This is a genomic window from Pigmentiphaga litoralis (genome assembly GCF_013408655.1).
Classification (GTDB): domain Bacteria; phylum Pseudomonadota; class Gammaproteobacteria; order Burkholderiales; family Burkholderiaceae_B; genus Pigmentiphaga; species Pigmentiphaga litoralis_A.
Genome location: NZ_JACCBP010000001.1, coordinates 4156167 through 4213837, shown reverse-complemented (window position 1 = coordinate 4213837; position 57671 = coordinate 4156167). Strand labels below are relative to the sequence as shown.

Genomic DNA, 57671 nt, shown 5'->3' with positions numbered 1-57671 from the left:
GGCATTGCCGGCGCCCTGCTTGCGCAAACCACTCAGTTCGTCGGCCTGGAAATGCTGAGCTTCAACCGGTCGGCCGAAGTCCTGATCATCCTCGTGCTGGGCGGCACCGGCCGCCTGTATGGCGGGCTGATCGGCGCCTTGCTCTACATGACCGTGCACGATCTGTTTTCGGACTTCGATCCCAAGTTCTGGATGTTCTGGCTGGGTATCTTCCTGATTGCCGTGGTCATGCTGGGCCGCGGCGGCGTGCTCGGCGGGCTGTCGCGCGTGGTCGCCATCAAGGATGAACGATGAAGGACAGCCGATGAGCACCCCCACGCTGCGCACCGATCGTCTCACCAAGAAGTTCGGCGCCTTTACCGCCGTCAACGGCGTGACGCTGACCGTGCCCCCCGGCAGCCGCCATGCCCTGATCGGCCCCAACGGGGCGGGCAAGACCACGCTGATCAACCTGTTGACCGGGGTGATCGCATCGACCAGCGGCAGCATTCATCTGAATGACGACGACATCACCCGCATGCCGGCCGACCGCCGCGTGCACCGGGGCGTGGTCCGCACCTTCCAGATCAACACCCTGTTTCCGAGACTGACGCCCCATGACGCCACGGCACTGGCCATTGCCGAGCGTGAAGGCGTGGGCCGGGTGTTCTGGCGCAGCTTTGCCGGCAGCACCGCGATCCATGACGAAGCCGATGCCTTGCTGACGCAGTTCGGGCTGGGCGCGCATGCCCGCACCGTCACGTCGCAACTGGCCTACGGACGGCAACGGCTGCTGGAGATCGTGCTGGCCCTGGCGGCCAGGCCCAGCATCCTGTTGCTGGACGAGCCGGCCGCAGGCATTCCCGAAGATGAAAGCGGTGAGGTGTTCGAGGCCATCGCCGCCTTGCCGGCATCCATGACGGTGCTGTTCATCGAACACGACATGGACCTGGTGTTCCGCTTTGCGAGGCGGATCTCGGTGCTGGTCGCGGGCGCCGTGATCGCCGATGGCACGCCTGACGAGATCGCGAGCAATGCGGACGTGCGGCGCGCTTACCTGGGCAGTACGGCGGTGGGCAGTACGCCCGTGGGCAACCCGGCAGTAGGCAGCACGGCCACCGGAGCCGCCCATGTCTGACTTCCTGCACGTCGACGGCCTGACCGCCGGCTATGGCCAGGCGGTGGTGCTCAACGACCTGACGCTGTCGGTCAACCGGGGCGAAACGCTCGCGATTCTGGGCCGCAACGGCGTGGGCAAGACCACCCTGCTTGAAACGCTGATGGGCAACACCGCCGTCAAACGCGGCGCCATCCGCTGGCTTGGCCAGGACATCACCCGCTGCAATCCCGCCGATCGCGCACGCCGCGGCATCGGCTGGGTCCCGCAGGAACGTGAAGTGTTCCCGTCGCTGACCGTGCAGGAAAACCTGCAGGTCGTGGCCCTGCCCGGCGCATGGAATGTGCCGCGGGTGTTCGAGCTGTTTCCGCGCCTGCTTGAACGCCGCGGCAATTACGGCGGGCAGCTGTCGGGCGGTGAACAGCAGATGCTGGCGATCGGCCGCGCGCTCATGACCAATCCGCAATTGCTGTTGCTGGACGAACCGATGGAAGGCCTGGCGCCCATCATTGTCGAAGAGCTGGCTGGCGCCATACGCGCCATGTGCCAGCGCGAGGGCCTGACCGCCATCGTGGTCGAACAGCATCCGGTGCTGGCCCTGTCGATGTCGCATCAGGCCATCGTCCTGGAACGCGGCAGCATCCGGTATCGCGGCAGCAGCGGCGACCTGTCGGCCAACCCGGCATTGCTGGGCGAACTGCTGGGCGTGGCGTCCCATCGCACTACCTCCCCTCAACCACCTGCAGCACACTGACAATCATGCGGAGCGACATCATGGGCATCATCATCAAGACGGGTCTGGGCAGTGGCATCATGGTCGCCGCCGCGATCGCGGGCCTGCCGGCCGCCCACGCACAGGACGTGGTCAAGGTCGGCCTGATCGCCGAAATGTCGGGCCCGTTTGCCGAGTTCGGCAAGCAGATGGAAGCCGGCATCAAGGTCTACCAGAAGCAGTACGGGGACACGGTGGCAGGCAAGAAAGTGGTGGTCGTCATCAAGGATGTGGGCGGCCCCAATCCTGAAGTCGCCAAACGCCATGCGCAGGAACTGGTGCTGCGCGAGAAGGTGCAGTTCCTGGCGGGCTTCGGCTTCAGCCCGAACGCCCTGGCCGTCGCGCCCGTGGCCACCGAAGCCAAGACGCCCATGATCGTCATGAACGCGGCGGCGGCCGAACTGACGGCACGCTCGCCCTACATGGTGCGGGTGTCGTTCTCGTTCCCGAACATCGTTCCGCCGATCGCGCGCTGGGCCGTGGACCAGGGCTACAAGACGGCCTACACCGTCGTGGCCGACTATTCGCCCGGCCATGATGTCGAAAAATCCTTTGCGGCCGCCTACAAGGCAGCGGGCGGCGAACTGGTCGGCTCGGTGCGCACGCCGATCACCACGCTGGACTTCTCGCCCTACATGCAGAAGATCAAGGACGTGAAGCCAGCCGCCGTCTTTACCTACGTCAACGCCGGTGACGTGGCGCCCGCCTTCATGCGCGAATTCCGCAACCGCAAGCTGTCTGACGTGGGCTCGGTGCTCATCGGCACCGGCGACATTACCGACGAAGCCGCGATCGATTCGATGGGCGACGATGCGCTCGGCGTGGTCACCGGCTATCCGTATTCGATGGACCACGACTCGCCCGAAAACAAAAAGTACGTGCAGGACTTCAAGGCCTTGCGCGGCGCCGCGGCGCGGCCCACCATCATGTCGGTGTCCGCCTATGACGGCATGGCCGCCATCTATGAAGCGCTGCGCAAGACCGGCGGCAAGGGCGACGGCGATGCGATGCTGGCGGCGCTCAAGGGCCTGAAACTGACCAGCCCGCGTGGCCCGATCCAGATCGATGCCGGCAACCGCGACGTCGTTCAACGCGTGTACATGCGCAAGGTCCAGAAGGTCGACGGCCGCCTCGCCAACGTGGAATTCGCCACCATCGAACCCAAGGCCGATACGAAGTAAGGAGGTCGCACGATGCCTTCCAACGGACTGCACCGCTTGAGCATCGCGCAGTTGCGCGAGGCCTATGCCGCCGGGACGACGACGCCGGTCGACGTGGTCGAGTCGCTGTTCGATGCCATTGGTTCCGACCCGGTCAATGCCTTTTGCGTGCTCGACAAGCCCGCCGCTCGCGCCATGGCCGAGGCATCGGCGGAACGCTTCCGGCAGGGCGCTTCCTTGAGTCCGCTCGATGGCATCCCCGTGTCGATCAAGGACCTGATCGACGTGGCGGGCTACCCCACGCGGCGCGGATCGACGGCCACGTCGGATGCCCCCGCGGCGGCCGATGCGCCCTCGGTGCGGCGCCTGCGCGAAGGCGGCGCGCTGCTCTTCGGCAAGACCACCACGTCGGAATTCGGCTGGGCCGCCAATTCGGAGTCCACGGCCACCGGCGTCACGATGCACCCGACGCTGCTCGGCAAATCGCCCGGCGGATCCAGCTGCGGCGCGGCCGCGCAGATCGGCCGCCAATGGGGCCCGCTGGCGCTGGGCAGCGACGCGGGCGGATCGATCCGCATCCCGGCGTCGTTCTGCGGCCTGGTCGGATTCAAGCCCACTTTTGGCGCGATCCCGCTCGGCCCGCAAAGTGCGTTTGCCGAATTCGCGCACCTGACGCCGTTGACGCGATCCGTCGAAGACTGCCGCATCGCCATGGAAGTGCTGAGCGTTGCGGATCCGCTGGACCCGCATTCGATGTATCCCCGGGCAAGGACAGGCCAGGAAGGCAGAGGATCGTCGGCTGCAGGCAGCACCGGCCCGATGCGATCTGCCGCTGCCGCCCTATCAAACGGAATGCCTGCGGGATCGTCGGCACCGTCGGGCGGCACTGCGGCCGTCTCAGCTTCTGCCGCCGCCCTCGGCTATTGCATCGACATCGGCCCCGACGCGGGCCTGGACCCCGCCATCGCCGCTGCTGTCGAAGCGCAGGTGGAATCGCTGCGCGCCCAAGGCTATCGCGTCGATGCCTTCCGCTTCGACTGGGCCGCGCTGGCCATCGACTTCTGGAACGTGTGGCTCAGCCGCATCCACGAATCCTTCGTGACCCTGGCGGTGCACACCCGCGCGCAATTCGATCCGCGCCTGCAAGCCTGCTTCGATGCCGGGGCCTCGCTATCCGCCGATACCTTGGTGCGCAGCCGCGTCCGCCTGCGGGAAGCGTCCGCCGAACTGGCCCGCGTGTTCTCGCGCATCGACCTGCTGCTGACCCCGGCGGCATCCAGCGGCGCATTCGATATCGGCAAGCTGTGCGCCGACAGTCATCCCAAGGCGGCTGATATCGCGCGCACCCACAACTGGCTGCTGGGCAGCCCGTACGCCTTCCCCTTCAACCTGACCCAGCAGCCCGCGCTGGCCCTGCCACTGGGCAGCACGGCCCACGGCCTGCCCTTCGGCCTGCAGATCGTGGGCCGCAAATTCCATGACGACCAGGTGCTCGCCTTCGGGGCGCAGCTCGAGTCGTCACACGCTTCCTAGGAGACGCCGCATGCCCAAGATTCTTGTCCAGTCCGCGCAGGCCCCGGTCACCGGGTTCACCGATGCCAGCAAACCTTCGCCGCTCGCCCAGGCCATTCGCGCGGGCGACTTCCTGTACGTGTCGGGCCAGGGCCCGCTCGATCCGGCCACGCGTGAAGTCGTGTCCGACGACATTGTTGAGCAGACCCGACGTACGCTGACGAATCTGGTGGCGGTGCTCGATGCTGGCGGCGCCACGCTGGCGCAGGTCGTCAACATGCGGGTCTGCCTGCGCGACACCACCGACTTCCCCGCCTTCAACGAAGCCTTCCGCGACTTCATGAATGGCGAAAAAGTGACCCGCACCTGCATCGGCGGCACGCCGCATCGCAAGGGGGTCAAGGTCGAGATCGACTGCGTGGCCTATCTTGGCTGACTCCCGCTTCAACGCGACGCCGACGCCGCACGCTGTCGTCATGTCCTGTCATGACATCGCCCGATGACGACCCACGTCGGCATCCTTCGATGCCATCCGCTCCCCACCTAGGAGACCACCATGTTCCAGATGCCCATCGTCGACCTTCTGAAGGAAGGCGAAAAACTCAGTGCCACCGGCAAACGCGTCAGCGTGCTGTGGCAGGCCCCCGAATCGCTCGTGTTCGTCGCCCGTGGCCGCGAGTACCGCAGCGAATTTCACATTAATCCCAGCGACGAAATGATGTACATGATCAAGGGAGAGATGAACCTGCACTACCGCACCGCCGACGGCAAGGAAGAGATTGCCGTGCTGAAAGAAGGCGCCGTGATCTACACCCCCGCCGGCATCCCGCACTCGCCCCGCTTCCCGCCCGATGCCTACCTGCTGGTGCAGGAACGCGCGCGGCAGAAGGGCGAGATCGATCGCTTCCAGTGGTTCTGCCAGAAGTGCGATCACCCGCTGCACGAAGAAAGCTTTACGGTCGCCGACTACAACGCCGATCCGGTATCCAAGGCCTACCGCAATTTCTTCGAGAGCGAAGAATTCCGCACCTGCAAGGCCTGCGGCACCGTCATGCCCGCGCCTGAATCGACCTGACGCGGGGGGCGGCATGACGTCCCGTCCGGACCTCCGCCATGGGGAGCGTGGGGTGCAGGGGGTGCATCGGGTGAATGGGGTGCATGGTGGGCATGGTGGGCATGGTGGGCATGGGGGCCATGGTGGCCACGGGGTGCCCGGCGAGCCCCCCTCCCGCCCACGGGTCATCCAGCTGGGCGCCGCGCGCATCACCCGGGTCGAGGACTTCCTTGGCCTGGGCTTTCCGCCCGCCGCCATGTTCCCTGCCATTACGCCCGAGCATCTGTCCGCCGAGATGGCCTGGCTCGCCCCCGGCTACTACGACCCGGTGGCGAATCAGCTGCGCACCAGCATCCATAGCTGGCTGGTCCGCACCGACCGCCACACCATCCTGGTGGACAGCTGCATCGGCAACCACAAGACCCGGCCCAGCATCGACCGCTTCCACCAGCGCAACGAACCCTGGCTGGACCGCCTGAACGCCGCGGGCGCCGCGCCCGAAGACATCGACTTCGTCATGTGCACGCACCTGCACGCAGACCACGTCGGCTGGAACACGCGGCTCGACGCCAGCGGCCGCTGGGTGCCGACCTTTCCGAATGCGCGCTACCTGTTTTCGCGGAAGGAACTGGCCCGGTGGGACCCCCGCATCCACGGTCATGTCCCGCGGCCGATCAACGACAACGTGTTCGACGACAGCATCCTGCCGGTGCTCGAAGCCGGCCTGGTGCAGGAAGTGGACGATGGATTCGATCTCGACAACCTGATGCGCGTCGAGGCCGCGTATGGCCACACGCCGGGCCACGTCACCATTCGGCTGAAGTCGGGTGCGGAGGAAGGCGTCTTCTCGGGCGACGTGATCCATCACCCGATCCAGGTGCCCCATCCGACCTTATGTTCGGTATTCGATGAAGACCCGGCGCTGGCGCTGCAGGTCCGGCTGGCCGTCCTGCAAGACTGCGCGGCACGCGACGCGTGGTTGTTCCCGGCGCATTTTCCGGAACCGCACTGCTGCAAGATTGGTGAACACGGCGGAAGATTCAGCCTGCGCTGGTAGCGCCTTCCAGGCGAAAAAAAACGGCCGTCCCAAAGTGTCTCCACCCCGGTACGACCGTTCTTTCTTCCGCGCCGCCGACTGTGGACCACCAGCCGCACGACGCGGACCCGTCACCTACGACGGGGATGCACCACGCAGATCAGTTGCGATTGCCACGCAGCTTGCGGATCGCCGCCAGCTGAGCTGCCAGCATGGCCAGCTCGGCTTCGACCACAGCAATCTCGGCCTTGTCCTTGGCGTTGCGCAGGGCTTCTTCCGCCTGGGCACGCGCCTTGGTCGCTTTCGCTTCGTCCAGCTCGCCGCTGCGGATCGCCGTGTCGGCAAGCACCGTCACGACACCCGGCTGAATCTCGAGCAGGCCGCCAGCCACGAAGATGTCTTCTTCGGTGCCATCGGTGCGCGAGATCCGCACGGTACCCGGACGGATGCGCGAGATCAGCGGCGTGTGGCCGGGCAGAATCCCGAGCTCGCCTGCTTCACCGGGCAGCGAGACAAACTTCGCCTCGCCCGAGAAGATCGAGGCTTCCGCACTGACCACGTCAACATGTAAAGTTGCCATAAGATCCCTTCAGAGAGGTGCCGAAAAAATCCTTATTGGATCTTCTTGGCTTTCTCGAACGCTTCGTCGATCGTGCCGACCATGTAGAACGCCTGTTCGGGCAGTGCATCGCACTCGCCGTCGACGATCATCTTGAAACCACGGATGGTTTCCTTCAGTGGCACGTACTTGCCAGGTGCGCCGGTAAACACTTCGGCCACGTGGAAAGGCTGCGACAGGAAACGCTGGATCTTCCGCGCGCGGGACACAGCCTGCTTGTCTTCCGGCGACAGCTCATCCATACCCAGAATCGCGATAATGTCGCGCAATTCCTTGTAGCGCTGCAGCGTCGACTGCACGCCACGGGCCACGTTGTAGTGCTCTTCGCCCACGACTTGCGGGTCGAGCTGACGGCTGGTGGAGTCGAGCGGGTCGACGGCCGGGTAGATACCCAGCGCGGCGATGTCACGCGACAGCACGACGGTCGAATCCAAGTGCTGGAAGGTCGTGGCAGGCGACGGGTCGGTCAAGTCATCCGCAGGGACGTACACGGCCTGGATCGACGTGATCGAGCCGGTCTTGGTCGACGTGATGCGCTCTTGCAGCTTGCCCATTTCTTCAGCCAGCGTTGGCTGATAGCCCACGGCGGAAGGCATACGGCCCAGCAGTGCCGACACTTCGGTACCGGCCAGCGTGTAGCGGTAGATGTTGTCGACAAAGAACAGGATGTCACGGCCTTCGTCACGGAACTTCTCGGCCATCGTCAGGCCCGACAGCGCGACGCGCAGACGGTTGCCCGGGGGCTCGTTCATCTGACCGAACACCATCGCCACCTTCGATTCCTGGATGTTCTCCAGGTTGATGACGCCGGCTTCTGCCATTTCGTGATAGAAGTCGTTGCCTTCGCGGGTACGTTCACCCACGCCGGCAAACACCGACAGACCCGCGTGCTGCTTGGCGATGTTGTTGATCAGCTCAAGCATGTTCACGGTCTTGCCCACGCCGGCGCCGCCGAACAGGCCGACCTTGCCGCCCTTTGCGAACGGGCAGACCAGGTCAATCACCTTGATGCCGGTTTCGAGCAGCTCCACCGACGGCGACAGATCGTCGAAAGCCGGTGCTTGCTGGTGAATGGCACGACGTTCGTCGGTCGCGATCGGACCGGCTTCGTCGATCGGACGGCCGAGGACGTCCATGATGCGGCCCAGCGTCGCGAGGCCGACCGGCACGGAGATCGGTGCGCCATTGGCGGCAACCGACATGCCACGACGGAGACCGTCGGACGAACCCATGGCGATCGTGCGAACGATACCGTCGCCGAGCTGTTGTTGCACTTCGAAGGTCAGGCCTTTTTCTGCAAACGACTGGCTGTCGTCGGCGAGGGTCAGGGCTTCATAGACCTTGGGCATGCTGTCGCGGGGGAACTGAATGTCCACCACGGCACCGATGCACTGAACGATGGTTCCGTTGCTCATATCGATTCCTCGATTGCTGTTTCCAGGAGTGTTCGCGTCGGCTTAAACGGCCGCCGCGCCACCCACGATTTCCGAAATTTCTTTGGTGATGGCTGCCTGACGGGTCTTGTTGTAGACCAGTTGCAGATCGCCGATCACCTTCTTGGCGTTGTCCGATGCAGCCTTCATTGCCACCATCCGCGCCGACTGCTCGGACGCCATGTTTTCGGCAACGGCCTGGAACACCAGGGCTTCGACGTAGCGCAGCAGGAGTTCATCGATGACCGACTGTGCGTCGGGTTCATAGATGTAGTCCCACGAGTAGGCCCGCTTTTCGGCCTCGCTCTGTTCGAAGCGGTCCGCCGACAAAGGCAGCAACTGCTCGACCACCGGTTCCTGCCGCATGGTGTTGATGAAGCGGTTGTACGCGATGTACACCACATCCACCTTGCCCTCGGCATACGCGTCGAGCTGCACCTTGATCGCGCCGATCAGGCGTTCCAGGTTGGGCGCATCGCCCAGCTGGACCACTTGCGACACGACATTGGCATTCACACGGGACAGCAGGTTCGCACCCTTGTTGCCGATGGCAGTGGTTTGCGGCTTGATGCCCTTGGCCTGGAACTCTTTCAAGCGTGCAAGCACCGCGCGCAGCACGTTGGTGTTCAACGCGCCGCACAGTCCCTTGTCGGTCGTGACGACGATCAGGCCAGCGGCCTTGATGTCATCGCGACGGGCAAGAAACGGGTGCTCGTAATCGGGGTTGGCCTGAGCCATGTGCGCAGCAATGTTGCGCACCTTGTCGGCGTATGGGCGAGCCGCACGCATCCGTTCCTGCGCCTTGCGCATTTTGGACGCGGCGACCATTTCCATCGCCTTCGTGATCTTGCGCGTGTTTTGCACGCTCTTGATCTTGGTACGGATTTCCTTGATTCCGGGCATGTGTCTTCCCCTGTCAGTGATTAGGGACGCAAGCTATGCGCCCCAAGAATCCCGCTTCAGAAGGCTCCGTTTTTCTTGAAATCCTTGACGGCGTCGTGCATCGCTGCGTCGTCGTCCTTGGAGATTTCCTTGGTGTCTTCAATGCGGCCCACCAGCGCGGCGTACTTCGACTTCAGGTAGTCCTTCAGGCCCTTTTCGAAGGCCAGGACGTCCTTGACTTCGACGTCGTCGATGTAGCCGTTGTTGGCGGCGAACAGCGAGACCGCCAGTTCCCAGACCTGCAGCGGCTGGTACTGGGGCTGCTTGAGCAGTTCCACCACGCGGCGGCCACGTTCCAGCTGGCGACGGGTCGAATCGTCCAGGTCGGAAGCGAACTGCGCGAACGCAGCCAGTTCACGGTACTGGGCCAGGTCGGTACGGATACCACCGGCCAGCTTCTTGATGACCTTGGTCTGCGCGGCGCCACCGACTCGCGACACCGAGATACCGGCGTTGATAGCGGGGCGGATACCGGCGTTGAACAGGTCCGATTCCAGGAAGATCTGGCCGTCGGTGATCGAGATCACGTTGGTCGGAACGAACGCGGACACGTCGCCGGCTTGCGTTTCGATGATCGGCAGGGCGGTCAGCGAACCGGTCTTGCCGGTCACGGCGCCCTTGGTGAACTTCTCGACGTAGTCTTCGTTCACACGAGCCGAACGTTCCAGCAGACGCGAGTGCAGGTAGAACACGTCGCCCGGGTAGGCTTCACGGCCTGGCGGACGGCGCAGCAGCAGCGAAATCTGGCGATACGCCCAGGCTTGCTTGGTCAGATCGTCATAAATGATCAGCGCGTCTTCGCCGCGGTCGCGGAAGTACTCGCCCATCGTGCAACCCGAGTATGCCGAGATGTACTGCATCGCGGCCGAGTCGGATGCCGTGGCGGCCACGACAATGGTGTATTCCAGCGCGCCGTGCTCTTCGAGCTTGCGGACCACGTTGTTGATCGTCGATGCCTTCTGGCCGATCGCGACGTACACGCAGGTGACGCCCTTGCCCTTCTGGCTGATGATCGTGTCGATGGCGACCGCGGTCTTGCCGGTCTGACGGTCACCAATGATCAGCTCGCGCTGACCACGGCCGACCGGCACCATGGCGTCGATAGCCTTGACGCCCGACTGCAGCGGCTGCGACACCGACTTACGTGCGATCACGCCCGGCGCGACCTTTTCGATCACGTCGGTCATCTTTGCGTTGACCGGACCCTTGCCGTCGATCGGCGCGCCCAGCGCGTTGACCACACGGCCCTTCAGTTCCGGACCAACCGGCACTTCCAGAATGCGGCCCGTCGTCTTGACGATGTCGCCTTCGGAGATGTGCGTGTATTCACCCAAAATCACAGCACCGACGGAATCGCGCTCGAGGTTGAGCGCCAGACCGAACGTGTTGTTCGGGAATTCGAGCATTTCGCCCTGCATCACGTCGGACAGGCCGTGGACGCGGGTAATACCATCGGTCACGGAAACGACCGTGCCCTGGGTGCGAATGTCAGTCGAATTGCTCAGGCCCTGGATACGGCTCTTGAGCAGTTCGCTGATCTCGGACGGGTTGAGTTGCATATTGACTCCTGGAATCCTTTCTCTCGGTGCGGTTCAGTTGAACGCAGCGACCGACTATGCGACTAGAGCGTCGCGCATACGATCAAGCTGCGCACGCACGGACGTATCGAGCACCTGATCACCCACTGCCACGCGCACACCGCCAATCAACGATGCATCGACGCTAACCACGGGTTTGATTTTCACGCCGAATTTCTTTTCCAGCCCGGCGACCAATTCGGCCACCTGAGCGTCGGCCAGCGGAAACGCGCTGACGATTTCAGCATCGGCTTCGCCCTGGTGGCGGTTCTTGAGCCACAGGAACTCGGATGCGATTTCCGGCAACAACAGCAGACGACCGTTCTCGACCAGCAACGCAAGGAAATTGCGCGCATCGATCGACAGGGGCGTCTTCAAGGTCGACGCAAACAATTCGACGCGTTGCGCGCTGTCGAATTGAGGATCGGCGACGGCGCTGCGCACGTCGGGGTGCGACGCGGCCTGCGCCATCTCGGCGACCAGTTCGGCCCAAGCGGTCAAGCCTGCGCTATCTGCACGGGCGACGCCGAACAGCGCTTCAGCGTAGGGCCGGGCGATGGTGGACAGTTCAGCCATGTTGGCTCTCGATGCCTGATACGGTTAGCGAGGTGATTCGCAAACGCGAGGCGCACGCCATGGCGTGCGTCCGCGCGGGTTCTTTTTTAAAGCTGCGCCTTGAGCCGGCCGAGCATCTCGGCATGCGTCTGGGCGTTCACTTCGCGCTTGAGGATTTCCTCGGCGCCTTTGATTGCCAGTGCGGCCACCGCATCGCGGAGGCTGTCGCGGGCACGTTGCGCTTCTTGCTGCGCATCCTGCTTCGCTTGCTCCAGGATCCGGGCGCGTTCGAGTTCAGCGTCCTTCCTGGCTTGTTCGATCAGTGCAGCAGCCTGCTTTTCAGCTTGAGCCAGACGAGTCTGGTTGTCAGCCTTGGCAGACGCTTCCACCTGACCTACGCGGGCCTGGGCCTGCGCGAGATCAGCCTTGCCTTTCTCAGCGGCGGCGAGGCCTTCCGCAATCTTCAACTGACGCTCTTCGATGGCTTTCATCAACGGCGGCCATACGAATTTCATCGTAAAGAGGGCCAGGACGAAAAACACCAGCGTCTGGAAGATCAGTGTCGCGTTCAGATTCACGGTATTTCCCTCTTCGGAAAAGAACATCATCCCTGGTGCAGGCAACTAGGCCTGGCACCACGGAGCGGTCATGTCGAAGTTGAGGCTTAGCCGACGAACGGGTTGGCGAACGCGAACAGCATGGCGATACCCACGCCGATCAGGAATGCCGCGTCGATCAGACCAGCCAACAGGAACAGCTTGGTTTGCAGCGGGTTCATCAGTTCAGGCTGACGAGCCGATGCTTCGATGTACTTGCCACCGACGATCGCGATACCCAAGCATGCGCCAATGGCACCCAGACCGATGATCAAACCGCAAGCGAGAGCGACGAAAGCGACGTTGGTCATGACAACTCCTTGATAATGAATCAGAGACCGAAAGATTAAAAAATAACGAAAGACAACACGAACTGCTTTACTGAATCAGCGAGGCCGGAACACGCACCCCGCCGACGATTCCTTTAGTGCCCTTCGTGAGCCTGGCCGACATACACCAGCGTCAGCATCATGAAGATAAAGGCTTGCAACAGCACGATCAGGATGTGGAAGATCGCCCAGACCGAACCTGCCAACAGATGGCCGACGCCCAGGACGACGCTTTGAGCGTTCCATCCGGCCCAGGCACCGCCCAGGAGTGCGATCAGCATGAAAATCAATTCGCCGGCAAACATGTTGCCGAACAACCGCATGCCCAGGGACACGGTCTTTGCTGCGTATTCGATGATGTTCAGCAGGAAGTTCGCCGGGGCCAGGATGACGGCGCCGATACCGTGCGCGTGGAACGGCGCGGTGAACAGCTCTTTCACGAACCCGCCCGGGGTCTTGATCTTCAGGCCGTAATACAGCATCAGCAGCAGCACGCCGAACGACATGCCGATGGTTGCGTTCAGGTCGGCGGTCGGGACGATGCGGTGGTAGTGAATGGCTTCACCCCAGCCCAGCGCGTTGATGATGTAGTGCGGCAGGTCGACCGGCAGCAAGTCCAGCGTGTTCATCAGGATGATCCAGAGGAACACGGTCAGGGCCAGCGGCGCGACGAAACGGCGCGACACTTCGTTGTGCACGATGTTCTTGGCCTGCTCGTCGACCATCTCGACCAGCATTTCGATGGCGGCCTGCATCTTGCCGGGCACGCCCGACGCGGCGCGGCGCGCACCCAGCCACATCACGAAGCAGGCAAGCACGCCCATCGAGATGGACCAGAACAAGGTGTCGTAATTGACGATGGAAAAGTCGGCAATGACGCTTTGTTTATGACCGGTGCTGTTCAAGTGTCCAAGGTGATGGACGATGTACTCGGATGCGGTCGGCGCTGCGGTGGAAGCCATGATGGGGTTTCGATCCTACGACCAGATTTACGAAAATACGGTGCTTGTCTTGAACCTGGCGGCAAATGCCAGGTCAGTACTGCATAGGGTGGTGCTGAATGGGGTGGTTCAACCCTGACGTTCAGGCGCCTTGTGGGTCTCTGCGTCCAAACGCCAGGGCAAGCCACTGGCTTTTCAGCGCGAAGATCAGACCCGCCAGAAACGCCGGCCAGACGAGCACTTCATGACCCACGCTGGCGGCCGCGACAATCAGCAGCCCCGCGAATGCGATCTTGAAGAACTCACCCAGGAAAAACGTTACGGGATTGGCCCCACCCGGCTTGTTAACACTCACGATAAGCCTGAATGCGAACAAGGCGTTGGGGATGGCATAGACCGCCGCGCCGATCAGGGCCGAAACCCCCGCGCTGGCGCCTGCGACCACCAGGGCGACCAGCGCCACGGCGATACTGACTGCCATCTGCACGGCAACGGCGTTGAACAGCCCCCGGATGGCCGCCTTTCGCTGCGCTGCGCGCTCCGATTCGGTAAACCGGACCGGTTCACTGGCGTCTGCCGCACGGTGTGATGCATCCGTGCCGCCCGGCGCCGTACTGTTTGCCGACTCTTCGTCTTTCCAGGATGGTGGCCAACGCGCATCCACTTCGTCCGGACCGAAATACCTGGGATTCCCCGTGGTGTTTCCTACCTGGGCGTCTTCCGCCCGGGTATGTTCTACCTCGGCGTCTTGCGCCCGGGTATCACCGATCCGGCCAGCGTTGCTTGATTTGCTCTGGTCCATCCTCGTCCTCACTTCCCCTGCCTTGTTGTCGACCTTGCGCAGACCGCTTTCCATCAACCCTGCTGCTCGGGGCCTGGGGATCTGTCCAGCCATCCGGCGCTTTTCAGCACGCTGTTAGCTGCAGTTCCGCACCAGACCGGCGCTAAAGTTGACTTCAATCGGTAACCGCAAGGCACCAGGCAAGGGCATTGTGAGTGCCCCCTATCCAACTACATTTACTTCGGCAAACCCAAAGAGTATAGCGGGAACTTGTTCAGCGATCAAACCAAGTTCTTAAAAGTCGTTGATAATCAACCAACTGCGTGGATCTTGTTGAGTAAGCCCCTCAATAACCACGCGGCTTGTGTGGCGTCCACCTGACAATCCGCTGAGTGGCCGACATGATGCCCTAAAGTTGTTCATCGGAGTTGATTGTGGAGTTCCGCCAGATCCAATACTTCATTTGTCTGTTCGAAGAAGGATCGGTCACCCGGGCCGCGCGACGCGTCCACGTGGTCCAGCCGGCGCTCAGCGTCCAGATCGCCAAGCTGGAAGAAGAACTGGGCCAGCCCCTCTTCACGCGCAGTCCGCGCGGGATGGAGCCCACCGACGCCGCCCACCGCATGTACCAGCTCTACCTGCCGCTGATGCGTGACTTTGCCCACGCCCGCGAACAGATGCTGTGCCGCGATGGCGAGATCACCGGCCAGGTCACCATCGGCATGATTACCTCGCTGGCAGAAGGGGTATTGTCCGAAACGCTCACGGAATTCGCCCGTACCTACCCGAAAGTGCGGGTCAGCGTCTCGAATGGGCGTTTGCTGGAGTGGGTGTCGACCGGGCAGATCGATGCGGCGATCGTGGATATGCCCCGCCAGCCGCTGACGTTGAATGTCGAAGCCATCGGCGATGAAGAGATGGTGCTGCTGGGTCCGCCGGATGGCACTCCGCCGTGGTCGCCGATTGCATTTGCCGACCTGGCTGCCCTGCCCCTGGTGACCACGACGCGCCAGCACGTATTGCGGCGGATCCTGGACGACTATGCCCAATCGCTCAAGCTGACGATTACCCCGGCGGTGGAAGTCGATTCCATGATCACGACCGTCAAGCTGATTGCCGCGACCGGCATGTACGCGGTTCTGCCGCGCAGCGCCGCCAGCAATCGGCTCGCGGATCGTGCAGTCCATGTGCGCCGTATTGTCGATCCGACACCGGTCAGGCAAATCGCCTGCGTCACCCATCCTCGCCGCCCGATCAACACCGCGACGTCCTTGTTCATCGAAATGCTGGCCGATCACATGAACGCGCGCCCGCTGGCCGGTGAATCGCCCCCGGATGACATGGGTAGTGACCCGGATATCATCGATCGCTATACCGCCGATCATAATTAATCATGGCCGGATAGTGCTCCGCGCAGCCATTGCAGCGGCCGAATCGACTTAGAATTTCCTGGACCGCTACATAGATAGCGCCATCCCCCGCGCCGCATGCCGCGTTCGCGCGGCCCCCCGTACCCCGTTGCCCCTATCGGCGCCGTCTGGCCGAGGCGTCCTGCCGTCCGCTTTCCGCGGCCGGGCAGGACCCAGGCCAGCGCCGTCGGGCAGCGCTTCAATCGCGATGGAGACCGCAATGAAGACCCTGATGTCCACCCTATTGGTTGCCGCCGCCCTGGCGGGCAGCGCCGCCACAGCCTGGGCTGCCGATGCCTACCCGTCCAAGCCCGTGCGCGTGATCGTGCCGGTCACGGCCGGCGGTGGCGTCGATACGCTGGCCCGGCTCATGGCCCAGCACCTGCGCACCGAACTGGGCGGCGAACCGTTCATTGTCGAAAACAAGCCAGGCGCCGGCGGCAACATCGGCCTGGACCTGCTGGCCAAGTCCGCGCCCGACGGCTACACCCTGGCGGTCGTGCCCAACACCATGACCATCAACCACACGTTGATGGCCAAGCTGCCGTTCGACACGATCAAGAGCTTTGCCCCCATCGGACAGATCGCCACGTCCACCTCGATCATCGGGTCGCGCGCCGGCCTGCCGCCCAAGACGCTGCAGGAACTGGTGGCCTACGCCAAGTCGCGTCCGGGCACCCTTACCTTTGCCGGCTGTGACACCGGGTCGATCCTGCATCTGTCGGGCGAGATGTTCAAGCAGCAGGCCGGCGTCGACATCACGCACGTGCCCTACAAGGGCTGCGCCGACTCGATCCCCAATGTGCTGGGCGGACAGGTCGACCTGATCTTCATTACCTTGTCGAACGTGGCCAACTACATTCCGCAAGGCCGCGTGCAGGCCTACGCCGTCGCCAGCAGCAAGCGGTCGCGTTTTGCGCCCGACATTCCAACCGCGGCCGAACTGGGCTACCCGGGTGTCGCCGTGGACATCTGGTACGGCATGCTGGCGCCCGCGGGCACCCCTGCCGACATCGTTGCGAAACTCAACAAAGCGCTGAACACGGTGCTGGCCAAACCCGACGTGCAGGCGTCGATGGCTACCGCCTATCTGGAACCCGCCGGCGGCACCGCCGAACAATTCGGCTCGCTGATCAAGGCCGACATCGACCGGTACGGCGCCGTCATCAAGAAGGCCGGCATCAAGATCGACTGATCCACTTTTCAAAGGAACCCGCATGGCCAAGCTCAAACTGTCTTTTGGTTGCTGGAACTACGACCGCACCCGCGCGCTGATGGACGGCACGGTGCAGCCCGACGGCATCGACCTGAACTACCTGAACATGCCGGTGGAAGAGACCTTCTTCCGCATGCTGCGCAACCAGGAATTCGACGTGGCGGAAATGTCGCTGTCGTCCTACTCGGTGTCCTTGTTCAAGGAAGACCAGCCCTTCATCGCAATCCCGGTCTTCCCGTCGCGCTTCTTCCGCCATTCCTGCATCTTCGTGAATGCCGACGCGGGCATCAAGGAACCGAAGGACCTGATCGGCAAACGCATTGGCGTGCCCGAATACCAGATGACCGCCCCGGTGTGGATTCGCGGCATCCTGAGCGACCATTACAACGTGCCGGTCGATAGCGTGACCTATTACTCGGGCGGCGAAGAAACCCCGGGCCGCGACGAGAAGCTGAAGCTGTCCCTGCCCGCCAACATCAAGGTCGAACCGATCGGCCCGACCAAGACGCTGTCGCAGATGCTGCTGGATGGCGAGATCGACGCCCTGCACACCGCGCGCATGCCGTCGTCATTCCTTCATGGCAAGGGCAAGGTGCAGCGCCTGTTTCCGAATTTCATGGAGGTGGAGCGCGACTATTACCGCAAGACCAAGATTTTCCCGATCATGCACACGCTGGTGATCCGCCGCAAACTGTACGAAGAGAACCGGTGGATTGCGCAGTCGCTGTTCAAGGCGTTCGAGCAGGCGCAGAAGATTGCGTATGAGGACCTGCGCGAGACGGCGGCATTGAAGACGATGATGCCGTGGCTGCTGGCGGATATGGAGAATGTGATCCGCGAGATGGGGGAGGATTATTGGCCTTATGGCCTGGAGCGCAATCAGGAGACGTTGCAGACGTTTTTGCGCTATCACCATGAGCAGGGACTGTCGAAGCGGTTGCTGAAGCCTGAAGAGTTGTTTGCGCCTGAGACGTTTGAGGCGTTCAAGATTTAAGGTTTGGTTCTTGCTTCGGTTTGGTTTTTGCGTCGGTTTGGTTTTTGCGTCGGGTGGGTTCTTGCCTCGGTCGGGGCGGGCGGTTTCTTTCTTGCCGCTAGCTGGGGTTCTTGCGGGGCGGGGGTGGAGAGTTCGGTTGAAAGGCCGAGCTCGCTACCCCGGCCTTCGCCGGGGCTTCACGCTTAGCAAAGCCTTCCAACCGAACTCTCCACCCCCACCCTTGCGAGGGGGAAGATTCTTTGCGTTTGGGGTAGTGGCATGCGGGGGTGCGGCGCTTTGGTGGGTCGCCGGCTTGAGTAATTTGTTTGGCTCAATTTTTTGTTGGATCGCTACCGTACGTTATAGCTAAAGCCGTTCTCAAGCTGGCGGGCGCAACACGGGTTGCAAAAACCAGATGCCGCCAAACGCTGCAACGTCGCACGGCAAACGAAACACCCAACACCCATACGAACCACACAGAAAAAACCCCAAGAACTCTTCCGAGGCCTTGGGGCGTGCGGGGGCAGTCGGGTTGGAAGGCTTTGCTAAGCGTTAAGCCCCGGCGAAGGCCGGGGTAGCGAGCTCGGCCTTCCAACCCGACTGCCCCCGCGCGCCAACAGCAAAATTAAAGAACAACAGCAACAGCAAAGAACAACAGAAAGCGTAATGAACCTGCTCAACATTGAGCGACATTGAGCAACGACCAAGGAAGTCAGACCCAAGGATCAATCGTCATATGCACCGGTCCTTCCACCCCCTCCCCCACCAGACTTCGCAACGCCAGATCCGTATCCGCCAACCCGAACGTATGCGTACTCATCTCCGTCACGTGATGCCGATCCCCCGCAATCAACTGCAACGCCAGTTCCACCGACTCATAGCTATGCCCCCGCATCCCCTTCACCGTCAGGAAGCGAGCAATGATGATGTCGCTATCGAACTCCGGTAGCTTGCGCCGCTTCTGCCCGCCCAGGATCACCCTTCCCCGCTTGCGCGCCAATTGCATCGCCGTCGTCACCGACTCCGTGCCCCCCGCCGCGCAATCGATCACCAGGTCCGCCATCGTTCCGCCCGTCAGATCCGCCACCGTCTGGAGCAAATCCTGCTCACCGATATCGATGGTGTGATGCGCCCCCAGCCGGCGCGCGAGGGCCAGGCGTGCGCGGTCGGTCTCGGTGGACAGGCCAGTCACGATGATCATCTGTGCGCCCGCTTCTTTCGCGGCCACCACGCACGACAAGCCCTGCTGACCCGGACCCTGGATCACCACGGTCTGACCCGGTCCGGCGCCACCATGCAGATACGTCCACTCGATCCCATTGGCCAAGGGCAAGGCCAGCGCCGCGTGGCGCGGGGACACGCCCGACGGCACGCGGTGGAACACGGTGTTCAGGTGCAAGTGCTGGTACTGCGCAAAACCGCCCCATAGGCCCGGCGCCGTCTTCAGGCCCGTGGCGCCGTAACGCAGGCCACCCAGTCGCCAATCCGTGGCGTCGCACAAACGGAATTCACCACTGCGGCAGAACTCGCAATGGCCGCAAGGAAGGTACTCTTCCAGCGCCACCAGGTCGCCTTCTTTCACGCCCCATTTGGCGCGCGCCACCGCGCCCAGCCGGTCGATGTGGCCGACGGTTTCGTGGCCCAGGATCAACGGGCCGCGGCTGGCGGGCAGTTGCTGGTAGTAGGGCCAGTCGCTGCCGCACACGCCCGTGATCGCGATCTTGAGGAGACCACTCGTTTCCGTCTCGGGCGGCGCGGTGAACTCGCGCAGCACGATGCGGTTGGCGGAAGAAGCGTTGGCCGCCGATCCGGGGGCCGATCCGGGCGCAATGCTGGCCGCGCTGTTGGGCGCTGGCTTGGGCACTCTGTTGGCCGCAGATGACGTACCAGCGGATGCCGCGGATGAAGCCCCCGCGCCCGCCGACGGCAGCGTCCCCGGCTCGGCCACCGCAGCAAGAAAGGATGCGCTCATGGTCAGACCGACGCGTGGCCGCGGTCGGGCTGCACGCGCAAGGCATCCTTGGCGGCGACGCGGAAGTCTTCGTCGCGACCGATCACCACCGCTGCCGATCGGACGTGATGGGCTTCAGGCTGGAGGGCGGGCGGCTCGACGCCTTCCTGCATTTCCTTGATCACGCGCATCAGGCGGCGGCGCATCATCACAATGCCGTTGTCGGTCGACGTCAGGAATTCACGCGTGCGGTCCTGGATCGGGCCCATGCTTTCCTGCAGCGACGCGTCCTGCATGCCAATGCCATCCACCCCACTATAGGTGCGGCCTTCGCGCTGGGCCTGGCGGTCGATCAGGTAATTGTTGGCCTTGTTCTGCATCGGAATGAAGGTGCCCGGCACGTACTTGACGTGGATGCCCTTGCCGTCGCGCATGGCCTGCACTTCGTGCTCGGTCAGGTCGCGGCGCGCGTGGTAATCGAAGCTCCAGGTCCAGCAATGTTCGTCGTCGATCGGCACCCAGAAATGGCCATGGATCGGGTGGTCGCCGCGCGGCGGCACCATCGTGAAATACGGCACGATCCAGGGCGTGACACGCCAGTAGTACTTGTCGGGGCCGGCGTTGCGGCGCACGCCCACGAACAGGCCATCGTCACTGTCCACCACTTCGAACACCGGGCGCATGTCCTGCAGGTTGTACTGGTTGCCGGCCGCGCCCTTGAACAAGGGGTCGCTGTTCAGGCTGTCGCGATGCAGCCACGACACGTGGCTGGAATCGATGCCGCCTTCCAGCGCCTGCAGCCAGTTGCTTTCCTGAATGCGCTTGGACGTGAAGCGCTGCGAACTTGGCACCATGGCGAATTCGAATTCGGGCAGCGGCGGCTGCATTTCGGGCGGGCCCATGTACGTCCACAAGATGTCGCCGCGCTCGACGAGCGGATACGCCTTGAGCTTGATGCGATCACACAGCTTGCTGCCTTCGGGTTCCGACGGCACTTCGACGCACTGGCCGTCGGTGCGGTATTTCCAGCCGTGATAGGGGCAGCGAATGCCACCCGGCTCGTGGCGGCCGAACCACAGCGACACGCCGCGATGCGCACAGAACTCGTCCATCAGGCCGTAGTTCCCTTCCGTGTCGCGGATCGCAATCATGCGCTCCGACAACAGCTGCACCCGCACCGGCTCACAGCCCGGTTCGGGCAGTTCTTCCTTCAGCAGCACGGGCAGCCAGTAGCGGCGGAACAGGTCGCCCATGGGCGTGCCCGGACCGGTTTGCGTGAGCAGGTCGTTCTGTTCTTTTTTCAACATGGGGGTGTCTCCTCGACTTCCTGAATGCGATGCTTCGAATGCCGCCGTTCCGTATATAAGAACGTTGTTCCTTATTAAGAAACGACGTTATCATTGCCTTTCGACATCTGTCAAACACAACGCGGATGGGATTTGGAGCTCGCACGACGAATACGCATCACGCGGTAGCCGACCTCAGATTTGGCAACGCGACAACATCAGGAGACATGCATGAACCAACATCGACGGGCGTTTGCACGCCTGCTGCTCACCACGGCCGCGCTGGCGGCCACCACCGGCATGGCCTGTGCGCAGACCGCCGCCGCCTGGCCCACCAAACCCGTCCGCGTCGTCGTTCCGTACGCCCCGGGCGGCAGCTCGGACACCCTGGGCCGGGTCATCGCCAAACACCTGTCCGACGTCTTCAAGCAGACCTTCGTGGTGGAAAACCGCGGCGGCGCCGGTGGCATCATCGGCTCGCAACTGGTGGCGCGCGCCGAACCCGACGGCTACACGCTGGTGGTGTCAGGCATCGGCTCGCATGTGGTCGCGCCGGTCGACAATCCGAACGCCTACGATCCCATCAAGGACTTCACCCACATCGCCATCCTCGGCGGCCCACCGGCCGTGCTGGCTGTTAACGCCACGCTGCCCATCAAGGACCTGGCCGGCTTCATTGCCTACGCCAAGTCACGCCCCGAAGGCCTGAGTTGGGGATCGCCCGGCCAGGGCACGCACGCCGCGCTGATTGGTGAAGCCTTCCGTGCCGAAACAGGTCTGAACCTGGTGCAGATCAGCTACAAGGGCGCCAACCCTGCCGTGGCCGACGTGGCCGCCAATCAGGTGCCCGCCGCCTTCACGACCCTGACCACCGCCGCCGGCAACATCCGCTCGGGCCGCCTGCGCGCGATCGCCGTCACGTCGTCCAAACGCATCGCCGAATTTCCCGACGTGCCGACCTTTGCCGAACTGGGCTACCCGCGGCTGGTAGGCACGACCTGGTTCTCGCTGTCCGGCCCCGCAGGCATGAACCCGGCCCTGGTCGACAAGCTCAACGCCGAAGTCCGGCGCGGACTCAAGACGCCCGCCGCCGTGCAGGAACTGGCGACGCAGAACATGGAAACCTTTGATTGGGACGTGCCGACCTTCAATCAGTATGTGAAGAAAGAGATCGATCACTGGACGCCATATGTGAAGGAAGCGGCGGTGGCGAAGAAGTAAGCCGCGTCGGCGGAATGCGCCAGCGGGATTCGGGTGGCGCCCGGCCTGCTGGCGTCGGGGCCTTTGCGGGGGCCTTTGCGGGGGCCTTTGCGGGGGCCTTTTGCTCTGGCCTTTTCTGCGGCATTTTTGTGCCACCAGAGTGATGCAGGTATAAAGAGGGCCTTCTCCGGAACCGCCATCCATGACTTCACCTGAACAGATCGAGACCCCAGAAGGACGTTTGTCATCGGTCACCTCCGCCATCCGCCTGCTCAAGACCTTTTCGGAAGACGAGGTCGAGATCGGCATCAGCACCCTGGCCAAACGCCTGGGGGTGGCAAAAAGCACCGTGCACCGGCTGGCTTCCACGCTGACCGCCGAGGGCCTGCTGGAGCAGAATCCCGACAGCGGCCGCTACCGTCTGGGCCTCGGTCTGTTCGCGCTGGGTGCCCTCGTGCGGCGCCGCATGGACGTGCCCAACCTGGCGCTGCCGCATCTGCACACCCTGCGCGAAAAAACCGGCGAAACCGTGCACCTGGCCACGCTGGACCACAGCAGCATCATGTACCTGTTCAACCTGGAAAGCCTGCAGGCGATCCGCATGAACAGCTACATCGGTGCGCGCAAGCCCGCGTTCTGCACCAGCGAAGGCCGTGCGCTGCTCGCGTACCAACCGGTCGATGTGATCGGACGCATACTGAAAGAACCGATGGTCGCGCGCACCCCGAACACCACGACGGACCCGGTCGAACTGCGCAAGACGCTCGACGCCGTCCGGCGCAACGGCTTTGCGGTCGATGACGAGGAAAGCGAACTGGGCATGCGCGGTATTGCCGCGCCGATCCGCGATCTGGGCGGCAACGTCATCGCCGCCATCGGTGTTGCTGGCCCGATCCAGCGCCTGTCGAAAAAGACGCTGCGCAGCTTCGTGCCAGCGTTGCTGGAAGCGACGGAAGCCGTGTCTTCAAGGCTGGGACACCACGCGGTGTGACCTGAAAGGACGGCACAGGCGAGTTGGCGATGCTCGCATGCAAGAAGGGGGGCGGGCTGTGTTGGTAGCGGCTGGGTTGGTAGCGGCTGGGTTTGTTTAGCGGCTGTGTTGATATAGCGGCTGTGCTGGTGGCCGTGCTGGTATATCGGCGTTGCCGGTGTATCGGCGTTGCTGGTGTGTCGGCGTTGCTGGTCCATCGGCGTCGCTGGTATATCGGCGTTGCTGGTCCATCGGCGTCGCTGGTATATCGGCGTTGCTGGTTCATCGGCGTTGCTGGTATATCGGCGTTGCTGGTTCATCGGCGTTGCTGGTATATCGGCGATGCTGGTACATCGGCGTTGCTGGTCCATCGGCGTTGCTGGTCCATCGGCGTTGCTGGGCATGGTTGCGGCTGCTCGGGCTGCTGCGGCCAGGTGGTTTTTGCTTCAACTGCCCTGCCCGCCGGCGCGTTCCACAAACGCACTGTTGGCCAGTCACGGCAAGCCGGCGCGTTTTTTGCAGAGGCATTCCTGTCCGCGTGCCACCCGTGCCACCCGGTCCACCCGTGCCAACCTGCTTCCGCCTTCCGCCTTCCGCCTTCGTAGCTCCTTCGTATCTCATGACCATCGCTCGCATCCCTGTCTACCTTGTCACCGGCTTTCTTGGCAGCGGCAAGACCACCCTCCTCTGCCGCTGGCTGCGCAGTGCCGCGTTGAAAGACGCCGCGGTCATCGTCAATGAGATTGGCGAGGTCGGCTACGACGATCAGATCATCGCGGCCGCCAGCGACACCCCGTCGCTGATCGCGAATGCCTGTGTGTGCTGTACCGGCTTGCCGGGGCTGGAAGAAGCGTTGGAATCCCTGTTCTGGGCACGCCTGCAACGGCGTATGCCGGCCTTTCCTTCGGTGGTGATCGAGACGACCGGCCTGGCGGATCCGGGGCCTGTGATTGCCGCGTTCGAGCAGGTAGCCCTGCTACGCGAGCGCTATCGACTGGCGGGTGTCATCACTACCCTGAGCGTGACCGCGGCAGAGACGGTCCTGGCGCGCCACGCCGAAGCGCGGTCACAGATCGCCCATGCGGACGTGCTGGTCATCACCAAGACCGACCTGGCATCGACGGCAGATGCGGACGCACTGGGTGCACGGCTGCAGGGCCTTAACGCTGCGGCAACGCAGATGCAATCCGCGGCGGGGGATCTGGAATGGACGTCTGTGGAAGGCGCATTGACCCGTGTGTCTGACGGGCCGATCCCGTCAGACTCCGGCACGACCTCCAGCCGTGACGGCCTGAGTACGTTCAAAATTGATCATGATCAGGATTTAAACGCGCCCAATTTTGATCAAGACCAATTTCGATCAGATGAAAATATTGAGCGCGATGCGGTTGCCGGCGTCCGTGATCCAGGGCACGGCGATGCGCATGGACGGGACCACGCTCACGAGCACGAGCGCACATCCGCCCAGGGTCATAGCGCCGACGCCGACGCCGAGATCCACGCCCATTCCCATTCCCACGCCCACGATGCCATCACGACCTTCGTAGTGATGTCTGAGCCGCTGGCGCACGACGATCTGATCGGGCGCCTGCAGGCCCTGGCCGACGATTTCGGCCATTCCCTGCTCCGCGTCAAAGGGTGGGTGCAACTGGACGACGGCGTCGACGCGTCAGTCCAGCTGTCGGTCGGAAAAGACGGCCTGGAGGTCCAGGTGCAAAAACAGGCTGTGTCCACGATCTCGGGACGACGATACGGATTGACGGTCATTTGCCGCGGATCAGCTGCCCGCGCGGGCCTTATCCTATCGATGCCAGCCTGAAAAGCCTTTTCGCCGCCAACGTTCCCAGTGAAATCGATCCGCCCGTCCCGCCATTCCGAGCGCCCATAGAAAAAGGCGGCCAGAGCCGCCTTTTCCCAGATCCACCCGCTGGGCGCGGATTCACATTTCGCCCATCGCTTCAGCTGCCTTCCAGCACATCGCCAAATCCCTGCTTTTCCAGCAAGGACGACAAGTGCTCCCAGCCGTGGAAGTCGATCACGATCTGACCCTTGTCCTTCGCGCCGATCTTGAAGACAACCTGGGTACCCAGCCGGTCCGAAAGCGCCTCTTCCAGCCGCGTCACATCGCGTGACTTGGAAGACGCCTTCTTCCCGCCCGCCTTCTGCTGCGATTCTTCCTGCGTCTGCGCGACCAGCTTTTCAGCTTCCCGCACCGACATGCGTTTCGCCACGATCTGCGTCGCCAACTGGATCTGGGTCGCCGCGTCCACTGACAACAGCGCGCGTGCGTGACCCATATCCAGGTCACCCGCCAGCAACATGGTCTGCACCGGCGCCGCCAGATTCAACAGGCGCAGCAGATTGCTCGTCGCCGACCGTGAACGGCCGATCGCCTGGGCGGCCACTTCATGGGTCATGCCAAATTCATCGATCAGGCGGTGGACGCCCTGCGCCTCTTCAAGCGGGTTCAGGTCTTCACGCTGGATGTTCTCGATCAGCGCCATCACCGCGGCGTTCTCGTCCGTCACCTCGCGGACCAGCACCGGCACCTCGGTCAGGCCAGCCAGCTGCGCCGCACGGAAACGCCGTTCACCGGCAATGATCTCGTACTTGTCCTTGCCCAAGGCGCGCACCAGGATAGGCTGCATGATCCCCTGGGTACGGATGGACTCGGCCAGTTCGGCAAGCGCACCCTCGTCCATGCGCGACCGAGGCTGGTACTGCCCGGCCTGCATCTGGGCAATGGGCAGCACCGCCGGCGGTCCACTGGGCTCCGCCTCGCCGCCCCGCTTGCCCAGGCCACTTACGGCGGGCGCGTCGGCGCCCAGCAAGGCGTCGAGTCCACGGCCGAGGCCTTTGGGTTTCTTGATGGTCACTTTCTTGAGTCCTGCTTTCGTATCCATGGGTGCTCCGGACTACAGCGTCTTCACGCGCTCGATCATTTCGGCGCCGAACGCAAGGTAGGCCTGGGCCCCTTTGGAATTCGGATCGAACACCACGCCGGGCATGCCATAACTCGGCGCCTCGGCAAGGCGGACGTTCCGCGGAATGACCGCTTCGAACACCTTGTCTCCGAAGTGGCTTTCCAGTTGTGCGGACACCTGCTGCTGAAGGGTGATGCGCGGGTCAAACATGACTCGCAGCAGACCGATCACGCGCAGGTCGGGATTCAAATTCGCGTGCACTCGCTTGATGGTGTTGACCAGATCGGACAAACCTTCCAGCGCAAAGTATTCGCATTGCATCGGAATGATCACGCCGTGTGCGGCAGTCAATCCGTTCAGGGTCAACAAGGACAGCGTGGGTGGGCAGTCGATCAGCACGAAGTCGTAGCGGTCCGCCACGGTCGCGATGGCGTGCTTCAGTTGCTGTTCGCGGTCGTCCAGATCCACCAGGTCAATCTCTGCGCCCGCCAATTCGCGGTTGGATGGCAGGACGTCATAGCCGCCCGCCTCGGACGGCACCGCGGCGGTGGCAATGGTCGCCTCGCCAATCAACACCTGGTAGAGCGTCGCGGCCAGTTGGCGCTTGTCGATGCCGCTACCCATGGTCGCGTTGCCCTGCGGGTCAAGATCGATCAGCAGGACCCGCTGGCCGTGCGATGCCAATCCCGCTGCCAGGTTGACGGCCGTGGTGGTCTTGCCCACCCCGCCCTTCTGGTTGGCAATGCAGAACACCCGGGCGGTCGCGCGGGCGCTCTTTGCGTTGAGCGGCTCGACCCCGGTGATCGCATCGAGACTGACGGGGCTTTCGCCGTCCGTTACCGGACTGGGCATGCTGGAATCTGGAGACATCTAGTCGTGGGTTCGCTTCATTTTTGGGTGGGGTTGCCGGTCTGCTCGGTGCGTTGCAGCTTGCTTGTGTCGTAGCCCTGATCCGCCAGCTTCGACATGATGTCACGCTGGTCCTCGGGCGACAGCGTCGGGCTGCGTGCCAATATCCATAAGTATTCACGGTCAGGTTCGCTGACCACAGCATACCGATAGTCGGGAGCAAGCTGGATCACCCAATACGGGGCCCATACCCACGGCAGGAACGACAACCACGACGGCGCAAAACGCACTTCCAGCTGAGACGATGTCTTGCCTGGACGCGCACGTCCCACCGCCTCTTCCACCTTTCCGTTTTCCTGTTCGCATCGATTGACGACCTCGATGCCGCCTTCAGGCAAGGCACGATACGTTGCCGTCGTGTTCCGCCGGCAATCCTTCTGGAATCGGTTCGGGTACTTGGAGATCTCGTACCACTGGCCCATGTAGTTGACGACATCCAACTGCGGGACCGAGGTTACCGGAGGGGCTGCGGCAAACGCGATAGCCGACACAGCAGCCACCGCCAGAGCAACGCAGGTCCCGGCAACGAGCCGACGAACCATCATGCTTCTCCTTCCTGAGCCACGTCGCCGCGGTCCATCCAGACCAGGCAGCGGCGTGCTGATAAACGTGGAACATACAGGGGCGTCACCCCCGTCACGCGCCATTCGCCCTGATCGCGAACGGTCGTGATTTCTTCTTCCGGCGGATGCCCTTTCATGGCGACCAGGCTTCCGCCCTGACGCACATGCCGGCCCGCCAGCGCAGCGAAATCCTGCAGCGAGGCGAACGCACGGGAGATGACGATATCGCTATGGGTCAGTGCCAGATCTTCGACGCGTGAATGCACGGCGCTCAGGTTCTTGAGCGCCTGCACACTGGCAATGTGGCGCACGAACGAGGTCTTCTTTTCCACGGCGTCGACGCAGCACACTTCCCAATCTGGCTTGGCAATGGCCAAGACCACCCCCGGCAACCCGCCGCCCGATCCGACATCCAGAATGCGAGCCGGCTTGCCCTGCAGGTGCTGCGCCAGTTCAGGCACCACCGACAGGCTGTCGACGATGTGATGCAACAGCATCTGCTCCGGCTCACGAATGGCCGTCAGGTTATACGTGCGATTCCAGCGCAGCATCTGCGCCAGATAATTCAGCAGCCGGTCGATCTGGATATTGTTGAGCGGAAGGCGCAGCGTGGCGCAATCCGCCGCCAGCTTGTCGGCAAAAACACCGCCGTTGAAGGGGGCGTCGGTCAGGGATAGATCGGGTTTGGTCGATTCTGCCACGGCTCAGGCTGCCACTTGATTGGATGATCCGTCCGCTGCGCGCCGAGCATGCTGGCGCCGTTTCAGGTGAATCAGCAGCAGGGAAATCGCCGCCGGTGTGACGCCAGAGATGCGGGCGGCTTGGCCCACGGTCTCCGGACGATGCGTCTTGAACTTCTGGCGAACCTCGAAAGACAGACTGGTGACGCTGTCGTAATCGATATCCGCAGGAATGCGCTGATTCTCGTGCCCTGCCTGTTTCTCGACGTCGTGCTGCTGACGCGTGATGTAGCCGGCATACTTGACCTGGACCTCGACTTGATCGGCCACGATCGGATCGTTCACGCCCGGGCCTGCCAGCAGACCGGCATCGCCGTTCTCTGCTTTCATCAAATCTTCGTACGACACATTGGGCCGCTTGAGCAGGTCGAACAAGCTGTACTCGCGTTCGATCGGCTTGCCCAGCAACTGGGTCGCGGCGTCCGCCTGGAACGACCGGGGATTCACCCACGTCGACTTCAGGCGCTCGACTTCGCTCGCTACTGCGTCACGCTTGCGATTGAAGGCATCCCAGCGCGCGTCGTCCACCAGACCCAGTTCCCGGCCCACTTCCGTCAGCCGCGCATCGGCATTGTCTTCACGCAGGCTAAGGCGGTATTCCGCGCGCGACGTGAACATCCGGTAGGGTTCCGTCACGCCCCGGGTGATCAGGTCATCGGCAAGCACGCCCAGGTAAGCCTGGTCGCGACGCGGCGTCCACGCTTCCTTGCCCTGAGCCTGCAGCGACGCATTGATACCTGCCAGCAACCCTTGCGCGGCAGCCTCTTCGTAACCGGTCGTCCCATTGATCTGCCCGGCAAAGAACAGACCACCGATCGCACGCGTTTCGAACGACGCCTTCAATCCACGTGGATCAAAATAGTCATACTCGATGGCATAACCCGGGCGAAGGATGTGGGCGTTCTCCAGTCCTGGCAAGGAACGCACCAGGTCCAGCTGGACATCGAACGGCAGGCTGGTCGACACCCCATTCGGATAAAACTCGTTTGTTGTCAGCCCTTCTGGTTCCAGGAAGATCTGATGCGACGCCTTATCGGCAAAGCGGTGAATCTTGTCCTCGATCGACGGGCAATACCGAGGACCCACCCCTTCGATCACACCGGTATACATCGGCGACCGATCCAGACCCGCGCGAATGATGTCGTGCGTCCGCTCATTGGTGTGCGTGATCCAGCACGGCACCTGCTGCGGGTGCATGGCAGTGTTGCCCAAATACGAAAACACCGGCACCGGATCCAGGTCGCCCGGCTGCTCTTCCGTCTTGCTGAAGTCGATGCTGCGGCCATCGATGCGGGGCGGCGTACCCGTCTTCAGACGTCCCTGCCCCAGCTTCAATTCCTGCAAGCGCATGCCCAGCGACACCGCTGGGGGATCGCCCGCACGGCCGGCCGGATAGTTCTGGAGCCCCACGTGGACCAGGCCGTTCAGGAAAGTACCGGCGGTCAGAACCACCGTGCGGCTGCGGAAACGCAATCCAATCTGCGTCACCGCGCCAACGACACGGTCGCCCTCCAGCATCAGATCATCCACGGCCTGCTGGAACAGCCAAAGATTCGGCTGGTTTTCGAGACGTTCGCGGATCGCCTTGCGGTACAACACCCGGTCAGCCTGCGCGCGCGTGGCACGGACCGCAGGTCCCTTGGACGCGTTCAAAATCCGGAACTGAATGCCCGCTTCGTCCGTGGCCAGCGCCATGGCGCCGCCAAGTGCATCGACCTCCTTGACCAAGTGCCCCTTGCCGATCCCACCAATGGAAGGATTGCAGGACATCTGACCAAGCGTCTCGATGTTGTGCGTGAGCAGCAGCGTCTTGCTTCCCGAGCGGGCAGCAGCCAACGCAGCTTCGGTTCCGGCATGACCGCCGCCAACCACAATGACGTCGAATTCGGTGGGGTACAACATAATGAGCATCCAGTAAGGGATCCAGGCTCGGTCCCGTCGCCTCGCCAAAACTGCACAGAGTTTAGGCAAGACTCATGATTATAGGTGTGTCGGGCTGCCGTGGGCGAATGTTTAGGACATCCGGGCGACAAGCCAGGGTTCAATGTTTCACGTGGAACACAGCAAAGTTGTGATGTTTCACGTGAAACATTGGCACGGGTGCGGGCGAGCGAGGGCTAAGCAGTGGGCAGGGATTGCGTGTCTGCGATGCAGCCGTTTGGGCTGCGACGGGTGCAGTTTCGCCGCATCTGTCAGGGGATCATGATGGCGCTAATTGCTCCTAACTAGGTATCCAAACTTATCCCAGCCTTATCCCCAACCTTTTCCACAAGACGCGGTGCCTTCCGATTGTGGCTAAGAGAGGTTCGATTTGGGTCGGCTTGCCTAGTTGGGCATCGGTTCACGTCTTGGAGTCGCAAAACGTGAAACCGAAACCTTATCCTCAGTGATGTTCCACGTGAAACATCCGCCGCGACGACCGCACTTGGGTGTTTGCTCGCCAGCGTTCGGTAGCCGCAAACTGCGCCGCAGCGTCAGGAGATATCTGACTTTAAACGTCCCTGATTGTTCCTTGCGAGGCAGGACGTGCATGGTCGGCGCCCTCCCCGCCCATGTAGGACTGGGCCAGTGGGCAGGACGCAGGCAGACGCCCGGGGGAGTGAGTGGGCAAGTGCAAGGCGGTCAGGAAGCTCTATGCGGACGCGATGACGCACCCCATCGCATTCGGTCACTAACCCACGCACTGATGCGAGTACGGAACTGTTCCACAACGTAGTAGGCCAAGTGTGGCCGAGAACGTCTTAGCTTGCGATCCGGGAAAGCAAGCGTTGCCGAGGTCCGAACAACGGCGAATCGGGACCACTTGGCGAGGATCGAGTGGGAGAGCTTTGAGCGGCGGGCCGACATAGAACGATGCGAGGAGCGACCAAGAGCGGGGACAAAGCGTGGTTCAGCAAGGCGGACTTGCACTTCTCAGCCTATCGCAAATAGCGATCAGCTACAGATCTGCAGTTGCATATGTCGGTCCACGTCAGGAGGGCGGACCACACCCACGCGCCAGACCTGCCAGCGTAGCTACAAAAATCACCAACTCGGGCACCCAACTCGGCGGCTTCATCCGACTTATGACAAGCTGCTTGCGGCGGCGACTGAATCTTTCCGTAGATGACTCCATCGGCGGTTGGAATCGGCCGTAGTGGTGCATCTCCCTGTCTGTACATACCGGTGATTCAAACCTACCCGTTATTCGATCCGACGAGTAGTCGGGTGTCTCGGTTGTCGGAGCTGGAGTGGCTGAGGCTGTTGCCCCTGCCGGCGATTGACGGTGACAGCGGTTGCCTCTGCCAGCCGTTGCCTCTGCAAGCCGTTGCCTCTGTCAGTGGTTGCCTCCGCCAGTGGTTGCCTCCGTCAGCCGTTGCCTCTGCCAGTGGTTGCCTCCGCCAGTGATTGGACCTGTCGCCGATTGGAACTGCCGATGAGTACATCTGCCGATGGATGCCTTCGCAGTGGCTGCATCTCACGGTGGCTTCAACTTCCGACGATCGAATCTGACGGTGGGTGCTTCTGCCGATGGCTGCATTTGCCCGTGCCTGCATCTCCCAGCGGCTGCAACCTCCGGTGGTCGGATCTGCGGCGGGTGCAGCTGCCGATGCCTACAACCGCCGGGAGATCCAGCCACCGGCAAACGCGCCACTGAAAGGTGCAACCACCCGGATATGTGGCCGCTTAAAGATGTGGCGACCGAGAGATGCAGTCACCGGCAGATGCAGATCCCGGAAGGTGCAACCACCAGAAGGTGCAGGAACCGGGAGGTGCATGAACCGGGAGATGTAAGAACCGCGCTATGGAACCACCGGGCGATGCAACCGCCGGTCAATGCAGCCATCGGCAAACGCGCCACTGGGAGGTGCAGGCACAAGGAGATGCAGTCACCGAGAGATGCTATGCAACGACTGGCACATGCGGCCATTGGCAGATCAGCCGCCGGCAGTTCCAGCCGCCGGGAGAAACAGCCACTGGCAGATGTACCCGTGGAACAGGCAACCGACCGACGCCCGCCTGCAACTTGCTTGACCGCTCTTTTTCGCCGCCACGGCGCATCTGAGGATGTTCGTTTGTTTCACGTGGTTCCAGTCTCCGGCAACCGGGTTCGGCCTGCTTGATGCCCTGGACGCTCTCATCGCCGGCCTCTGCTAAGGCGCCATTTCCGCCATGCAACACCGGTGTGACAGACACCCTCTGCGTAGCGCGGCGGCTAGACGAGGAGACCACTCGCGCTTAAATGTGGTCGAACAGGACGATCGACTTGCCCGATGTTCGCCGTTGGGCCAGTGCGAATCAGGCTTCAGTACTAGCTCCCATTGCCAGCCTTCCACCGTCGGCTTCTTACGACAGGCTCACCGTGCCAGCCGCCCAATCACTGCCGGCCAACGCCGGCTTTCCACTGCCAGCTCCACTATCGGCATTCCAATGCCAGATTCCCATTGCCCACGTCGCACTGGCGGCCTGCGCTGCCCGCCTCGCCTTCTACTGCCAACCTCGCACTGCTAGCTAGAATGCAGGCTCACACTGCAAGCCTTCCATTACCAGCGTCCCACTGCCCTCATGGCACTGTCATCCTCGTACTACCCGCCTTACCACCAGACTCCCACTGCAAGCGTCGCAACCGCAAGGCTCGCATTACTAGCCTCGCACTGCCAGCTTTCCACTGCTGACCTTCCACTGCGGCCTTCCACAATCAGCCTTGCATTGCCCACCTCGCACTGCCGGCTTTGCACTGCCGGCTGTGCACTGCCCGCGTCGTATTAACCCGCCACGCATTACCCGCCTCGCAATAGCCCGCCTCTCACTGCCGGCTTCCCAATGCCCCCTCCCACTGTCAGCCTTGCATTGCCTACATCGCACTGCCGGCTTGCACAGCCCGCGTCGTAGTACCCGCCCCGCATTACCCGCCTCGCAACCGCCCGTCTCGCAATAACCCGCTTCTCACGGCCAGCTTCCCGCTGGCCGCCTCCTACACCCGCCTTCCACTGCCAGCCCCGCATTGGGCTCGCATTACCACCCTCGGACTGCCAGCCTCCCGCCACCCGCCCTAGAACTGTGAGCCTAGTACCGCCCGCATCCTACTGACCGCCTCCTACTGTCCGCCTCCTACTGCTCACGCCACACCACCAGTGGCCTGACAGCTACCCTTTCGGGTTCTACCAGGTTGTGCGATGTGTTCACCTCAGCCACCCCCTCGCCCTGCCGAGCGGATTGCACACCGACACACATGACCTGCCCTCCGCTTCGCGCGCGTTCCAGCGTCCGCGGGGGCTCTGTGTCAGCCAGCAAGCCATCACCGGTAGCGGCTAATCTGCCCGGCTTGCCTGCCCCGCCATCCAGCGTCTCAGCGTCCAAGCGTCCCAATGTTGCTTATGTCGGCCCGCGACCCTTGGTGAGGCATATGGAACTTAAGCTGCCGTTGCCCCACGGCGCACGCGCTGTAGTCTGCCCGCCTGGCCCCGTTCCCGCCTGTCGATAGGAGGTCCAATATGTCGGTCCGATAAGCGGGATCCCCTGATCGTTCGGTAGCTCTCAGTCGTCGTGGCTGCCGGCCCTGCCACGCTGCGCCCTGGCAATTACGAATGAAGTCTGGGCATCTTGCCGAGGCGCATTCCTCTAGCAACGCACCTGCGTGGTCACGCCTCGCCTTGTCTGCCGTGCCGTGTCCGCCGTACCAAGCCCGTCATGTCTGCCCGACCATGCGATGGCGGGTCCGAAGAATCATCTTCCGGTCCCCAGCCATCCGCGGTTCACTCGCTTGGGACTTCATGTAGTGACCAAGCTGACCGCAACTGATCCGCTGCCACTACGCACGCCATGTCTTGGCGGCGGCGCCCAGCAACGTGCGGGGTGCCGTGTGGTTAGCTACGTGCGTCTGTTATCGCAAGGCACCTTCTGCGCTTATCTGCTACTCACGCGCGCCATGAACGCGGGTCCGGCGCGGATAACAGTGCGCGGCCTCCGCGCTGGTCGCGGTCTAACCGAGTAGGCCATCGCACTCTGTATCTACTGGGCTTCAACGTCTTTGGGATGGGCGGGCGAAGACGCCATGGCTAGGGGCACGCCAAGGCGCACAGTGCTCGGCCTCCTCATTGACGCCATCTGGCCGTCGACCATCACCTGCGCTGCTCTTGCAGGCGTGCCTTTGGACATGGCACAGATGGGGATGGCTGGCAGGGCCGCTCTGCCTTTTGACCGACGAATCGCGTAAGGAGGAGGCAAAGGTTCAGCTGATAGGCCACAGACCACCGAATCTGCGTTGTCCATGAATTGGGCACGCCCACCCACCGTCACACGGAGGCTCACACTGCTTCTTTTCCCCAAAGTTGCCCACAGCGCGCTTGGTCGCGAGCCCCCCGCTCCATCCTTTCCGTGACGTTGAACGTGGAACCTGCCGCAAGTGTGTGACTGACACGGGCATTCAGCGGCATTACGGTTGTGTCCGGTCGGAATGCTGAGAACCAGTGCGAACTTGAGCAAGGTGCTGGAAACTCGGCGTCGTGATCGCCACAGCAGGAGTGCTGAGGATCCGCCAGGTTGCTTCGCGCGTCGTAGATCGGATCCTTCGCACCAAAGCGGGTGAAACGACTGCTGTGACGATCTTTGGACCTTCTCGATCGGGTATGTCGCCTTAGTTGTCCACAAATTTAGGGATCTGCCGGCGTGCAGTTGTCCACATGGTTATGCACCGAATACCGAAAAATGGTGGGTAGTCGAAAACAATGCTGCATCGCCATTAGGCATTTGTTTTCTGGTCTATAAAACGACTGGAGGCGCTTCTTTTCCCCAAAGTTGCCCACAGGGCCGACAAGAAGCCGACGATGAGTCCATCTTCTCTTTCTGGTTGAGGGTTCCAGATACGCGTGCGCTAAGCTTTCTAGGTGATATTTCGGCTGGTCGGGGTGTACGGATGGAGAATTAAGCTTGAAAGTGGCGCAGTGTAAGGGTTCAGTTGGTATATCTGTGAGTGTTCCACGTGAAACCAACCCGAGCTTGAAACATGAATGGCGACCAACGATCACTCAATGACAACGCTTTGCGAAGCCGCCTCGCCTTCAATTTGCCTTGTGGCGAAGGGCTAATCACCTAAAAGGCCCACATTGCAGGTACAAGTTTGACACTTATCCACAATATGCCGACATCACCCTGAGAGCAGTTATCCACAGCTTTGTGCTTTGGGGTAGTCGGCCCGGCACGGCACGCAGATAACACCGCAGCAGCTGGCCGCAAGCTTGAAAACCTCCGGGCTGCCGCTGGTCAAGCCGAGCTACCGGGAAAAAAGGCAGTAGAAGCGTCAGAAACGCGCGGGGCCCGTTCAAAGGGAATGCTGTGTACGCACGAACATGCAAACTCCCAACCCCCGCGGATCGCTGAAAGGCAGTTTTTCCATAGCGTGCGGCCCCCCCATCTCCACTGTGTTCCATGGGAACGTTGATGTCGCCATCCGCCATTGTGCTGCGTCGCTGCGGCGCGCTGACCACCCGTGCTCCACAAGTCCAGGTCGCGCACCCCGGTCCAACGGGTCCGTACGCAAGGGAGCGTTTACTCAAAGTAAGACCCAGGGATATATGGCTGCCTCGCGCCGACGACTATCACGGCTTGGAAGATAACGTCGGAACACGTACAAACGAGAGCGGCCTGCTAAAAGGCCACCGAATGCCAAAGTTTGGTACGAATCAATCGAGTCCACTGCATGGGACCGATCACTGAAAGCGATCAGCCACTGGAGAGCTTGCACATGGTGCGTCGACCGGGTCATTTGGGCCGAAAGCCTTCGCGCGTGAAACAAGGCAGAAGGCCGTCGTCCGAAGCCCAAGGGAGCCTAATGAGCCCAACAGCCATTTCCATGTCTGCGGAACACAAAAGCATTCCATGCCGTCTTAAAAGCTCGATTTGAATGCCAGACAGTAATTGTCGTCCCTGAAACCAGGACATAGCCAGTTCTAGAGTTAGCGGTCAAAAACAGGAAAACTGATGGTGGCTCGCTTGCTCAAATGGGGAAAGCGGTCTCAGTTGCCAAATCGCGACGCCAGTCAGCGGAACAGCGAAAGCAAGCCGCCTGAAGGGTCGCCATAGGTCACCCTGACAACTCCACAGCCCGCCTCCGCAGCCGCGGTTCACAGCCGCAATCCACAGCCGCAGTCCGCGATCCGCAGCGACCAGCAGGAACCAGCAGCCACCAAGTCGCCTCCCAACCGACCGTTCCCTCCAACCGAGACCCTTTTCCGGTTTCCGCCCCGCCCTGCCCCAGCCCCCCGCCCATCCCCGCACCTACCCACAACCAAAAACCCGACCTCAAACAAAAAACCGACTCCATCTTTTTACTTAGATGGCTAATTACAACACCTGCTCAAAAACGACCGCATTCACCAATGAGCACGTTCAACAATGATCAACAAACAAAAAAAGGGCGCCGAAGCGCCCTTTTTTTCTTCCCCGGTACGACCCTCTGCTTTCCAGCAAAGCGCCATCCAGGACCGCAAATTCAAGATCAATCCACGGTCAATCCGCAGTCAAACGACCGCCAAATCACGCACCCAGACGCTGGTCCAGCTGCTTGCGCACCGCCAGCAATTCTGCCGGCAGACGCTGTTCCAGCAACGCGAACAACTCGTCGTGCAGCTTCAGTTCTTCGCGCCATGCAGCGGTGTCGATCGCGGTGATCTGGTCGAACTGTTCACGCGTGAAGTCCACACCTTCCCAGGTCATGTCGTCGTAGTTCGGCGACACGCCAAACACGTGTTCCGTGCCCGTGCCCGAGCCTTCGATACGTTCCAGCATCCACTTCAGAACACGCATGTTCTCGCCGAAGCCTGGCCACACGAACTTGCCATTCTCGTCGGTGCGGAACCAGTTGACGCAGAAGATGCCAGGCAGCTTGGCGCCCGACGCTTCGAGCTTTTCGCCCAGCGCCAGCCAGTGCTGGAAGTAGTCGCTCATGTTATAGCCGCAGAACGGCAGCATGGCGAACGGGTCGCGGCGGACCACGCCTTGTTTACCCGCAGCGGCGGCAGTCGTTTCCGACCCCATCGTGGCGGCCATGTAGACGCCTTCCTTCCAGTTGCGCGCTTGCGTGACCAGAGGCACAGTCGTCGAACGACGGCCACCGAAGATGAACGCGTCGATCGCGACACCGGCGGGGTTGTCGTACTCGGGATCGATCACCGGGTTCTGCACGGCAGCAACCGTGAAGCGGGCGTTCGGGTGGGCAGCCTTGCGGCCGGTGGACTTGCCGATTTCCGGCGTCCAGTCCTTGCCTTGCCAGTCGGTGCAGTGCGCGGGCGGCTCGCCCATGCCTTCCCACCAGACGTCGCCGTCGTCAGTCAGCGCAACGTTCGTGAAGATCACGTTTTCGCGCAGCGAGGCCATGCAGTTGTAGTTGGACTTTTCGTTCGTGCCCGGGGCCACGCCGAAGTAGCCGTTTTCCGGGTTAATGGCGTACAGACGGCCGTCCTTGCCTGGCTTGATCCACGCAATGTCGTCGCCGATCGTCGTGACCTTCCAGCCTGGCAGCGCTGCCGGCGGGATCATCATGGCGAAGTTGGTCTTGCCGCAAGCCGACGGGAATGCCGCGGCCACGTGCATCTTGGCGCCGTCCGGTGCGGTCACGCCCAGGATCAGCATGTGTTCGGCCAGCCAGCCTTCGTCCTGACCCATCTTGGAAGCGATACGCAGCGCCAGGCACTTCTTGCCAAGCAGAGCGTTGCCGCCGTAGCCCGAACCAAAGGACCAGATCTCGCGCGTTTCGGGGTAATGGACGATGTACTTGGTGTTGTTGCAAGGCCAGCGCACGTCGGCCTGACCGGCCTGCAGCGGTGCGCCAACGGTATGGACGCACGGCACGAATTCGCCGTCGGTGCCCAGCACGTCATAGACCTGCTTGCCCATGCGCGTCATCAGCTTCATGTTGACGACCACGTAGGGCGAGTCGCTCAGTTCGACGCCAATGTGCGCGATCGGCGAACCCAGCGGGCCCATCGAAAACGGGATCACATACAGCGTGCGGCCACGCATGGCGCCTTCGAACAGACCGTGCATGGTGGCACGCATCTCGGTCGGGTCGGTCCAGTTATTGGTCGGACCTGCGTCTTCCTGGCGTTCGGAACAGATGAACGTGCGGTCTTCGACACGTGCGACGTCATCGGGATCGGACCAGGCCAGATAGGAATTGGGGCGCTTGTCGGCGCTGAGGCGGCGCAGCATGCCGGACTCGACCATCTGCGCGCAGAGGCGGTCATATTCTTCTTGGGAACCGTCGCACCATTCGATACGGTCAGGTTGCGTCAAAGCCGCGACATCTGCCACCCACGCCTTGAGGGCTTCGTGTTGAACCCACTCGGGGGCGTTGATTGCGGGAAGCATGCTGCCTTCCGCTGTCTTGGGAATTGCGTTCATGACGTACGTCTCTCCTGGGGTGCGATTGCACCGAATTTATGAATAGCCCGAACAACGATGGGTCCGGCAGACTTAATATACTGCACCCGATCCCACCGCATGACGTGGCCTGGAAAGGGTTGGTTACCGCTGGTGGCGCTGCCTGACCGACTCGTTACTCACCACCGCAAAACATATCAGGAACCCAAGAATGCGCATCACTATTCTGGATGACTACCAAGATGCCGCCCGTAAGCTCCATTGCATTTCTTTGCTCGATGGGCACGAGGTCAAGGTCTACAACAACACCGTCAAGGGACTTGGCCAATTGGCGGTCCGGCTTCGCGATACCGAAGCCCTGGTGCTCATCCGCGAGCGCACGTCGATCAGCCGCGCATTGATCGAAAAACTGCCTCAATTGAAGCTGATTGCGCAAACCGGCCGGGCCGGATCGCACGTTGACGTGGAAGCCTGCACGGCGCGCGGCATTGCGGTCGCCCAAGGGGTGGGTTCGCCTGTCGCGCCGGCCGAATTGACCTGGGCCCTGATAATGACAGCGATGCGACGTATTCCGCAATACGTCGCAAACCTTAAGCACGGCGCCTGGCAGCAATCCGGCATGAAAGCCTCGTCGATGCCGCCGAACTTCGGGCTGGGGAGTGTATTGCATGGCAAGACGCTTGGCATCTACGGCTATGGACGGATCGGCAAGCTGGTGGCGGGCTACGGCAAGGCTTTCGGCATGAACGTGGTGATCTGGGGACGCGAGTCCACCCTGGAGCGCGCCAAGGCGGACGGGTGGGACGTGGCGCCCGACAAGGCCACCTTCTTCCAGACGTGCGACGTCGTCAGCCTGCTGCTGAAGCTGACCGAAGACACGCGCGGGATCGTCAGCAAGGCGGATCTGAACATGATGAAACCGACCGCGCTGATCGTGAATACGTCGCGGGCGGAATTGATCGAGTCCGATGCGCTGGTACTGGCGCTCAACCGTGGGCGCCCTGGCCTGGCCGCCATCGACGTATTCGAGTCGGAGCCCATCCTGCAGGGCCACCCCCTGCTGCGGATGGAAAACGTGATCTGCACGCCGCACATCGGCTTTGTCGAGGCGGACAGCTATGAACTGTACTTTCGAGTGGCGTTCGAAAATATCGTGGCCTGGGTCGAAGGCCAGCCCAAGAACATCGTGAATCCGGAAGTGCTCAGTACCCGGTAGCCACGACAGCTGCCCTGCACGTGGAATGAAAAAGCCCTCCTGGCGAACCAGGAGGGCTTTTTTTAACGCCGTACCACCCGGGCAGGGCTTGCGCCCGCCGGTTCGCTTACAGCGGCTTGATATCCGCTGCTTGCGGGCCTTTCGGGCCGTCCTTCACTTCATATTCCACGTCCTGGCCTTCGGTCAGGCTGCGGTACCCGCGGCCCGTGATGGCGGAGAAGTGTGCGAATACGTCAGGACCACCCGCGTCGGGGGTAATGAAACCGAAGCCCTTGTCCGCGTTGAACCATTTAACCTTGCCCTTTTGTGCCATGATCGGCGTCCTCTAAATATGTGCCAATAGATCAGACAATGCAAAACAAGAACGCCGACACGAACTGACTGCGGTATTCGCACACGCGCAGATGGCAGACGGGACTTGCGTGATACTTGAATCCACTGCGAAATGCAGCATACCTGCGTGGATTGGGCGAATCAATACCCCTTTTTGTGAAGTATGCGAAATGCCGCAAGGGGGCGCTACAACGGGGCATACGCACCTTTCTGGGACCGGATTTCGTGCGTGCACCAGCGCTGTGCGAGTTACTGCCGGAATGCCATTTGGTATGCCGCATTCTGCGTTCTTGCGCCATCGTCATTAAGGGCGGCATTAATAACCGTGCAACGGATCCGGGTTCGATTTGTTGTGCGCGGGCAGCCCTCGATGCGCCGCCGAGATAATAAATACATACTCGACAGTAGGCAAAATCAGTAACGCGGCGGCCGGCCGCGGACCCCTGCAGGCTGCGGAACCCGGCGGTACGAGTAGACTGGCGCGGCTGCCCTTATCCCTCCGGGACCCATTCCTTATGTTGAACTCGAAACTTCCCGACGTTGGCGTCACCATCTTTACCGTGATGAGCCGGCTCGCGGCTGAACACCAGGCCGTCAACCTTGGCCAGGGCTATCCGGACTTTGACCCGGACCCCGAGCTGCTGTCGCTCGTGAACCGGGCCATGCTGGACGGTCACAACCAATATGCCTTCATGCCCGGCATCGCCGCCCTGCGCGAGGCCATCGCCCTGAAGACGACGCAGCTGTACGGCGCCAACTACCATGCCGACAGCGATATCACCGTCACCAGCGGCGCGACCCAGGCGCTGATGACCGCGATCCTGGCGTGCGTCCATCCGGGCGACGAAGTCATCGTGCTTGAGCCGAATTACGACTCGTACGTGCCGGCGATTCGTCTGGCGGGCGGCATTCCCGTGCCGGTGGCGCTGACCCCGCCCACCCCTTCCCACCCCACGTTTCGGCCGGATTGGGACAGGGTGCGCGCCGCGATCACGCCGCGTACGCGCCTGTTGATGATCAACTTCCCGCACAACCCGACCGGCGCCGTGTTGAACGACGCCGATCTGGATGCCCTTGAACGCATCGTGGCCGAAACGGGCATCTACCTGATTTCGGACGAGGTGTATGAACACATCGTGTTCGACGGCGTGCCCCATGCGTCGGTCGCGCGTCGCCCGGCGCTGGCAGCCCGCAGCTTCGTCATCTCGTCATTCGGCAAGACCTTCCACACCACGGGGTGGAAGATCGGCTACTGCTGCGCCCCGGCAAACATGACCGAAGAATTCCGCAAGGTGCACCAGTTCATGGTGTTCTCGGTCGCAACGCCGCTGCAGGTCGGCCTGGCCGTGTTCATGGCGGAACCCCGGCACTACCTGGACCTGCCCGCCTTCTATCAGACCAAACGCGATCAGCTGGCTGCTGGCCTGGCCACGACGCGCTTCAAGGTGCTGCCTTCCCCGGGCACCTTCTTCCTGATGGCCGACTACAGCGCCGTGTCGGACCTGCCGGAAGCGGAATTCGCGCGGTGGCTGACTTTGAACCATGGCGTGGCGGTCATCCCGATCGCGGCCTTCTATGGCGACCCGCATGCCGCCACGTCCAACCGCCAGCTGGTTCGATTCTGTTTTGCCAAACGCGCCGAGACGCTCGATCTGGCCATCGAACGGCTACGGAGAGTCTGACTGCACTGCGACACTGCACTGCACACACTGCCCGGCACGACGCCGGGTTTTTTTTCGCCTGTGAACAACCTGCCCCTTCACAAGGCGCGCTGCCTGCTTTTTACGCAGTCTGGCCACTGCGCACAACTGGCCGAGTTCAGGCTTCGTATCCAGGCAAGGCCGCCTGCATTCCGACCATCGCCAGGCATCGCCAACGGGTGACCTTGACCGTGCATTCCACGTGCTTGCAACTTGGCGAAGGAAGTCCAGTTCCCTCGACAACGCATCCTTTCCGAGATGCGAAGCCTGAAGGATGCCGGAACGATTCGGCCTTGTCCATCGGCCACGCCGGTGTTCCGGACAGCCCTGTGGAGCGAAGGCATGTGTTGAATTACTCAAAGCTATCTGTACAGATAGCACACAGATAGTAAGTGTCTGTGGATAAGTGGAACAACCATCAAATGCTTAGCAAAATCAATGACTTGCAAGCTTGTTTTTACCCTTGAAAGTCGACTGTTTACTGCGGCGTGAACATGAACAACTTTTTGCGAAGGACGCCAAAACCGGTTTGTGCAGAACGCATCAACAGCTTGTGCACAGACGCTCTCCCTAGGCGTTATCCACAGGCGAAAATTATTGCTTCCCAGCAAAAAAAATTTTCTGACTCGAAATGAGGCGTTGTTTTTGCCAGTCAGACAGCAACGAAATCGGGCGGCGACCTTTCTGAAGCCACCCGAATTCCGAGAAAACGGTGAGTCAGCGACGCCATTTCCGCTGCCAGACGCCGGATCTTGTTGTTCATAAGTCGGCGATCAACCCGCGAATGCCCACTTTTTAAGCATCATTCACTTAATTCATGGCGATATGCACAAACTTTGAGCAATTTGTCTGCTCTTCCTGACGCTGGTTGAACCGAACCAGCGATCCAAGCGCATACAGAACGTGTCGTTCTGCATGGCTTCTGCTCCGACTTTTTCCTGGCATCTGCTTCTGTGAACGCACCCATCCTTCTCGTTCTGGAAAGCTAGCGGTGTTCCATGAATAACTATGTATTTACATAGTGGCAGCTAATAGGAGGCTGTGGATAACTTGAACAACCCGGAATTCCGCTTTGCAATCAAGGTCTTGGACCGGATCGCGACGGCGCACAACCCCGGTCATCTGCTGCACACAATCTTGGACAACTTTTTGCGAAGGCTTTGGAAAGCGGCTTGTTCAGAAAGGCTCAACACCTTGTGCACAGACGCCCTTGCTAGAGCTTATCCACAGGCCAGGTTTTGACGGGTTCCAGCTGAATGCCGCGTGGCTTCGTGTCCGGGAAAGCTTGAAGACGGAGCGGATCGGTACTGAAACACGACCAGAACACGCCACCGTGCCAGCGCATGAAAGGTCCAGCCAGGTCGTAGCAGCGACGGACTAACAGGCGAGCGGGTATTCCGCGCCGGAATATCGACCAGACGTCGCCTGAAATTCACGGCGTTCGCGCACAGCCACCGCTTCGCATTTCGTAAAGTCATTCCTGCGCTCCCATCCAGCGCCTTCGAATGGGCCGGTGCTAAGCTCATTGCCACACTCCCTATCTCCGCGCGCATCGGCATCACCCGCATGCGTCACCTGACTAGCAAGAGGACTTCTGTGTCAGAAGACATGCACTTCTATGAACCCGCGCAGGGCCACCGGCTGCCGCATGATCCGTTCAACGCCATCGTCGGCCCCCGTCCCATCGGCTGGGTCTCGTCGCGATCGACGCAAGGCGTACTGAACCTGGCGCCCTACAGTTTCTTCAACGCGTTCAACTACACGCCGCCGATCGTGGGCTTTGCCAGCATCGGGTCCAAAGACAGCCTGCATAACATCGAAGCCACCGGCGAGTTCTGCTGGAATCTGGTGACCCGTCCGTTGGTCGAGCGCATGAATGCGACGTCGGCGATGGTCGCGCCCGACGTCGACGAGTTTGCGTTGGCGGGCCTGACCCCGGCTGCGTCGCAAGTCGTGGGCGTACCCCGAGTCGCCGAAAGTCCGGTGTCCTTCGAATGCCGGCTGTCACAACTGATCCAGTTGCAGAGTGCGGCAGGCGAGAAGGTCGAGACCTGGCTGGTGCTGGGTGAAGTGGTCGGTATCCACATCGCGCCGTCCAGCCTGCGGGAAGGCATCTACGACACGGCCCATGCCGGCCACGTGCTCCGTGCGGGCGGTCCGGCGGACTATTTTGAAGTCCTGCCCGAAGGTCTGTTCAAGCTGCGCCGGCCCAAGTGAATCGCAATGCGGTACGAGCCGCGCGCTGACGACGCACGCGATGTCATGAACGAACGTGAAGTAATGGAGAACGCCATGTCCGATCTGCTCGATGTCCATATCACCTACGACTTTGTCTGCCCCTGGTGCTGGATTGGCCATCACCACCTGCGTTCGGCGTTGGCGCAGACCGGCATGGCCGATCGGGTCGCCCTGCACTTCCATCCTTTCGAGTTGAACCCCGGCCTTCCCCCTGAAGGCATTGCCCGGCGTGACTACCGCACGCGCAAGTTCGGCAGCTGGGAACGGTCGCAGGCGCTGGACGCGCAGGTTGCACGCGCGGGTGAAAAAGCAGGCGCCGTGTTTGCGTTCGACAAGATGGAGGTCACGCCCAACTCAAGGCTGGCGCACCGCTTGATCCGCTTTGCCGAATCGCAAGGGAATGCAGCGCAGCGGGTGCAGCTGCATGATGCGATCTACTCGGCGTACTTCCAGGAAGGCCGCAACATCGGCAGCCCCGACGTGCTTGCAGACATCGCAGAAAAGCAGGGCTATGACGTGGTGGCGGTGCGGGCTTTTCTGGCGGGAAATGAAGGGGAAGCCGAGGTGGTGGCCGAGGAAACCCAGGCGCACCAGGACGGCATCGATGCCGTGCCGCACTTTCGTGTCGGCTGGAATGACGTCAGTGGCGCGCAGCCGCCGGCGGTGCTGGCGCAGTTGTTGATGGCCGGGCGATAGGTGCAGGGAATGACTGCGATCCATGATTGAACGCAGTCATTGACCGCCGTCAATCCTGATCGCGCTCAATCGCGCCGACCGACGCGCGGTGCAGGTCGGCCTGCATGCGGACCGCTTCGCGTTGTTCCGCATCCAGGCGTTCCAGATGCTTCAGCGGCATGATCATGCGCTCGTTGGTCTGCAATCTGGCTTCGTGCCGCAACAGGAAGTCCCAGTACAGCGTTGTGAACGGGCAGGCCCTGGCGCCGGTCGACACGGTCGGGTCGAAGCGGCAGCCCTTGCAGTAGTTGCTCATGCGGTCGATGTAGCGGCCGCTGGCCACATAGGGCTTGCTGCCCATCAACCCGCCATCGGCGTACTGGCTCATGCCTAGCGTGTTGGGCATCTCGACCCATTCCACGGCATCGACATACACCGCCAGATACCAGTAGTGCACCTCGCGCGGCCGCACGCCCAACATCATCGCGTACAGGCCGGTCACCATCAGCCGCTGGATATGATGCGCGTAGCCGTGTTCCAGCGTCTGGCCGATCGCGGCACGCAGGCACGCCATGTCGGTATCACCGGTCCAATAGAAGGCAGGCAGATCGCGCGTGGCCTGCAGTTCATTCCGGTCCACATAGCCGGGCATCTGCGTCCAGTACACCCCGCGCACGTATTCGCGCCAGCCCAGGATCTGCCGCACGAAGCCTTCCACCGATGCCAGCGGGGCCTGTCCCGCCTGCCATGCGTCAACCGCCGCCTGGACCACTTCCCGCGCCGTCAGCAGCTTCAGGTTGAGGGATGACGACAGATGCGAGTGATACAGCCAGGGCTCATGCGTCCACATGGCGTCCTGGTGCGTGCCGAAGTCGGGCAGGCGTTGCGACACGAAGTCCTGCAAGGCCTGCAGCGCCTGGGGGCGCGTCATCGGCCAGGCGAATGACGCAAGCGAACCGGGGTGGTCCGCAAAGCGCGTGTTGACCTCGTCGATGACGCCTGCGGTGATGGCGTCGGGCGCGAACCGGGTGGGGGGTGGCACATCTTGTGGACCCGCCTTGCCGAAGGACTTGCGGTTCTCGGTATCGAAGTTCCACCGTCCGCCCGCGGGCTTGCCCCGCTCCATCAGGATGCCGAAACGCTGGCGCATTTCGCGATACCAATACTCCATGCGCAAGGGCCGGTGCGTGCGTGCATGGTCGGCAAATTCCCTGACGGTGCTGAAAAAGTGCCGGTCGTCGGACAGGTGCAAAGGCAGCTGATGGTGGCGGGCCACCTCGCGCAGGGCATGCAGCACGCGCCAGTCGCCCGGCGCGGTCATGCCCAGCGCCCGGGGTTGCAGGGCCAGGATGGCGTCGGTCAGGGCAGTCTGCAGGGTGCCCGGGTTGCCGGCGTCGGACAGCGCCAGGTAGTGCACGGTGATCCCGCGCGCCACCAGCGTTTGTCGAAAGTGGCGCATGGCGCCCAGAAAGACGGCGATGCGGGGCTTGGTGCTCCAGACGTGGGTGGATTCTTCCGTGACCTCGGCCATCCACACCGCGTCCTGCGCAGGGTCGAAGTCATCGAAGGCCGATGCCTGTTCATCAAGCTGGTCGCCCAGCACGATCACCAGCCTGCGCAAGGGGGTCTCAGTCACGGGCGGGTCCGGCGCGGCCGGCGGCACGGCAGCGATCCGAGCAATAGCGCACCGATTCCCAATTCTTTGCCCAGGCCTTGCGCCAGGTCATGGGGCGCCCGCAGGCCTGGCACGGCTTGCTTGGAAGGTCGGCCTTGTTGCCGGGGTGGCTGCTTTTGAGTCGGGTGTCGCCGCGAGGCATGAACAGGCTGCCGGGTGGAAGATGAACCTGGCAAGCATGCCATGGAAAACGGCGTGGAACCGTCAGCTCAAGCAACGGCCCGTTACGCCGCTTTTGTCCAACCTTTGGCACACTGGCGCATCCGTTCGCTCACGGGGCGCCTGGCGCCCCATCCACGAGGTTCCGTCATGTCCTTTCCCCAGTACGCCACCCTGCTCGTTGAACATCGCAACGATCACGTCCTGCACGTCACGCTGAACCGGCCAGAAGTGCTCAATGCGATCAACACCCAGATGGGCGAAGACACGCTGGACCTGTGGACGCGCCTGACAGCCCGGCCCGGCGCGCTGCGGTGTGTGGTGCTGACGGGTTCGGGTGACCGTGCGTTTTGCGCCGGCGGCGACCTGAAGGAGCGGGACGGCATGACCAACGAGGCGTGGCGGGCGCAGCACGAAATCTTTGAACGCATGTTCGTGACCCTGCTTGACTGCCCCATCCCGGTGATCGCGGCCGTGAACGGCCATGCCTTTGGCGGTGGGTGCGAAATGGTGCTGGGGTGTGACTTCGTCTATGCGGCCCGCACGGCGCGCTTTGCGTTATCGGAGACCAAGTTGGGCATCATGCCCGGCACGGGGGGCACGCAGACGCTGGCCCGTGCAGTGGGCGAGCGGCGCGCCAAGGAACTGATCTTCAGTGCACGTCCCTTTTCGGCAGACGAGGCGTACGAGTGGGGCATGGTGAATCGGGTGTGCGAGCCGGCCGCGCTGCTGGACGAGGCTTTTGCGACTGCCGATGCGATCGCCGCCAACGCACCGCTGTCGATCCGGCAGGCCAAGAAGTCCATCCATCATGGCCTGCAGGGCGATCTGCTGACCGGCTATCGCTTCGAGATCGAAGCCTACAACCGGCTGGTCACGACCGAAGACCGCATTGAGGGCGTGCTGGCCTTCAACGAAAAGCGGAAGGCAGACTTCAAGGGTAGGTAATCGTCCAGCACCCGGGCAGGCTGCGGGGGTGCCGCTGACATCGAGCAATGCCGCAGCGGCATAACAGCTGGACGCCTGCGGGGGGAGACGAGACGGAACTGGCATTCCACAATGCCGTCATGCGCGGACAACCGCCACCGTAGCGCCATCATGGCGCCACCCCACCGCCCCCCGGCAGGAGACACGATGACCCTTTCGACGACGCCCTGGTGGCGGCGCGGCGCACGCCTGGCTGCCGCGCTGCTGGGATTGAGCATGCTCAACGGGGTGCAGGCGGCGTCCGTATCGGCTCCCGCCCCCGCATTTCCCGTCAAGCCGATACGGATCGTTGTCGGCTTTGGTCCCGGTGGGCTGGGCGACACCGTCACGCGTGCGCTGGCGCAGAAGATGTCGGAATCCACCGGGCAAAGCGTCATTGTCGAAAACGCGCCGGGTGCAGGCGGCATCACGGCCGCATCCACCGTGGCGCGCGCCGCGCCCGATGGCTACACCCTGCTGCTGGTCAGCGGGCAGAACGCATTCAGCCCCTACCTGTTCAAGTCCCTGCCCTACGACCCGGTGCAAAGCTTTTCGATGATCTCGACCATCGGCACCTTCCACTTCCTGCTGGTGGTCGATAAAGACAGCCCGCTCAAGACCGTCAATGACCTGGTCGTTGCGGCCCGCAACGATCCGGCGCACGTGAACATCGGCACCATCAGCGTGGGCAGCGCGCAGCATCTGTCCGCCAGTCTGTTCAGCACCATGACCCGCATTCCCGTGCCTATCGTTCCGTTCAAGTCCACCGGCGAAGTCGTAGGCGCCTTGCGCGGCCGCAACGTGCAGGTCGCGATGGAAACGGTGACGGGCGTGTTGGGGCAGGTCAAGGGCGGCGCCCTGCGCGCCATCGCCACGTCGTCGACCCAGCGCCTGTCCTTCCTGCCCGACGTGCCGACCATTGCCGAAAGCGGCGTGCCAGGGCTGGCATCGTATGAATCGGATTCGTGGAACGGCATCGTGGCCCCGGCCAACACGCCGCCCGAGATCGTTGCACGTCTCAACCAGGAGATCGCCAAGGCCTTGCAATCGCCGGACTTGCGGCAGCGCTTTATCGACCTGGGTATCGAACCTGGCAGCAGTACGCCCGAGGCGCTGAAAGCCGTATTTGAAAAGGACGCGCGGAAATGGCGTACTGTTATTGAGCAAGCTCAAATCGAGAAACAGTAAGTGGACTCGTAAGGATGCGCACCATGCAAGCTCTGTTTTCTTCCCGCTCTGCCCCGGTGATCAGCGACGCTGAACGCCAACTGCGGATCGACCTGGCCGCCTGTTACCGGCTGGTTGATCTGTTCGGCATGAGCGACATGATCCTGAACCACATTTCGGCCCGGGTGCCCGGCGACGACGTGCATTTCCTGATCAATCCCTTCGGCATGATGTACGAGGAAATCACCGCGTCCAGTCTGATCAAGATCGACCTGGACGGCAACATCATCCACAACCCCAACACCGACTACACGATCAACCTGGCGGGCTACGTCATCCACAGCGCCATCCACGGCGCGCGGCACGATGTGGGCTGCGTGCTGCACACGCATACGCCCGCGGGCATGGCCGTATCGGCACTGGAATGCGGGCTGCTGCCGCTGAACCAGACGGCCATGCGGTTCGCGGGCGGCGTGGGATATCACGAGTTCGAAGGGGTCGCTGTCGACACCGACGAGCGGCGCCGCCTGGTCAGCAGCCTGGGCGACAAGGACGCCCTGATCCTGCGCAATCACGGGCTCCTGACCGTGGGGCAGGACGTGGCGGAAGCCTTCGTCAACATGCAGCGGCTGGAACGCGCGTGCCAGACGCAACTGCTGACGATGTCCGCCAACAGCCCCATCCACATGCCGCCGCAAGCTGCCGTCGACAAGGCCTACAACCAGTTGCGGCGCGCACCGACCCCCGACATCCACGGCAACTTCCCGCCGCACGGACGCCGCGAATGGCCGGCGCTTCTGCGCATGCTGGACCGGCGCGACGCCAGCTATCGCGATTGACGCCTACCCCTGACTTCTTCAAGCGAGTCCTTTAACCCATGAACCACCGCCTGCTCCAGATCGGTCCCATCACACCCGCGGTCGATGCCCGGCTGGCCTCTGAATACGCCGTGCATCCGCTCTGGAAAGAGTCCGATCCCGCCGCTTTCCTGGCGCAACACGGCGCTGAATTCGAGGCGGCCGCGACCCACCTGCGCTTTGCGTGCGACGCATCGATGTTCGCCGCGATGCCCAATCTGAAGGCGCTGGCCAACTTCGGCGCGGGCTACGACAAGATCGACATCGACGCCGCGCATCGCCACGGCGTGCAGGTCAGCAACACGCCCGACGTGCTCAATGGCTGCGTGGCCGATCTGGCCATGGGATTGTTGATCGATGTGGCGCGCGGCCTCAGCACCACCGACCGCTTCGTGCGCGCGGGCGGCTGGAAGACCGGACAACGGCCGTTGATGACGCGCGTGCATGGCAAACGATTGGGTCTGCTCGGCTTTGGCGGCATCGGCCAGGAAGTCGCGCGGCGTGGCGTGGGCTTCGGCATGACGGTGCGGTATCACACGCGGCGGCCGGTGGCCGACACGCCGCACGAGCACGTGGCCTCATTGCGCGAACTTGCCGAATGGGCTGACTTTCTGGTGGTGGCTTGTGTCGGTGGCGCTGCAACGAAGCACCTGGTGTCGGCCGAGATTCTGGATGCACTTGGCCCGCAAGGCATCGTGGTCAACATCGCGCGCGGCAGCGTGGTGGACGAAGCCGCGCTGGTCTCGGCCCTGCAGGAAGGCCGGCTGGGCGGTGCCGGCCTGGACGTCTACGAGAACGAACCGAATGTGCCGGAGCCGTTGCTGACCCTGGACCAGGTCGTGCTGATGTCGCACATTGCGGGCTTTACGCGGGAATCGCGCGCCGACATGGAACGGCTGGTGGGGGACAACCTGGCGGCGTACTTCGATACCGGCAAGGTACTGACGCCGGTGTGACGCAGCTATAGTGACAGTCCCTTTTCCCGCAGCAGGAGCCACCATGTCCTCTTCCACCCTGGCCATCCTTCATCCCGGTGCGATGGGCGCCGCCGTTGGCGCCTGCCTGCGCGGACTCGGGCATCGTGTTCTGTGGACATCTGAAGGACGCAGCGATGCCACGCGCCGGCGGGCCGATGCAGCCGGTCTGGAAGACTGCGGCAGCCTGCAAACGCTGGTCGACAGCGCCGACATCATCCTGTCGATCTGCCCGCCGCATGGCGCACTGGAACTTGCACAGGAAGTCGCGGCGCTGGGCTTCAAGGGCATCTATGTCGACGCCAATGCGATCTCGCCCGATACCGCGCGCGAAGTGGCGCAGGCCGTTGCCAGCGCGGCGGGCTTTGTCGATGGCGGCATCGTGGGGCAGCCGCCCAGGACCGCCGGATCGACCCGCCTGTACCTGTGCGGAAACGATGCCGCATCGGTCGCCGCCCTGTTCGAAGGGAGTCCCTTGCAGGCCATCGCGATCGACGGCCCGCCGGGCAGCGCGTCGGCCCTGAAGGTCTGCTATGCCGCGTGGTCCAAGGGTGCGACCGCCCTGCTCGCCAACATCCGCGCGCTGGCCCGCCATGAAGGCGTGGAACAGGCGCTGCTGGTCGAATGGCAGCTATCGAGCACGCCCACCGTCAAACGGTCTGCCGAGGTCGCTGCCAAGGCGGACAAGGCCTGGCGCTGGGTGGCGGAAATGGAAGAGATCGCCGCCAGCTTTGCCGCCGCCGGACTGCCACCGGGCTTTCATGAAGGCGCGGCCGAGATCTATCGCCGGCTCGACCAATTCAAGGATGCCCCGTCGGCGCCCGATATCGACACCGTCCTTGATCAGTTGCAATCGTCAACCATCAGCACAACCCCAATCGAGCGCTAGCCCAGGTCCTTCTCCCATGCCCAGATTCGCTGCCAACCTGACGATGCTGTATCCGGAACTCGACTTCCTGGACCGTTTCGAAGCGGCGGCGAATGACGGGTTCGAGGGCGTGGAGTTCTTCTTTCCCTACGCCTACCGTGCGACGCAACTCAGCACGCGCCTGCGGGACCATGGCCTGGAACTGGTGTTCTTCAATGCCACGCCGCGCGCGCATCCCGATGAACGGGGCATTGCCTGTCTGCCCGATCGGAAAGCCGAGTTCCGCGACGGCTTTCTGCGCGCGCTGGAATACGCCCATGTGCTGTCCTGTCGCCGGCTGCATGTCATGGCGGGCATCGTGCCGCCCGGCGCCGATCTGCAGCGCCTGCGCGCCACCTTCATCGACAACCTGATCTGGTGCTGTGCCCAGGCCCGTGCGGCAGGCCGCGACATCCTGATCGAACCGATCAACCCGCGGGACATGCCGGGCTTTATGTTGAGCCGGCAGGACGATGCGCACGACATCCTCAAAGCGGTGGGTGCGGCCAACCTGAAAGTGCAGATGGATCTGTATCACTGCCAGATCGTCGAGGGCGACGTTGCGCAGAAGCTGCGCACCTATCTGCCGACCGGCCGCATCGGACATCTGCAGATCGCCGGTGTGCCGGATCGGCACGAGCCCGATACGGGCGAACTGTCGTATGGGTATCTGTTCGATCTGATCGACGAGTCCGGCTACACGGGGTGGACCGGGTGCGAATACCACCCGCGGTCATCGGCGCGCGGTGGCACGTCGGCCGGGCTCGACTGGATGCTGGCCGCGCATGCACGCCGTGCGGCGTCGCTTGTGTCGTCACTTGCGTCGTCGCTTGCGTCGTCGCCCGCGTCGTCACTTACGCCGGCGCCGGTTCCGACACCGTCACCGGGTTCTCCAGCAGCGTACTGACGAGTTCGCGCACCACCGACTGCATGGCCTGCTGCGTCAGCGTGGCGGGCCGCCGTGCGCTGACGCCGACCGCAAGGCGGGCGCGCAGGTGGGGATCGACGATGGGCACGGCATGGAACAGGTGCCGCCGTTCGGCCGTGTCCACCGCGTTCCTGGACAACACCGCGGCCCCCGCACCATCGGCCACCAGATCCAGGATGGCGGCAATGCCATCGATCTCAAGCGCGATGCGGGGACGTTTGCTCAGCCGCGCAAGCTCGGTCTCGACCAGCATGCGGATCGTGTTGGGCCGCGTCGGGATCACCAGCGCATGATTGGCCACGTCGCGCAGCGGAATGCTGTCCGCGCCGTCGCTGTCCTGCGCGCGGGTCACGAAGTAGAAGTTCTCTTCCAGCAGTACCGTGCTTTCAATGTCGGCCGATGCGGGCGGGTTGTACAGCAAGGCGATGTCGAGCCGGCCGCTCACCAGCGACTCATGCAAGGACGTCGACAGGTTCTCGGTAATCGACAGCGTGGCGTTGGGCATGCGCTCGCGCACCGCGCGGGTCAGGGGCACCGTCAGGATCTTGGCAAAGCAAGGCGGCAGCCCCACGGCCACGCGTCCCGCCAGCGCGCCGCTGACGCGGCCCAATTCTTCGCGCGTGCGCGAGACCTGATACAGGATGCCGCGTGCATGCTCCAGCAATTGCTTGCCGGACTCGGTCAGGGTCACGCCCCGCCCGTTGCGGATGAGCAGCGTATGGCCCAGCTCGACTTCGAGCTGACGCACCTGCCGGCTGAGCGCAGGCTGCGCGATGTCGAGCGCGATGGAAGCTCGCGTGAAACCGCCCAGCTCTGCGACGCGGATGAAGTATTCGAGTTGTTTGAGGTCCACGCGGCAGTATAGGGAGCCTTGCCTGTCGTCAGGGCACGGGACAAACCCTTGCAGTCCTCAACTATCTCAGCAAGGCATCCGCCAAACGGCGGGCTCCTTCGGTCGCCTCCCGGGGCAAGGAGTGCCTGCGCGGGAACGGCTTTTTCTTGATGGTGGCGTCGATGATCAGCTTGGCCGTCTGCCCCGCGTGATTGGACGGATCCAGGATGGCACCCATGCCGACCTTGATCGTTTCGGTGTCGGTATCCGCCTGGAATCGCGTGGCCATCGCCCAGATCACTTGCTGCTCGTTGAACACATCGATGTCATCGTCAACGACCACCACCAGCTTCAGGCTCAGGTTGTCGCCCAGGGCGGCCAGGGCGATATTGCGCGCTTCGCCGGGCGCAGGATCCTTGACTGACACATACAGGTGCAGCAGGCAGGTGCCTGACTTGGGATAGTGCACGGCCGTCACGTTCGGGTACTGCACCCGCAGCGTCTTGAGCTGCCGCGCTTCCTGCGAGATGCCCAACAGCATCGTGTGCTCGTCCGATATCCCGCCCACCATCGTGTGATAGAACGCGTCCTTGCGGTGCAGGATGGCGGTCACTTCCAGCGCATGGCGCGTCGACCGTTCGGACGCGTAGCCGGTAAATTCCCCGAAGGGGCCTTCGTCTTCATCGGCGTCCAGCAGCAGCCGGCCTTCTATCGCGATCTCCGCGAACGCGGGAATCTCGACCGGGCCGGTCACGCCTTCCACCACCTTGAGCGGCTCGCCCAGAAAGCCACCGGCTGCCTCGTATTCGTCGGCATCGATGGGGCCCTTCCACAAGCCGGACCCGATCGTGATCAGCGGATGGCAGCCGATCACGACCACCACCGGCAATTCGGTCAGCCCCATCGCCTTCGCCTTGCGGGCGTAATTCCACAAGTGACGGCGGCTGTGCAGGCTGGTGCCGAAGCGCGTCTTGCCCTTCACATGCAGCCGGTGGAAGGATGCGTTGCGCACGCCCGTTTCCGGGTCTTTGGCGATGAACATGGCATTGGTCACATACGGGCCGCCGTCTTCGACAAAGTTGCGCATGATGGGCAAATAGCCCAGGTCGACATCGTCGCCCGTCAGCACCACTTCCTTGACCGGTCCGGTTGTCAGGACATCCGGAGGAAGCGGCCGGGTGTCGGTCGACGCCCAGGCCTGCGGCAGCTGTTGCACCGTCACGCCCAGTGCCGCCGCATAGCGGTCGCGCGCGCCGAACAGATTCATCAGCACCGGAAAACGCGAGCCCGCCACCTTGTCGAAGATCAACACCGGACTTTGCTTGCGCGCCTCGAGTTCGAACGCCAGCGCCACCGTGTCGTAGTCCAGAGCGACCTCTTGCGAGACCCGCATCACCTGGTCCGGGTGGCTTGCTTCGTACTCCGTCAGGAAGCTGCGAAGGTCCTGCTTGTCGTACTGTGGCGCGGGCGTGTCCATGGGTGCGGTCTCGGCTAAGAAAGCTTGATCAGGCGAACTTGAGGGTCTGGCCCAGGCCCATGGCGCGGGCCTTCATGAGCATGGCGTGGCCGAGCGCAATGTCGGTGGTCGACAGGCCGCGGTGCCAGAACAGGATGGTCTCGTCGTCATTCTCGCGGCCCGATTTCTTGCCCGCCACGATCTGGCCGAGTTCGGCATGCAGGTTCTGTTCACTCAGGCGATCGCTTTCGACATGCGGCCGCAGCGCGCCAAACGGCAGGCCCTTGCGGCACTGGCCCCAGTCATCCACCACCATCTTGCTCATGATGTCGGTCAATGACAATTCGACCGCGCTCATGGTGCCGTAAGGCACGACGAAAGCGCCCGGCTTGATCCATTCAGTCTTGAGCATGGGCGTGGGCTCGGGCAGGCGCGAGGCTTCGACCACGATGTCGGCGCCGCGCACGCACGACTCCCAGTCCGTGGTCACAATGATGGGCTTGCCCAGGTCCTGTTCGAGCCGCGCCGCAAACGCTTCCCGGCTTTCTGGACGGCGCGAATGCACGCGGATCTCGTCGAAGTCGTACAGGCTATCGAGCAGCCGCACGTTCCAGTACGACGTGCCACGCGCACCAATGTGCCCGAGGATCTTGCTGTTCTTGCGCGCCAGGTGCTTGGCGCCGAGTGCGGTCATGGCGCCCGTGCGCATGTCGGTGATGGCGGTGGCGTCCACCACGGCCAGCGGCTTGCCGGTGTCCGGATCGAAGAGGTTCAGCAGCGCCATTTCCGATGGCAGGCCCACCTTGTAGTTGTCGACGAAGTCGCTCACCACCTTCACGCCGGCCACGTGCAGCGGCTTGATGTAGCCGCGCAGCACATTGAAGTGACCCTTGTCGGACGATTCCGGCACCAGGTGCATGCGCGGTTCAATGACCGTTTCGCCGCGGCCTTGGGCATCGAGCGCCGACTCCACGGCGGCCAGGATTTCGGCATCGGTCAGCGCAAGCGCCTTGACGTCGGGGCCGTTCAGGTAAGTGATGTCTATGGATTGCATGGCGCGCTTACTCCAGCGGTTGGATGTTGGCTTGGCGGACGATGTCCGTCCACTTCTTGGTTTCGACCTGGATCATGCGGCCGAACTCGGCAGGCGTATTGCCCAGCGGATCAACACCCATGGCCGCGAACTTGGCCTTGATGTCGTCCTGCTTCAACACGCCCGCAATGTCCTGCTGCAGCTTCTGCACGATGGCCGGTGGCGTGGCCGATGGAATCACCAATCCGTACCACGAGGTCACGTCAAAACCGGGATAGCCGCTTTCGATCACGGTAGGCACATCCGGCAGCACCGCCAGGCGCTTGGGACCCGCCACGGCCAGGGCACGCAGGCGGCCCGACTGGACGTGCTGCACGATCGTGGACACGCCCGCGAACATCATCTGCACCTGGCCGCTCAGCACGTCGTTCACGGCCGACGCCATCGCGTTGTAGGGCACGTGCACGGCATCGATGCCAGCGCTGATGTTCAGCAGTTCACCGGCCAGATGCGCGCCCGTGCCGGTGCCCGGCGACGAATAGTTGAGCTTGCCGGGGTTGGCCTTGGCATACGAGATCAGCTCCGGCATCGTCTTGACCGGCAATGACGCATTGACGACCAGCACGTTGGGCGACGTGGCCAGCACGGTCACCGGCGACAGGTCTTTGGCGGTGTTGAAGGTCAGCTTCGGGAACAGCAGCGGGTTCACCGTCAGGTTGCCCGACGGCGCCAGTGTCAGGGTGTAGCCGTCCGGCGCCGCACGCGCGCCCGCTTCCATGCCGATGTTGCCCGCCGCGCCCGCACGGTTTTCCACGATGACGGGAACGCCCCATTGTTCGGACAATCGCTGGCCCACGATGCGCGGCAGATTGTCGGCGATACCCGCCGGGCCGAACGGCACGATGATGCGGACGGGCTTGTTCGGAAAGGGCTCGGCGGCCGATGCGCTGGCGACGACGCCCGCGGTGGCTGCGATCCCGGACACCAGCGCAACGACGCTGGCGACGATCTTGATGCCTGCTTTCATGTGACTCTCCAGATTGACAAGATGCTTGCCGGCACGACCCTTGGGTCATGCCGGGTGGTGATGCGTAAACACGGTGTCTCCCGTCTGCCGGTCGTGCCGGTTTCTCTGATCGGGTGGAGCGGATTGCGGATGCTGCGGAAGTGGATGTTGCGGAATGCCGTGGTGCTGGCGGGATCGTGCGGGGGCGGTCGTGCCGGGTTGATGACGCGGTCTGCGACGTCAGCGCACGCGCTTGAAGGCAGCCTTGCCTGCCGGCGGGTGCAGCACCACCATACCGCCGCCCAGCCGGTATCGCGAGCCTGGATGAATCAGCCGCGCAAAGGTGGCGACCTCGCCCTGCGACCACGTGCGGCGATTGACCTGCAGGCACGCTTCACCAGGGGCCAGCGCCAGCCACTGCGCCATCTCGGGCGACGGTGTGATGGCTTCTACCGTGTGCTCCGCCGCGCCCAAGGGGGCGACGCGTGACAGGTAGGCGTTGGGGGTCTGCTGCGTGAAGTCCTGCGACAGGTAGTCGGGGGCGACCGCGGGATTGGTGTAGCGGTCTTCCAGCTGCACCGGCACCTGATTGTCCAGGTGCACGATGATGGAATGATGGACGGGCGAGCCGGTCGCCACGCCCAGG

Annotated in this window: 49 protein-coding genes (2 of these 49 cut by a window edge); 24 read left to right on the top strand and 25 right to left on the bottom strand. The window is 62.6% G+C overall.

The window, feature by feature from the left end; translation table 11 throughout:
* From HD883_RS19195 to HD883_RS19160, 8 genes are all read left to right on the top strand, one after another.
* Window positions 1–294 carry the final stretch of a branched-chain amino acid ABC transporter permease gene (locus tag HD883_RS19195; protein ID WP_179582503.1) on the top strand. 663 nt of this gene lie to the left of the window's left edge, so only the last 294 of its 957 coding nucleotides appear in the window; its start codon lies off the left edge, out of view; its stop codon occupies window positions 292–294.
* A gap of 10 nt (window positions 295–304) precedes the next feature.
* Window positions 305–1117: an ABC transporter ATP-binding protein gene (locus tag HD883_RS19190; protein ID WP_179582508.1), complete on the top strand. Its 813-nt coding sequence runs from the start codon at window positions 305–307 to the stop codon at window positions 1115–1117.
* Window positions 1110–1850 (top strand): ABC transporter ATP-binding protein, encoded by a 741-nt coding sequence (locus HD883_RS19185; RefSeq protein ID WP_179582510.1) that lies wholly within the window; start codon window positions 1110–1112, stop codon window positions 1848–1850. Before HD883_RS19190 ends, HD883_RS19185 begins: the two co-directional genes overlap by 8 nt.
* Before the next feature lie 20 nt (window positions 1851–1870).
* On the top strand, window positions 1871–3049 hold the full coding sequence (locus HD883_RS19180; RefSeq protein ID WP_179582512.1) for an ABC transporter substrate-binding protein: 1179 nt from the start codon (window positions 1871–1873) through the stop codon (window positions 3047–3049).
* A 12-nt stretch (window positions 3050–3061) separates the two neighbouring features.
* Window positions 3062–4561: an amidase gene (locus HD883_RS19175; RefSeq protein ID WP_179582514.1), complete on the top strand. Its 1500-nt coding sequence runs from the start codon at window positions 3062–3064 to the stop codon at window positions 4559–4561.
* Between the two features lie 10 nt (window positions 4562–4571).
* Window positions 4572–4976, top strand: a complete 405-nt coding sequence (locus HD883_RS19170; protein ID WP_179582516.1) for a RidA family protein — start codon at window positions 4572–4574, stop codon at window positions 4974–4976.
* 120 nt (window positions 4977–5096) lie between these two features.
* On the top strand, window positions 5097–5615 hold the full coding sequence (locus HD883_RS19165) for a 3-hydroxyanthranilate 3,4-dioxygenase (RefSeq protein WP_179582518.1): 519 nt from the start codon (window positions 5097–5099) through the stop codon (window positions 5613–5615).
* 133 nt (window positions 5616–5748) lie between these two features.
* Window positions 5749–6651: an MBL fold metallo-hydrolase gene (locus tag HD883_RS19160; RefSeq protein WP_179582520.1), complete on the top strand. Its 903-nt coding sequence runs from the start codon at window positions 5749–5751 to the stop codon at window positions 6649–6651.
* Window positions 6652–6790: 139 nt separating this feature from the next.
* Here the strand turns inward: HD883_RS19160 and HD883_RS19155 are convergent, their stop codons facing one another.
* The 9 genes from HD883_RS19155 to HD883_RS27770 form a co-directional block, all read right to left on the bottom strand.
* A complete protein-coding gene (locus tag HD883_RS19155) occupies window positions 6791–7210 on the bottom strand; it encodes a F0F1 ATP synthase subunit epsilon (RefSeq protein ID WP_179582522.1) in 420 nt (139 codons plus the stop codon).
* Window positions 7211–7242: 32 nt separating this feature from the next.
* Window positions 7243–8664 carry a F0F1 ATP synthase subunit beta gene (gene atpD / locus HD883_RS19150; RefSeq protein WP_179582524.1) on the bottom strand — a complete coding sequence of 474 codons (1422 nt, stop codon included), beginning with the start codon at window positions 8662–8664 and terminating at the stop codon, window positions 7243–7245.
* 42 nt (window positions 8665–8706) lie between these two features.
* Entirely contained in the window at window positions 8707–9585 is an 879-nt protein-coding gene (gene atpG, locus HD883_RS19145) for a F0F1 ATP synthase subunit gamma (RefSeq protein ID WP_179582526.1), read from the bottom strand.
* A gap of 56 nt (window positions 9586–9641) precedes the next feature.
* Complete coding sequence (gene atpA / locus HD883_RS19140; RefSeq protein WP_179582528.1) at window positions 9642–11183, bottom strand: F0F1 ATP synthase subunit alpha; 1542 nt, start codon at window positions 11181–11183, stop codon at window positions 9642–9644.
* 54 nt (window positions 11184–11237) lie between these two features.
* Window positions 11238–11777 (bottom strand): F0F1 ATP synthase subunit delta, encoded by a 540-nt coding sequence (locus HD883_RS19135; protein ID WP_179582530.1) that lies wholly within the window; start codon window positions 11775–11777, stop codon window positions 11238–11240.
* 86 nt (window positions 11778–11863) lie between these two features.
* Window positions 11864–12334, bottom strand: a complete 471-nt coding sequence (locus HD883_RS19130) for a F0F1 ATP synthase subunit B (protein ID WP_179588451.1) — start codon at window positions 12332–12334, stop codon at window positions 11864–11866.
* Window positions 12335–12420: 86 nt separating this feature from the next.
* Entirely contained in the window at window positions 12421–12663 is a 243-nt protein-coding gene (gene atpE / locus HD883_RS19125) for a F0F1 ATP synthase subunit C (RefSeq protein ID WP_124692009.1), read from the bottom strand.
* Window positions 12664–12776: 113 nt separating this feature from the next.
* Window positions 12777–13643: a F0F1 ATP synthase subunit A gene (gene atpB, locus HD883_RS19120; RefSeq protein WP_179582532.1), complete on the bottom strand. Its 867-nt coding sequence runs from the start codon at window positions 13641–13643 to the stop codon at window positions 12777–12779.
* A 121-nt stretch (window positions 13644–13764) separates the two neighbouring features.
* A complete protein-coding gene (locus HD883_RS27770) occupies window positions 13765–14478 on the bottom strand; it encodes an ATP synthase subunit I (protein ID WP_257022311.1) in 714 nt (237 codons plus the stop codon).
* Between the two features lie 359 nt (window positions 14479–14837).
* On the opposite strand from HD883_RS27770, the gene HD883_RS19110 reads away from it, so the two are divergent.
* From HD883_RS19110 to HD883_RS19100, 3 genes are all read left to right on the top strand, one after another.
* The gene (locus tag HD883_RS19110) at window positions 14838–15794 is read left to right on the top strand and encodes a LysR family transcriptional regulator (RefSeq protein WP_179582534.1); all 957 of its coding nucleotides are present in this window, start codon (window positions 14838–14840) and stop codon (window positions 15792–15794) included.
* A 238-nt stretch (window positions 15795–16032) separates the two neighbouring features.
* On the top strand, window positions 16033–17007 hold the full coding sequence (locus HD883_RS19105; RefSeq protein ID WP_179582536.1) for a Bug family tripartite tricarboxylate transporter substrate binding protein: 975 nt from the start codon (window positions 16033–16035) through the stop codon (window positions 17005–17007).
* A 22-nt stretch (window positions 17008–17029) separates the two neighbouring features.
* Complete coding sequence (locus HD883_RS19100; RefSeq protein ID WP_179582538.1) at window positions 17030–18022, top strand: ABC transporter substrate-binding protein; 993 nt, start codon at window positions 17030–17032, stop codon at window positions 18020–18022.
* A 691-nt stretch (window positions 18023–18713) separates the two neighbouring features.
* Here HD883_RS19100 and HD883_RS19095 read toward each other — a convergent pair.
* Together HD883_RS19095 and HD883_RS19090 are read right to left on the bottom strand one after the other, a co-directional pair.
* Window positions 18714–19973 carry a zinc-dependent alcohol dehydrogenase gene (locus tag HD883_RS19095; RefSeq protein WP_179582540.1) on the bottom strand — a complete coding sequence of 420 codons (1260 nt, stop codon included), beginning with the start codon at window positions 19971–19973 and terminating at the stop codon, window positions 18714–18716.
* A gap of 2 nt (window positions 19974–19975) precedes the next feature.
* Window positions 19976–21259: an aromatic ring-hydroxylating dioxygenase subunit alpha gene (locus tag HD883_RS19090; protein ID WP_179582542.1), complete on the bottom strand. Its 1284-nt coding sequence runs from the start codon at window positions 21257–21259 to the stop codon at window positions 19976–19978.
* A 210-nt stretch (window positions 21260–21469) separates the two neighbouring features.
* Here HD883_RS19090 and HD883_RS19085 point away from each other — a divergent pair, with 210 nt between their 5' ends.
* The 3 genes from HD883_RS19085 (at window position 21470) to HD883_RS19075 (ending at window position 25227) form a co-directional block, all read left to right on the top strand.
* Complete coding sequence (locus HD883_RS19085; RefSeq protein WP_179582544.1) at window positions 21470–22459, top strand: Bug family tripartite tricarboxylate transporter substrate binding protein; 990 nt, start codon at window positions 21470–21472, stop codon at window positions 22457–22459.
* Between the two features lie 181 nt (window positions 22460–22640).
* Window positions 22641–23429 carry an IclR family transcriptional regulator gene (locus HD883_RS19080; protein WP_179582546.1) on the top strand — a complete coding sequence of 263 codons (789 nt, stop codon included), beginning with the start codon at window positions 22641–22643 and terminating at the stop codon, window positions 23427–23429.
* A 598-nt stretch (window positions 23430–24027) separates the two neighbouring features.
* Window positions 24028–25227, top strand: coding sequence for a CobW family GTP-binding protein (locus tag HD883_RS19075; protein ID WP_179582548.1), 1200 nt, complete (start codon window positions 24028–24030; stop codon window positions 25225–25227).
* Window positions 25228–25366: 139 nt separating this feature from the next.
* Here HD883_RS19075 and HD883_RS19070 read toward each other — a convergent pair whose 3' ends face one another.
* The 6 genes from HD883_RS19070 to HD883_RS19045 all read right to left on the bottom strand — a co-directional run bounded on the left by HD883_RS19070 (window position 25367) and on the right by HD883_RS19045 (window position 38924).
* Window positions 25367–26284, bottom strand: coding sequence for a ParB/RepB/Spo0J family partition protein (locus tag HD883_RS19070; protein ID WP_179588453.1), 918 nt, complete (start codon window positions 26282–26284; stop codon window positions 25367–25369).
* 39 nt (window positions 26285–26323) lie between these two features.
* A complete protein-coding gene (locus HD883_RS19065) occupies window positions 26324–27184 on the bottom strand; it encodes a ParA family protein (RefSeq protein ID WP_179582550.1) in 861 nt (286 codons plus the stop codon).
* A 35-nt stretch (window positions 27185–27219) separates the two neighbouring features.
* The gene (locus HD883_RS19060; protein WP_179582552.1) at window positions 27220–27786 is read right to left on the bottom strand and encodes a lipocalin family protein; all 567 of its coding nucleotides are present in this window, start codon (window positions 27784–27786) and stop codon (window positions 27220–27222) included.
* Complete coding sequence (gene rsmG / locus HD883_RS19055) at window positions 27783–28475, bottom strand: 16S rRNA (guanine(527)-N(7))-methyltransferase RsmG (protein WP_179588454.1); 693 nt, start codon at window positions 28473–28475, stop codon at window positions 27783–27785. Before rsmG ends, HD883_RS19060 begins: the two co-directional genes overlap by 4 nt.
* 33 nt (window positions 28476–28508) lie before the next feature.
* Entirely contained in the window at window positions 28509–30446 is a 1938-nt protein-coding gene (gene mnmG, locus HD883_RS19050) for a tRNA uridine-5-carboxymethylaminomethyl(34) synthesis enzyme MnmG (RefSeq protein WP_179582554.1), read from the bottom strand.
* A 6612-nt stretch (window positions 30447–37058) separates the two neighbouring features.
* Window positions 37059–38924, bottom strand: a complete 1866-nt coding sequence (locus tag HD883_RS19045) for a phosphoenolpyruvate carboxykinase (GTP) (protein WP_179582556.1) — start codon at window positions 38922–38924, stop codon at window positions 37059–37061.
* Window positions 38925–39114: 190 nt separating this feature from the next.
* On the opposite strand from HD883_RS19045, the gene HD883_RS19040 reads away from it, so the two are divergent.
* Window positions 39115–40119 carry a D-2-hydroxyacid dehydrogenase family protein gene (locus HD883_RS19040; RefSeq protein ID WP_179582558.1) on the top strand — a complete coding sequence of 335 codons (1005 nt, stop codon included), beginning with the start codon at window positions 39115–39117 and terminating at the stop codon, window positions 40117–40119.
* Window positions 40120–40225: 106 nt separating this feature from the next.
* On the opposite strand, the gene HD883_RS19035 is transcribed toward HD883_RS19040, so the two are convergent.
* Window positions 40226–40432, bottom strand: a complete 207-nt coding sequence (locus HD883_RS19035) for a cold-shock protein (RefSeq protein WP_179582560.1) — start codon at window positions 40430–40432, stop codon at window positions 40226–40228.
* Between the two features lie 535 nt (window positions 40433–40967).
* Between HD883_RS19035 and HD883_RS19030 the strand changes: the two genes are divergently transcribed.
* From HD883_RS19030 to HD883_RS19020, 3 genes are all read left to right on the top strand, one after another.
* The gene (locus HD883_RS19030) at window positions 40968–42134 is read left to right on the top strand and encodes a pyridoxal phosphate-dependent aminotransferase (RefSeq protein WP_179582562.1); all 1167 of its coding nucleotides are present in this window, start codon (window positions 40968–40970) and stop codon (window positions 42132–42134) included.
* 1626 nt (window positions 42135–43760) lie between these two features.
* Window positions 43761–44369: a flavin reductase family protein gene (locus HD883_RS19025; protein ID WP_179588455.1), complete on the top strand. Its 609-nt coding sequence runs from the start codon at window positions 43761–43763 to the stop codon at window positions 44367–44369.
* 75 nt (window positions 44370–44444) lie between these two features.
* Window positions 44445–45086 (top strand): DsbA family oxidoreductase, encoded by a 642-nt coding sequence (locus tag HD883_RS19020; protein WP_257022310.1) that lies wholly within the window; start codon window positions 44445–44447, stop codon window positions 45084–45086.
* A 49-nt stretch (window positions 45087–45135) separates the two neighbouring features.
* On the opposite strand, the gene HD883_RS19015 is transcribed toward HD883_RS19020, so the two are convergent.
* Together HD883_RS19015 and HD883_RS19010 are read right to left on the bottom strand one after the other, a co-directional pair.
* Entirely contained in the window at window positions 45136–46701 is a 1566-nt protein-coding gene (locus HD883_RS19015) for a cryptochrome/photolyase family protein (protein ID WP_373563404.1), read from the bottom strand.
* Complete coding sequence (locus tag HD883_RS19010) at window positions 46694–46882, bottom strand: DUF2256 domain-containing protein (RefSeq protein ID WP_179582564.1); 189 nt, start codon at window positions 46880–46882, stop codon at window positions 46694–46696. Before HD883_RS19010 ends, HD883_RS19015 begins: the two co-directional genes overlap by 8 nt.
* Before the next feature lie 167 nt (window positions 46883–47049).
* Here HD883_RS19010 and HD883_RS19005 point away from each other — a divergent pair, with 167 nt between their 5' ends.
* The 6 genes from HD883_RS19005 (at window position 47050) to otnI (ending at window position 52677) form a co-directional block, all read left to right on the top strand.
* Entirely contained in the window at window positions 47050–47847 is a 798-nt protein-coding gene (locus HD883_RS19005) for an enoyl-CoA hydratase/isomerase family protein (RefSeq protein WP_179582566.1), read from the top strand.
* Window positions 47848–48033: 186 nt separating this feature from the next.
* The gene (locus HD883_RS19000; RefSeq protein WP_179582568.1) at window positions 48034–49053 is read left to right on the top strand and encodes a Bug family tripartite tricarboxylate transporter substrate binding protein; all 1020 of its coding nucleotides are present in this window, start codon (window positions 48034–48036) and stop codon (window positions 49051–49053) included.
* 14 nt (window positions 49054–49067) lie between these two features.
* Window positions 49068–49871, top strand: coding sequence for a class II aldolase/adducin family protein (locus HD883_RS18995; protein ID WP_179582570.1), 804 nt, complete (start codon window positions 49068–49070; stop codon window positions 49869–49871).
* Between the two features lie 38 nt (window positions 49872–49909).
* On the top strand, window positions 49910–50845 hold the full coding sequence (locus HD883_RS18990) for a 2-hydroxyacid dehydrogenase (RefSeq protein ID WP_179582572.1): 936 nt from the start codon (window positions 49910–49912) through the stop codon (window positions 50843–50845).
* Window positions 50846–50888: 43 nt separating this feature from the next.
* Window positions 50889–51752, top strand: coding sequence for an NAD(P)-dependent oxidoreductase (locus HD883_RS18985; RefSeq protein WP_179582573.1), 864 nt, complete (start codon window positions 50889–50891; stop codon window positions 51750–51752).
* Between the two features lie 16 nt (window positions 51753–51768).
* Complete coding sequence (gene otnI, locus HD883_RS18980; RefSeq protein WP_179582575.1) at window positions 51769–52677, top strand: 2-oxo-tetronate isomerase; 909 nt, start codon at window positions 51769–51771, stop codon at window positions 52675–52677.
* Here otnI and HD883_RS18975 read toward each other — a convergent pair.
* The 5 genes from HD883_RS18975 to hutC all read right to left on the bottom strand — a co-directional run.
* A complete protein-coding gene (locus HD883_RS18975) occupies window positions 52625–53551 on the bottom strand; it encodes a LysR substrate-binding domain-containing protein (RefSeq protein WP_179582577.1) in 927 nt (308 codons plus the stop codon). The genes otnI and HD883_RS18975 overlap by 53 nt on opposite strands.
* A 61-nt stretch (window positions 53552–53612) precedes the next feature.
* Window positions 53613–55007, bottom strand: coding sequence for a UbiD family decarboxylase (locus HD883_RS18970; RefSeq protein WP_179582580.1), 1395 nt, complete (start codon window positions 55005–55007; stop codon window positions 53613–53615).
* A gap of 28 nt (window positions 55008–55035) precedes the next feature.
* On the bottom strand, window positions 55036–56040 hold the full coding sequence (locus tag HD883_RS18965) for an ornithine cyclodeaminase family protein (RefSeq protein WP_179582582.1): 1005 nt from the start codon (window positions 56038–56040) through the stop codon (window positions 55036–55038).
* 7 nt (window positions 56041–56047) lie between these two features.
* A complete protein-coding gene (locus tag HD883_RS18960; RefSeq protein ID WP_179582584.1) occupies window positions 56048–57046 on the bottom strand; it encodes a tripartite tricarboxylate transporter substrate binding protein in 999 nt (332 codons plus the stop codon).
* Between the two features lie 219 nt (window positions 57047–57265).
* On the bottom strand, window positions 57266–57671 hold the 3' portion of the coding sequence (gene hutC, locus HD883_RS18955) for a histidine utilization repressor (RefSeq protein ID WP_218863091.1). It continues 359 nt past the right edge of the window; the window shows 406 of its 765 coding nt (coding positions 360–765); its start codon lies off the right edge, out of view; it ends in the stop codon at window positions 57266–57268.

Bases quoted from the DNA above. Each gene is read 5' to 3' on its own strand.
- HD883_RS19190 (WP_179582508.1), top strand. From the start codon at position 305: ATGAGCACCCCCACGCTGCGCACCGATCGTCTCACCAAGAAGTTCGGC.
- HD883_RS19185 (WP_179582510.1), top strand. From the start codon at position 1,110: ATGTCTGACTTCCTGCACGTCGACGGCCTGACCGCCGGCTATGGCCAG.
- HD883_RS19180 (WP_179582512.1), top strand. From the start codon at position 1,871: ATGGGCATCATCATCAAGACGGGTCTGGGCAGTGGCATCATGGTCGCC.
- HD883_RS19175 (WP_179582514.1), top strand. From the start codon at position 3,062: ATGCCTTCCAACGGACTGCACCGCTTGAGCATCGCGCAGTTGCGCGAG.
- HD883_RS19170 (WP_179582516.1), top strand. From the start codon at position 4,572: ATGCCCAAGATTCTTGTCCAGTCCGCGCAGGCCCCGGTCACCGGGTTC.
- HD883_RS19165 (WP_179582518.1), top strand. From the start codon at position 5,097: ATGTTCCAGATGCCCATCGTCGACCTTCTGAAGGAAGGCGAAAAACTC.
- HD883_RS19155 (WP_179582522.1), bottom strand. From the start codon at position 7,210: ATGGCAACTTTACATGTTGACGTGGTCAGTGCGGAAGCCTCGATCTTC.
- atpD (WP_179582524.1), bottom strand. From the start codon at position 8,664: ATGAGCAACGGAACCATCGTTCAGTGCATCGGTGCCGTGGTGGACATT.
- atpG (WP_179582526.1), bottom strand. From the start codon at position 9,585: ATGCCCGGAATCAAGGAAATCCGTACCAAGATCAAGAGCGTGCAAAAC.
- atpA (WP_179582528.1), bottom strand. From the start codon at position 11,183: ATGCAACTCAACCCGTCCGAGATCAGCGAACTGCTCAAGAGCCGTATC.
- HD883_RS19135 (WP_179582530.1), bottom strand. From the start codon at position 11,777: ATGGCTGAACTGTCCACCATCGCCCGGCCCTACGCTGAAGCGCTGTTC.
- atpE (WP_124692009.1), bottom strand. From the start codon at position 12,663: ATGACCAACGTCGCTTTCGTCGCTCTCGCTTGCGGTTTGATCATCGGT.
- atpB (WP_179582532.1), bottom strand. From the start codon at position 13,643: ATGGCTTCCACCGCAGCGCCGACCGCATCCGAGTACATCGTCCATCAC.
- HD883_RS27770 (WP_257022311.1), bottom strand. From the start codon at position 14,478: ATGGAAAGCGGTCTGCGCAAGGTCGACAACAAGGCAGGGGAAGTGAGG.
- HD883_RS19105 (WP_179582536.1), top strand. From the start codon at position 16,033: ATGAAGACCCTGATGTCCACCCTATTGGTTGCCGCCGCCCTGGCGGGC.
- HD883_RS19100 (WP_179582538.1), top strand. From the start codon at position 17,030: ATGGCCAAGCTCAAACTGTCTTTTGGTTGCTGGAACTACGACCGCACC.
- HD883_RS19095 (WP_179582540.1), bottom strand. From the start codon at position 19,973: ATGAGCGCATCCTTTCTTGCTGCGGTGGCCGAGCCGGGGACGCTGCCG.
- HD883_RS19090 (WP_179582542.1), bottom strand. From the start codon at position 21,259: ATGTTGAAAAAAGAACAGAACGACCTGCTCACGCAAACCGGTCCGGGC.
- HD883_RS19085 (WP_179582544.1), top strand. From the start codon at position 21,470: ATGAACCAACATCGACGGGCGTTTGCACGCCTGCTGCTCACCACGGCC.
- HD883_RS19080 (WP_179582546.1), top strand. From the start codon at position 22,641: ATGACTTCACCTGAACAGATCGAGACCCCAGAAGGACGTTTGTCATCG.
- HD883_RS19075 (WP_179582548.1), top strand. From the start codon at position 24,028: ATGACCATCGCTCGCATCCCTGTCTACCTTGTCACCGGCTTTCTTGGC.
- HD883_RS19065 (WP_179582550.1), bottom strand. From the start codon at position 27,184: ATGCCCAGTCCGGTAACGGACGGCGAAAGCCCCGTCAGTCTCGATGCG.
- HD883_RS19060 (WP_179582552.1), bottom strand. From the start codon at position 27,786: ATGATGGTTCGTCGGCTCGTTGCCGGGACCTGCGTTGCTCTGGCGGTG.
- mnmG (WP_179582554.1), bottom strand. From the start codon at position 30,446: ATGTTGTACCCCACCGAATTCGACGTCATTGTGGTTGGCGGCGGTCAT.
- HD883_RS19045 (WP_179582556.1), bottom strand. From the start codon at position 38,924: ATGAACGCAATTCCCAAGACAGCGGAAGGCAGCATGCTTCCCGCAATC.
- HD883_RS19040 (WP_179582558.1), top strand. From the start codon at position 39,115: ATGCGCATCACTATTCTGGATGACTACCAAGATGCCGCCCGTAAGCTC.
- HD883_RS19035 (WP_179582560.1), bottom strand. From the start codon at position 40,432: ATGGCACAAAAGGGCAAGGTTAAATGGTTCAACGCGGACAAGGGCTTC.
- HD883_RS19030 (WP_179582562.1), top strand. From the start codon at position 40,968: ATGTTGAACTCGAAACTTCCCGACGTTGGCGTCACCATCTTTACCGTG.
- HD883_RS19025 (WP_179588455.1), top strand. From the start codon at position 43,761: ATGCACTTCTATGAACCCGCGCAGGGCCACCGGCTGCCGCATGATCCG.
- HD883_RS19020 (WP_257022310.1), top strand. From the start codon at position 44,445: ATGTCCGATCTGCTCGATGTCCATATCACCTACGACTTTGTCTGCCCC.
- HD883_RS19010 (WP_179582564.1), bottom strand. From the start codon at position 46,882: ATGCCTCGCGGCGACACCCGACTCAAAAGCAGCCACCCCGGCAACAAG.
- HD883_RS19005 (WP_179582566.1), top strand. From the start codon at position 47,050: ATGTCCTTTCCCCAGTACGCCACCCTGCTCGTTGAACATCGCAACGAT.
- HD883_RS19000 (WP_179582568.1), top strand. From the start codon at position 48,034: ATGACCCTTTCGACGACGCCCTGGTGGCGGCGCGGCGCACGCCTGGCT.
- HD883_RS18995 (WP_179582570.1), top strand. From the start codon at position 49,068: ATGCGCACCATGCAAGCTCTGTTTTCTTCCCGCTCTGCCCCGGTGATC.
- HD883_RS18990 (WP_179582572.1), top strand. From the start codon at position 49,910: ATGAACCACCGCCTGCTCCAGATCGGTCCCATCACACCCGCGGTCGAT.
- HD883_RS18985 (WP_179582573.1), top strand. From the start codon at position 50,889: ATGTCCTCTTCCACCCTGGCCATCCTTCATCCCGGTGCGATGGGCGCC.
- otnI (WP_179582575.1), top strand. From the start codon at position 51,769: ATGCCCAGATTCGCTGCCAACCTGACGATGCTGTATCCGGAACTCGAC.
- HD883_RS18970 (WP_179582580.1), bottom strand. From the start codon at position 55,007: ATGGACACGCCCGCGCCACAGTACGACAAGCAGGACCTTCGCAGCTTC.
- HD883_RS18965 (WP_179582582.1), bottom strand. From the start codon at position 56,040: ATGCAATCCATAGACATCACTTACCTGAACGGCCCCGACGTCAAGGCG.
- HD883_RS18960 (WP_179582584.1), bottom strand. From the start codon at position 57,046: ATGAAAGCAGGCATCAAGATCGTCGCCAGCGTCGTTGCGCTGGTGTCC.